Genomic DNA, 56894 nt, shown 5'->3' with positions numbered 1-56894 from the left:
GCCGCGTTCGTCCCCATCGCCGTCTTCGGGCTGAACTGGAAGGGCGCGACGAAGGAGGGGGCGATCGTCGCGGTTCTCGGTGGCCTCTTCGTCAACATCGTCTTCAGCGCGCTTCCGATGGCCCTGGAGGTAGCCGGACTCGAGGGGTGGGCGTCGACCATCATGGCGTTCTACGTCTTCCCCGACGTGTTCCCCGTCGGAACGGTCGCGCTGCTCGTCGCCATCGTCCTGTTCGTCGGCGTCTCGCTGGTGACCCAGACCCGACACACCGTCCCGAGCGACCTCCACGCGCTGATCGAACGATGATGGCCGGCACCGATCCCGATTCCGAACCGGAGCCGAACGGAGACTCGGATCCGGAACCTGCGACCGATGGCCGAGGCGAGACGGAACTCGCACGGCTCACCCAGTGGCTTCGCCAGCGGCCGAACTCGATCGAGTTGTGGGAGCTCGTGGTGACCGACGAGCGCCTCGTCTGGTGTTTCGTCGGCGAATCCTACCGCTCGATGCTGCTGCGAGCCGACATGGGGCAACGCGACCGCGCGCTCGTCGACGACAGCCGGCTCGCGGAACTCCTCGACCTCGACGAGGCGAACTTCGCGGTCCCCCTCGAGCGCCTCGAATCGATCCGCCTGACCGAGGGGACGCGGTTTCGCCGCGCCAGGCTCGAGATCGAGTGGGACGATCGGGCCGGAACGCGCTACGATGGGTCGATGACGCTGGTCAGCACCAGCGACGCCGACCCCCAACGCGATCGCGTCGCCGCCCTCGGTGACGAGCCGCGACTCGAGGGCGTCGCGGTCGCGGTCGAGTCGCCGCGCTGGTCGCTCTTCTGACCGTCCGCCCGATTTCGGCCGTGAGACGGATTCACGACCGTCGCGAGAGTCGCATTATTTTTCACCCTGAACCGAGAGCGGGCACACATGTCCACGGGAGCGACGACGACGGTCGAGATCGACACGACACTGTTCATCACCGTCTCCGGCCCGCCGGGCTGTGGCGCGACGACGCTGTGCGAGCAACTCGCCGACGCGATGGGCTGTCCGTACGTCTCGGGCGGCGAGGTCTTCCGCGAACTCGCCGAGGATCGGGACATGAACCTCAACCAGCTGACGGCGAAGGCAGACGAGTCCGACGAGATCGACCGCGCGATCGATCAGCGCCTCCAGCAGATCGCCGAGAAGTGGGGGATGGCGAACAAACCCTTCATCCTCGAGTCCCGGCTGGCGGGCTGGCTGGCCGGCGAGCGCGCTGACCTGCGGATCTGGCTCGACGCGCCCGAGGACGTCCGCTTAGAGCGCATCGAGGAGCGCGTCGAAACCGAGGCCGAGATGCGGGTTCGCGAGGTCAGCGAGGCCGGTCGCTACCAGTCGTACTACGACATCGACATCGACGACCGCGAGTTCTACGACTTGAACATCAACACGGCCCGCTGGGGGAAGGAGGGCGTCTTCAACCTCGTCCGCACCGCGCTCGAGGAGTACGACCCCGACGTCGACGAGGGGGCGTTCTCGACGCCGGACCTGAACCCGTAGCGATTTTCAGTCGTTTTCGTCGAGCCGCGATCGAGTGGTCCGTGCGACCCGTGCAGCCGGCGAGTCGAACGGGGCGACAGTTCTTTCTTGTCGTGTGTGGGCAGTCATCACGATATGGCGTACACCGTCACGCTCGAGGGCGAGACGTACGACGCGGCGTCCGAATCGTTCGCGTGGGACGTGCCGGACGACTTCAACGCGGCCGCGGATCTGGTCGGGAAACACGATGACGGCGAGCGGGTCGCGCTGTACCAGGTCGACGACGACGGCGGGCACGCGGAGTACACGTTCGACGACCTCGACGAGCGTTCGAACGCCGTCGCGAACGCGCTCGCATCTCGCAGTCTCGAGCGCGAAGACCGAGTCGCGGTCGTCGTCCCGCAAAAGCCCGCGAACGTCCTGACGCATCTGGCCGCCTGGAAACTGGGCGCGATCTCGCTGCCGCTATCGGTGCTGTTCGGCGACGACGCGCTCCGCTATCGGCTGACTGACAGCGAGGCCCGCGTCGCCGTCGTCGACGCGAGCCAGTGGCCGACGGTGCGCGAGGTCGCGCCCGACTGCCCTGCCCTCGAGTACGTGTTCGTCGTCGACGGGGGAAAATCGGTTGCCGGAGGTGCGAATGAGGCAGCGCTCGAGGACGTAACCGTCGAACGGTTCGACGAGGCCGTCGACTGGGGTGAAACGGCGTTCGACCGCGCCGACACCGACGTCGACACCCCCGCGATCATCATGTACACCAGCGGAAGTACCGGCGAGCCGAAGGGCGTGCTCCACACCCACGGCGTCTGGATCGGCCACTGTCCGGCGTTTCAGATGTACTTCGAGCGCGACGTCCGTGAGGGCGTCTACTGGACGCCCGCCGACTGGGCCTGGATCGGCGCGCTCGGCGACCTCGTCTTCCCCGCCTGGCACTACGGACGGCCCGTCGTCGGCTACCCGATGGGGTCGTTCGACCCCGAGCGGGCCTACGAGATCATGGCCGAGTTCGACGTGACGAACGCGTTCGTCCCGCCGACGGCGATTCGCATGCTGATGGGCGTCGACAACCCGACCGAGCGGTACGACCTCTCGCTCGAAGCGATCTGCTCGGGCGGCGAACCGCTGACTCGCGAGATCCTCGAGTGGGCCGACGCGGAACTCGCGGGCGTGGCCGTCAACGAACTCTACGGCCAGACGGAGGCGAACCTGCTCGTGACGAACTGCCGGGAGTGGTTCCCCGCGAAGCCGGGCAGCATGGGGAAGCCGGTGCCGGGCCACGACGTCGCCGTCCTCGATCCGGAGACGGGCGAGCGAGTCGAGCAGGGCGATATCGGCGAGATCGCGGTCCACCGCGGCGACGACCCCGTGATTTTCGAGGAATACTGGAACGAGCCGGAGAAGACCGAGCGGGTGACGCTCGAGGACGGCCCGGAGAGCGACGCCTGGCACCTGACCAGCGATCTGGCCGAACGCGACGAAGAGGGGTATCTGTGGTTCACTTCGCGGGACGACGACCTCATCATCACGAGCGGCTACCGGGTCGCCCCGCGGGAGGTCGAGGAGACGATCCTCGCACACGAGGCGGTCGAACAGGTCGGCGTCGTCGGCGTCCCTGACGAGACCCGCGGAGAGATCATCAAGGCGGTCGTCCAGCCGGTCTCGGGGGAGACGGGTTCGGACGAACTGCGGGACGAGATTCGCAACCGCGTCCGCGAGAAGTTAGCCGAGTACGAGTATCCGCGCGAAATCGAGTTCGTCGACGAACTGCCGACCACGACGACCGGCAAGATCCGGCGGACTGAACTGGTCTAAGTCGGCGAGCGAGCGGCGTCGGATGCGCTCGAGACGGCGGTCTCGACCGGCGTTTCGTCGGGGACTGGCGACGTTACTCGCTGTCGGGCGAGTAGTTCGGCGCCTCGTCGGTGATGACGACGTCGTGGGCGTGGCTCTCGGCCTGGCCGGCCGAGGAGACGCGGACGAACTCGCTGCGCTCCTTGAACTCGGGGATCGTCTCCGCGCCGACGTAGCCCATGCCCGACTGCATGCCGCCCGCGAGCTGGTGGAGTTCGGACTTGAGCGTGCCCTTGTACGGCGTCGCGGCCTCGACGCCCTCGGGGACGTACTCGTCGTCCTCGTCGGGCTCTTCCTTGAGGTAGCGGTCGCTGTCGCCGGACTTCATGGCACCGACCGATCCCATACCGCGGTACTGCTTGTACTTCTTGCCGTTCATCGTGACCACGCGGCCGGGGGCCTCGTCGGTGCCGGCGAAGTAGGAGCCGAGCATGACCGCGTCCGCGCCGGCGGCGACCGCCTTGATCGCGTCGCCCGAGTAGCGGATGCCGCCGTCAGCGATCACGGGGACGTCGTTCTGGGCCGCGACGTCTGCGACCTGCGCGACGGCCGTGATCTGGGGCATCCCCGATCCCGAGACGATGCGGGTCGTACAGATCGAGCCCGGCCCGATGCCGACCTTGATGCCGTCAGCGAAGTCGACGAGGTCCTCGGCGGCCTCGCGGGTACCGACGTTGCCGACCACGACGTCCGCGTCGACGGACTCCTTGATCTCGCGGGCGCCGTCGATGACGTTCAGGTTGTGGGCGTGGGCGGTGTCGATGAAGAGGACGTCGGCGCCGGCCTCGTCGGCGGCCTCGGCTCGATCCCGCTCGAACGGGCTGACGGCGACGCCACAGCGGAGGCGACCGTCCTCGTCGCGAACAGCCTCCTGGTACTCGCGGCGCTGGAGGATACCCTGCATCGTGACGAGCCCCACGAGGAGGTTCTCGTCGTCGACGACCGGCACGCGCTCGATTTTGTGCTCGTACATCAGGTCGAACGCGTCGCGGGCGTCGATGTCCTCGTGGGCCGTAATGACCTCGTCGGTCATCGCTTCGGTGACCGGGTCGTCCTCGTTGACCTCGAGGTGGGGTCGGATGTCCGTACTCGAGATGATCCCCAGCACTTCGCCGTTGGTGTTGACGACCGGGGCGCCGCCGACGCCGCGGTGGGCCATCCGCTCGTCGACCTCGCGGACCGTCATCTCGGGGTCTGCGGTGACGACCTCTTCGCGGGGAATGATGAGTTCGTCGGCGCTCTTGACGCGCTCGATCTCCTCGACCATCTCGTCGATGTTCATGTTCCGGTGGAGCACGCCGAGACCGCCGTGGCGGGCCATCGCGATGGCCATGTCGCTCTCGGTGACGGTGTCCATCGCGGCCGAGAGGATCGGCACCGACACCTCGACGTTCTTCGAGACGTTCGAGGTGAGGTCGGCGTCGTCGGGTTCGACGCGGCTCTCCTTCGGTCGAAGGAGCACGTCGTCGAACGTCAGCGCTTCCGGTACGTCCAGCTTTGCAGAATAGGGCTCGTGCTCAGGAATGTCGTTCGCCATGTAAATCGTCCGGCCCCGTCGCGGAAAAACGTTGCGAGTTAGCGTCGGATGACAAGGAGTACCGGGGCTCTCGAGGGCGGACGCGGCCGACGCGGTCGATTACGAGCCGGCGCGGTTCCGGCCCGGCCGTCGTTCGGGAGCCGACCGCACTCGAGGCGAAGGAAGTCGTCCGAACGCCGGTCGAGGGTCGTTTCCGCGGTCCGCAACAATGTACATTTTTTCGCGAATCTGGTCCCTAGTGTCTGGAATACGTCGGGTTGTGAGACCACGTCCCACACAACGTTTATTGAGAGTCCAGTCGTCCGTTCGGGTATGATCGCTGTGAGTTTCAGTGCCCCCCGAACCGCTGGTCGGACGAGCGTCGAAAGCGACGCCGCCAAATTCCAGTTCGGGAACTTTACAGGGAAACTCACAGCGCGAGGCCGCGGTCCGAATCCCACGAATTGGTGGCTCGCCCGCCAGTCCGTCCGGGATCGTCCTCCCTATTACCCACCGGCCTCGGGTCATGGCCACCAGCCCTGACCGATGAGTACGTCACGACACCCGGTCGCACTCAGTCTCGAGCGCATCATCGGCGGTGACGCGCGCCTGCTGGCGCTCGTGATGATGCTGCCGCTGATCGACGGCGTCTTCCCCGCGCTGATCCTCGCGGGCGCCCTGAACGACCCGCTAGGGGCCGTTCAGGTCGGCCTACTGATCTTCGGTGGCAGCGCTACCGTCGCGGTGATCCTCGCGGAGATGTCCGGTACGCCCCGCGAACAGGCGGCTATCGTCCTGCTGGTCGGCATCCCGCTGATACTGCTGTCGGCCGTGCAGGCGGCGCTGGCGCCGTCGTTCGAGAGCCTGATCGACATCGCCATCTTCGAACGCTTCGCCGCGCTGGTCATCGCCGCCATCGCGGCCAAGACCGCCAGCGCGACGATCGGCGAGTACCTGCCCAACCCGATCGTCATCATCGGGCTGGGGCTGGTCGCCAGCGTCGACCCCAGCGGGGCCACGTTCACCGTGATGAACGACCCCGCGCTCGTCGCGAACGCGACCCTCGCGGCGGCCATCGGCGTCGCCTTCGCGCTGATGATCGCGCTCGGCGCGCCCTACCTGCGCGACTACATGGACATCGACCGCTTCCGCTTCGGCAGCGCGGTCGCGCTCGGCCTGCTCCCGTTGTCCCTGCTCGGGATGGCCTTCGGACAGGCCCCGCTGGCCGCCCTGATCGTCGCCGGGGTCTTCGCGATCGACCTGCCGCTCGAGCGCGACTCGAGCGACGCGGCGGACGACGGTCCCGCGATGAGTGTCGATCCGGTCACCGACGGCGGCGACGCCGACGGGAGCGTGGAACTGGACGTCGAACCGGTCGAGGAGTCCGACGACGCCGACGCGGGAACGTATCCGGGCGACGATACGACCGACACCGAAGGTCGGGCCCCGTGGCTGTAGGACGGTTCGGAATCGAAACCACTTTAGGCAGGATAGCCCAACTGGAGAGCGAGGGGTCGTGGCCAAGCCCGGCATGGCGACTGACTCCAGAGGCAACGCGCCCGGGACGAAACTCCAGACTGATATACTGATCGGGCACCTGATCAGTGTCCGTGTGATGACCCTCTGGAGTTCCGAGGCGCACCGGAGATATCAGTCGATCGGGGGTTCAAATCCCTCCGACCCCACTTCCTCAACGACTATTCATAACCCATAGACAGAGTGGGGTTCCTTATAACTGAACCTCTGCGTCAGGTCTGATATTTCAGTCGCGCAGGTTACGGTTGGCAGCTCCGTCTGGCAGTTCTCTTTCAGGTATGGGAGTGAAAGTGATAATCCCGCCCTCAATGAGTTGATCCGCACAAGCTAAGTCACGAACTTCTTTCGGAAAGATATAATGTTTGTTGCCATCTGCTGAATACAACGCGCGAATCTCGCAGTATGTTACCTCCCAGTTCCTGCAGTGGAATCGCGTAGCACGGGAGAGGACGTTCCACTGGAATCACATTGAGTCATCACTTTATATCTTTAGCAGGAATGCATCGCTTATGGTCCCCTATATCAGCGACGTTCTGTTCGACGAGCCACAAGGCCGTCCCAACTCACTCATCCAGTTTGGCTTGTCCCTCACCTTCTTGTGCATATTCGTGTATGCTTGGAGTGTCGGCGACGTTGGAGATGTCTTGTGGGTACTATTCCTTATCGTCGGAACTGCGCTGTCCGGAATTGCCGAGTCCCTCCCCAAGAACCGGCGACAGGCGGCGGTCGTACTCCGCTTCGCGGGAATTCTCGTACTCCTAATTCTGTTGCTATCCGTCTTCCTCCGTTTTGACTTTCTTATTGGCGGGTAGCCGTCGGCGTTGCCGTTCTCTGTACTAATCTTCCTCGGGCTTATTGATCATTGTAGAGTCAATTCACAGTGTTACTCCACCTGCTATCTTCCAATCTATGGCCACCGACTGCATACACGCTCTGTATTCAGCACATACTACTTGACAATAGTCCAAGGTTTCGATCATGATTTGCTGAATACACGGCGCTAATCTGGCAGTAGGGCAAATATTTTGACGGCTGACAACAACACACTAATACTATGCCTTGGGGATTTATTTCCAACATTCTCAATGCTGTGCCGTGGGGATTCATCTCAGGGATTCTCGTTGCCTTTTTTGGGGCGTTTATAGCCCACTTGTTTGTCTCTTACCGAAACCAGCAGGATCGGTATCAAGAACTCATCAACCTTCTTGCCCAAATTGCTGAGTTGGATAAGGAACAATTCCGAGAGGCCGGAAATGCAGCTGTAGAAGCTCAAAAAAAGGAGGTAGACCCCACAGAAATTGTTCATCAAGGTAATCGGCTGTGGCGTCTACGAGAACGCGTGCACGAGGTAGCAGAGCCAATTTATACTGAACTACCCAGCGAATGTAAAGATAGTATTGACCGCATGGATGAGTGGATTATGAAACTAAGAGATGGGCCTGGTGCGTCCCATATTACTCATCAATGGGTTACAGGAGAGGCAGGTAACGCAATCCAATCGATTCCATCGTTCAGGTTTATAACATTCCTACAACACTACTTTAACTCAGAAAAACCACAGTATCCGGCTACTATGGAGCTAAAAGAAAAAGAGCAATCCCGTGTTCAGAACGCGTTGAAACGCCGTGAACAGAAAATGGAGGAGAAGGAGTATGGGAACGAAGAAAATGAAGATGTGAATTGATAAACGACATGGGATAGATGGTGACTGTAGCCTCTCTACTCAACACGTAGGTCCATCACTGATCTAATATACGTGTGATTCAGAGATTGTCGAGATATTGTTTCCTGGTTACTGCCTTTTCATCTTCTTGTCGTGTATCGTAGTGATCTTCAAGAACATCTACAGTTACATTCGCCCGTTCACTCAACTTCTCATTCGGCCACTCTTGGTTCAAATGATACGTGATAGCCGCACGTCGGAGTGGATGAGGACTCATTGAGGATGGGCATTTCGACGAATCCTTCTTCCTCACAGCGGCGTCACACTCCTCAATGGTTCGATTATGTGGACAACCACCGTGGACTTTGCATGGTCGAGTGATTCCGTACGTATTTTTCCGTAATGCGGTTCGGGAGACCCGCTGATTTCGGGTGGTGAAAAGCGGCTCTCGGCCACTTTCCTCGACGATATTATGCCGGTGTCCTTCGATGTAGTCATCAAGGACTTCCTGCATTGAGTCACTGATGTTGATCTTGCGCTGCGCCTCAATGCCATTCTTCAGCGGAGTACCAGTCTCCGGTCGATGACGGATCTTAATCTGCTTCCGGGAAGAAAGGTAGTCCTCGAGATCGATGGCAACGACCGTACCCATGCGGAGGCAAGTATGCCATATGAGCTGGAAGATCGCGTGTCGTCGCTGGGCGTATTCGAACTTGTAGAAGTAGTCCAGAATATCCTCTACTCGATCCTGCGACAACGTATCGTCGCTAACTCGATCATCTTCATCGAGCTTCGGGAGTTGGACGAGTTCAGCAGTCCCACGCTCGAGAAGTTCCGCTTGCTCGCACCAGCGGAGGAACACCCGGAGGGTCGAAAGGTTGTTCTTCAGCGTGACCTCCTTGATTCCCTGTCCTCGTCGTCGGAGCTTATACTGTTTCAGGTGGTAGCCATGGATCTCTCCGACCTCCTCAATGCCTTGGTTCTCGCAGAACCGTAGTAGCTCCTTGAGTGCGTATTTATAGTTTCGATGGCTGGCTTTGCTGACTTCTCCCTCACGTTCTGCGAGGAAGTCCTCTACTGCTTGCTTCGGAGTTACGTTCGGTGTCATTGGTCTCGATGTGAACCGCAAAACGTGACCTGACCACCGGATCAACCTGCCGATGATGACCCTCTGGGGAGTTCCACCGCGCACCGTTCGAGTATCAGAGTCGGATTACCGGCGAGAGTGCCATATTCGGGGATTATGGCGCTTCTCTCGGCGTATTGGGGTTCAAATCCCTCTATAATGTGGTGAAATAAAAGCCGAAGAGCGACCTCTCTCGAGTTCTCGATACACTTCGAACACGGGGTGGGCCGCGTGACGATTGCCCCGTGGTCGTCGACCGGCAATTCGCCGACGTGTGAGCATTGCGGCATCCACGTTACGGACCGGTTCGGCCGCGTTTACGACGATAACAGCGACCGCGTCGGCCGCTGTCCCGACTGCGATACCTACCGGCGTCTGACCTGCGGGTCCGCTACCGGGATCGACGTTTCGATTCCGGATCCGGACAGACGACGGGAACGAATGGCGATTCGACGCGATTCAGAAAGCTGCTTGATTCTACAACTGTAATCGGAGCAACGCGGTCGCGTTCGCCTGCGAAGATATCGACTCGCTCGTTTCCGCAGCCCGGGTCGTTCTCGAGCGTGATGACCTCACCCGCGAGCAGCGCCGGGTGATCGCCGAGACGCACTCGACTCAAGCAGTCAACTTCGACATCGAAACCTCAGTATCAGTATCGACGAAAGGAGAGATGGAATAGTGGGTGGTAATACGGTTCTTTAGTCAGTTTTGAGTCAGAACCTGATCCTGATAGTTCGTTACGTAGAGATAGGACTGAGCATGTGGTGGCGTGGAGAAGGCCTGCAGAGAGTCCCTATGACGAACTCGGGGAAACTTGTCTGTCAACTGTATCCGTCTATGAGATTTCATCTCATCAAGTACTACTAAGAGGAAGACGGACAGATTCTGGTACTATGTCGGATGCGAATGGGCCAGAACTACGGGAGGACCAACCGCTTGAATCAGTAGAAAACGACCGCTTAGGGTACTCCAATTTTGCTGAAGATTTAGCGGATACAATCACATCTAGAGCCCCCACTGATGGATATACGATCGGCGTGTACGGGCCGTGGGGGTCAGGGAAAAGCACAATCCTAAATTTTATCGAAAACGAACTGGAGAACACTGATTCTGCACCGGCGGTTGTTCGATTCAATCCGTGGTGGTTCTCCGGTAGAGGTGACTTAGTCGAAAAGTTCCTGATGGAGATGGGAGCGCAGTTAGAATCTGAGGAGGGATACCCAGATATCCGGTCTAATCTTGCCGACCTTTCTTCGGCACTCTCGAAGGTGCCGTTTGGTGCGATGACTGGCGTGCCTGCTGGACAGGGATTTGCTGCACTTCACCAACTACTCCAGTAGGAAGGTGAGAGCATTGATGAATTAAAGGACACTGTCCATGAAGAGTTAGAGACATTAGACGGTCAGATCGTCGTCATAATTGACGATATTGACCGCCTCACTCCGAGCGAAATCACGTTGATGTTTCAGCTTATCAAGAGTATTGCAGATTTCCCTAATGTAGTTTATGTTCTTGCTTTTGAACAAGAAATAGTCGTCAACGCGCTTCGGGAGGAAGCGAACTTTAGAGACGGGAAACGCTACCTCCAGAAAATCGTCCAACTTCCACTACATATCCCTAAACAGAAAGCGGGGTCGTTGGAATCCCTTCTTCTCGATCAGTTAGCAGAAACCCCCGGAGACCACGTTGTCGATACAGATCGATGGCAGACATTACTGGGAACTGGAGTTCTCCCGTTATTGGATACGCCCCGTGAGGTGATCAGACTCGCAAATACGGTTGATGTGATGGCTGCCTCCGTCGGGGATGAGGTAAACTTCACTGACTTAGTCGGCTTAGAAGCCCTTCGGATATTCCATGAGGAGGTCTATGCCGAAATCAAATCGTTGCCAGAACGATTTGTCGGACACCGGAAACCGAGTGTGCGAAGAACAGAGGATCTGGACGACTATGACGACATTCTCGGTGATCTTGAGTCGGACCGTGAACCAGTGGAGAATATTCTTAAGACGCTTTTTCCGATGGTGGAAGACAACCTGATGAATCAACATTCAGCATTCGAGGAATGGGACCAGATGCGGATCAATAAGCGGATCTGTCATAAGGATCGGATTCCCGTATATTTCCGGTTGAACATCCCTGATGGGGAGATTTCCAGTACTGAGATGGGGGCCATCCTCTCGAAGCTGGACGAGGAGGCGTTTCTGGAAGCGAAGATTGAGGAAATGCTGGAGGAAGAAGGCGTTGCCGGCAGTTCAAAAGCGCATACCTTCATCAGGAGGTTAAGCGATAGAACAACTGAAATTCAGGGACCAGAGCATCAGGCAGTTGTGAATGCTATCTTCACTATGGGAGACGAACTGATCAGTGCAGCTGTTGTCAACCAAAACCAGGAGATTCGTCGAATTTTATATCTAATTCAAGATATAGCGGAACGTCTTGATAGAGAGGACCGTTTGGAACTCTTATCTAAAGGCATTCAGTATGGCGACTCACCATACCTAGCGTCTTACTTCGTTGACTTCCTGCTCCGACAGCATGGAGAGAAAGATGCTGACGCCGTCGCAGCCGATAAACGTCTCTTGGAGAGGGAGGAGATTGATGAGTTGAAAGCCCTTGTTGTGGAATCCCTTCATGAAGCAGCAGAGAGCGGAAGCTTGATTGAAGCCCCACGGTTGAAGAAGCCGTTAGAACGTTGGCGAGACTGGGACGACGAGGAAAACCCACAGGAATGGGTTGATCAGGGCCTCAATGAGGAATTCGACCTGATTAAGTTTATTGATGCAATGAGTTCGATGACGACAGTCAACTGGACCACACCGGTATTCTACCTAGACCCCCGATGGCTATACGAATGGGTTGATGAGGACAATATTGAAGAGGTACTTGACGCCCTGGATGACTCTGACCTTACTGAAGAGGAGAGAGCAGTTATAAAACGATACGAGGAGGGGAAGCAAAAGTTAGAGGATGGGAAAGATCCAAGTAAAACGGATAGCTGGGTTGGTTTCTAACCCAGCCCAAAGTATCTGAGTTATTCGCTTGGGTAATTTACCATACTATATATGGGTTTCACGAGTCGTGCCATTAACTACTGTTACGCAAAGTTAGACATGAGCCAGATAAGCAATCCGGCTCCTAGGAGAGCAATAATCTCGATCAGTATGATTGCCGTAGCCACTGAGTTCAAGATTTCTCTACCCAACGGAGTTTGAAGCGTCTTCGCTTGCGCAAAGGCGTTGAGAATTGTCAGCGAAATCGGTCCGATGATCAGTAGAATAACGGTACCAAACATGTATTTCGCGGACAACTTAGGATAAAGAAACCGCGCTATATCTACTGCTATGCTCAGAAAATATCGGCGATCGCGATCTTCGCTCGTTCGGTGCCACGATGGTCGCCACCGCCGTGCCAGCGGGGCAGCGGGAGATTCGCCGCCTTGACCATCTTGTCCTTGAGGATCGTGCAGCCTGACCGCCCATGCGGTCGATAGACGATGAAACAGTACCAGCCATCCGCTCGTCGCAGTTTCTCGTGGTACTCGCGGTAAACCTTGAAATTTCCCGGCTGGCCGTCTGAGTGCTCGAGCATCGTGCGCTTGCTCTCGACAGGCGTTCCGTTCTCGAATCTGTCATCGTGCCAGCTCACCCGCCTTCGTCGCCGGTGCTTGAAACCTCGAGGTGGACAAGCGAACAATGTACAAACTCGCTAATCCGAGACAGCACACAAACAGCCACTCAGTCCTGTCCCCAGAGAATCGAAGAATCCGTTTCGAGACGGTACGCCGCAAACTGACCGCCGGCCGATCAGCGATCAGTCGCCGGCGCAGTACGACCGGGAGCCGCTCGAGTCCGTGGCCGGCGCCTCGTCCGCCGGGCGAGCGGTGATCGTCGTCCCGCACTCGGGACAGCTGTAGTGTTCGCGGCCGTCGCGTTGCTCGAGCTCCCAGTCGCCGTCGACTGCGCTCTCGTGGCCGCACTCGAAACAAAACAGCAGGGTTTTGCTATCGGGCGGTCGGCTGGTGTCCGTCACGGTGGAGTTCATCACCGATGCTAGCTGCCCAACGGTAAAAACGGTGTTGGCCCCGAGAAGGATTGCCGGCCGATTTCGACCACGTCAGCGGCTAACAGTCATAAATCTCCCTGACACTCGGTCCGTGTTCCCGTCCGTCGACGCCGGGTCACATCCCCGTCGCGAGACCGTATCAATCGACGTCGCGGCTCCCGAAAGGAATCACGTCTCCGACGGCTCGCGGACGATCGCAAACCAGAACTCCTCGATCTCGGCGACGAACGAGACGAAGTCCGCCGACTCGACCGGCTTTCGAACGTAGAAGTCCGCCTCGAGGCCGTGGGACTGGACGATCGCTTCGCCCATCTCCGAACTCGTGAGCACGGCGACGGGAATGTCGGAGAGGATCGGGTCGCCCTCCAGTTCGGCGAGGACGTCCATGCCGCTAGTACCGGGAAGCTGTGGCTCCAGCAGGATGATGTCGGGCGGAGACGCGTCGGCATACTCGCCGCGCTGGTGGAGAAAATCGAGGGCGGCGTCGCCGTCGGAGACGGCGTGGACGGTGTTCATGAGCTTCGCGTCCCTGAAGTTCTCCGTGAACAGCCGGGTGTCACCCGGATTCGGCTCGACGAGTAAGATGTCGATTACGTCCTCGATGCCGTCGTTGCCGCTGGTCATAGAGCATAGTTCGCGCCGGACGATAAAACAACGAGGGTGCCGTCCGCTGACAGTCGTCTCGGCCGACGGAACCCGTCCGTCGCGCGATCGAGTCCGCGGCGACGACCTTCGAACGATCGTTCCCCGGCACCGAAATCCGCACAGTCACGCGCTCCGACGATTCCTGACCGGCGTCTGTATCCGACTCGGAGCAGTCTGGAGGAGAGCGAATCCAGAGCGGACTGCTGCAGTCGGTACAGCGGCCTCGAGACCGGACTCGAGGCGCTGGACGCCAGTCCGTCGGTCCCGGTTCCATCGAATCGACCGACCGCCACGAATCACCGCGCTCGTCGCCGAGTGGCATAATGCGTGGGTATCATTTAGACCAGTGGCGCGCGTACGAACGCGCATGAGCACCAGCCGAACGACCGACGCCCGGTCGCCGCTGCCGGAACGACTGGTCGGACTGGCAGCCGCGATCGGCGCCTGGATCCTCTGGTCGGGGGTCGTGCTGACCGGAACCGGACTGATCGTCGCCAACAACGCCGTCTTCGGGGCAGCGATCGCCTTCTTCGCAGCCTACACCGCGGGCTGGCCCGACGGCGGGCGGCTCCCGAGTATCGCCGCGCCGGCGATCGTCGTCCTCCTCGCGCTCTGGGTGGTGGCCGCCCCCTTCGTGCTCGAGGTGAGCGTCGATCGGCTCCTCTGGAGTAACGTCATCGCCGGCGTCCTCGTCGCGTTGCTGGCCGCCGGCAGCATCGTCGGCGGTCGCCGATCGACGGGGTCGGCCAGCCCCAGCGCCTGACGAACCGGTGACCGCGACGGTCGTCGGCCGCGTCTCTCGACGGCGACGCCGGACCACCGGAACGAGCGATGGTATCGACTACAAGCGGTGCTTGGCGAACGAGATCCCCAAGAAAACGTGGCACAAGCCGGCCTGCATTCCCTGTCGACCAAGCTCGACGCGTTGGTCAGATGACTATTACCGGCCACTAATATTATAGTTTTTCGATGCCTTCAGAAAGTGCAATCGACGACGGGAACTGCGATAGTCTCATCCGGCTGATCGCGATTCACCTCCATTCAATTTTCCCTGACTGTCACGAAATATTGGTGGCGGGAAAGGCTACCGGAAACCCAACGAGTCTATGCCCCGTTGTGGTTGGTGACGGTAATGACGACGGTCGTCGAACTCGACATCCCGGCCGACCGTCTCGCGGCCGCTCGGTCGTTCGAACGAGTACCGGAACTCGAGTACCAGATCGGCGGGATGATCGGTGACGCGCCGCCGCTGGTCTGGCTCTCCGGCCCGGATCGAGAGACCGTCCGGGCGGCGCTCGAAACCGATCCCTCGGTCGACGTGATCGCGAGCGTGACCGACGAGACGACGACCGATCGGTCGAGTACCGACGCGGCCGCCGACCGCGAGCGGTGGCTGTTCCGCCTCGCCTTCGGCGATCGGTTCAAACTCTTCGAACGGATCGTCGCGGAGAACGACGGGGCGATCCTCGAGGCTAGCGGGAACGCCGGTTCGTGGTCGGTGACGTTGCTCTTCCACGATCGGGACTCGCTGTCGACGTGTTACTCGCTGTTCGACCAGTACGACTTCGGGGTCGACGTGACCCGTCTGACGGGGATCGACGATCTGGCGAGCGCCGGAACGCCGCTCACCGAGACCCAGTACGAGACGATCCGGGCGGCCCACGAACTCGGCTACTTCGAGGTTCCGCGTCGGATCACGCTCAAGGAACTCGCGGCGGAACTCGACGTCTCACACCAGGCGCTGTCGGAACGACTCCGCCGGTGTCACGCCGCGCTCGTCAACGCGGAGTTGACCGGCGGACTGAGGCCGACCGCGATCGATCCGTAGTCGTCGAGTTCGCCTTGCCGGGCCGATTCGAGACGCGAGCCGAACGGACGATCACCGTTCTCTCCCCACCACTCGAAGTATACCGGGTGATCGGGATATCGGCCTACTTTGGATCCATATGTCCACTAATATCTGAGATGTCGTCGAATATGTCTCGAGGGACAGCTTTATTATTGGACGGAACGAAACGTAGCGTGTCGGCGCGATGCCGACTCCGCAACGGGCTACCGAGTGCGATACGCGCGCCGGTGGATCACTCGTGCTCAATCACAGCGGTCACTCGTGGCTGTGTGACCGTCTTTCACATTTTCTCCCGATTCCGCACGCGGACGCACGAGAACTACGAGCCGTGAGACGGTCATTGGCCGGAACGACCAAGTTATTAACCGACCCCGTCGACACGTCTCCTATCGACGATGGCGGACACTGCGTCCCGAAGCGGGTGCACCGACGCGGGACACTCCTCGCACGGAGCCGAACCGAACGACGAACAGTCGGAACTCGAGCCGGACGATATCTTCCACATCCTCCAGACCAGTCGTCGGCGCCACGTGCTCCGATATCTCCGACGCGCGGGCGAGCCGATGACGCTTCGTGACCTCGCCGAGCGGATCGCCGCCGACGAACACGAGACGACCGTCGAGAACCTGAGTTCCGACCAGCGCCAGCGGGTCTACATCTCCCTCTACCAGTCGCACCTGCCGAAACTCGACACGCGTGGGATCGTCGACTACGACAAGGACCGGGGGATCGTCGAGTCGACGCCGATGGCCGCCCAGTTCGATCCGTACCTCTCGGATCTCGAATCGGAATCGACCGATCCGTGGCCGCGTCGGTACGCGGGAACGGTGGGCGGGTGTGCGCTGCTCGTGGTCGCGACGGCCGGCGGCCTGCTGTCGATTCCGTGGCTCGCTACCTCGTCGGTCGTCCTCCTGGCGGTCGCCGCCGTAACGGCGATCCACTGGTATTCGGAACTGATCGCGTCCTAGACAGCTGCGGCAGCTTCTCGCTACCGGAGATCTGGATCTTGCGACGGCGGAAAGAGGAAGGAAACGACCGAGAACGCGGCGGCGCCCGACGAAGTCGACGACCGTCAGTCGGCGCGGGAGCCGAGCGCCGTCGCGTTCGGATCGGCGGCGATCTCGGTCTCGAGGACGCGGTGGGCGTAGAAGACGACCGAGAAATCCTGCGGGCTGGGAACCGAGCAGGCGAGCCAGCCGATCGCGACGGCCATCGCGATCGGCGAGTCGGCCGGAATGGCGCCCCCGAACCCGGCTGCGAAGACGGGAACGGCGAGGAGGACGGGCGCCAGCGCCGCGGCGCGAAGGTGGACCGCCGGTTCGCGACCGGTCGGCCGGGGCTCGACGACGGCCCACGGACAACACGTCAGCAGGCCGATGATGCCGTCGGTTCGACCGGGGAGGTAGGAGACCGTGTGATCGATCCCGGCGAGTCGCAAGACGAGGGCGTGGGTCCACTCGTGGACCGCCAGTCCGACGACTACCGCGAGGGCGAGGGCGGGGGCGGCGACGACCACATCCGTACCGATCATGGGGGGAGACGTGAGATGCCACCTGTTCGCTCGACCCGGTTCGGGTCGACAGTCATCTCACGCAACCGGTGAGACGAACCAGCCGAGGAAGTCGATCCGGATTCACCTGTGGGTCCATTAAGTTCGGCGCGACGCCGCGTCGTCTCCGTCCCGCGTTCGCAGCCGGCAGCTGCCGCTCGGCAAGGGTTAAGTACTGTTGTGTGGCAGCATCTGCCATGGTATCCTCCCAACCACTGGAGTTCGGCCACGACGACCGGAGACGGATCTACGAGTACGTCGAGCGCCACGGGGCGGTCGATCCGGACGACGCCCGGTCGGAGCTGCGCATCGACCCCAGCGGCTTCCGCCACCACGTCGCGATCCTCAAACGCGACGGGCGCCTCGAGGCGGTGGACGGAACGCTCCGGGTGGTTCTCGACGCCGGCGCCGAGGAGGAGTACGTCGCCGACGACCTCGAGTTCCACGTCCGGCCGGCCAGACAGGAAGACCTCTCGGGGATCGTCGGCGCGATCCGGCAGGTCGCCGAGGAGAAGACCTACATCGAGGCCGAGAGCGTCGCCGACGAGATCGACCACGAGGAGGCCCTGCTCCGGCACAACGAACTCGAGTCCCGGATGTTCTTCGTCGCGACCGTCGACCAGGACGTCGTCGGTTGGGTCCACCTCCACGCGCCTGAGTTGGAGAAGTTATCCCACACCGCCGAGCTCACCGTCGGCGTCTTAGAGGAGTACCGCGGCCACGGGCTCGGTTCGCACCTCCTCTCGCGTGGCCTCGAGTGGGCCGTCTCTCGGGGCTACGAGCGGGTCTACCAGAGCGTCCCCTCGAGCAACGACGACGCCGTCGCCTTCCTCGAAGCACACGACTGGGAGGTCGAAGCGATCCGCGAGGACCACTACAAGCTCAACGGCCACTACGTCGACGAGGTGATGCTGGCTATCGAACTCTGAGTCGACAATTCGTTTTATATAACCATCCCTGAAACGGGGAGGTATGCGTTCTGCTACCCCCGCTCGATTCGACCGAGTGGATTGGGGTGAATCGACCGCCGCGATCGTCGCCATGGGGCTCGCGCTGGCGGTCGCCGGGATCGTCCGGACGCTCGAGACGCCGGTCTCGCAGCCGGCCGTCGCGTTCGAACTGTTCGTCTCGTTGCTCGTTCCGACCGGGCTGGCCACCGGCGGCTACTGGCTGGCCAGCCGGAACGTCTCGTCGGATATCCGCTGGCGAGCCGTGACCCGGGTGTCGATCGGGATCGTCGTCGCCTGCGGGCTCGCCGCCTGGCTGACGGTGTACGTGGCCCTCGAGGGCGGCGCGATCCGCGATCCGCTCTCGCTGATGACGACGCTGGCCGCCGTCGGCGGCGCGACCGGCTTCGCCACCGCCGTTCGGGAGCCGCTGGGCATCGCGTCGTCCGATTCGATCGCCTCGAGCGTTTCTACCTCCGCTCGCGCAGCAGCGACTGAGTCGTCGGCGACGGCCGAGTCGGACGAGGCCATCGCGCAGTCGCCGGCGACGACCGAGTCATCGATCCACCCGACGATGGAACGGCCGACGGCGGCCGCTGTCGCCACCGTGACGACCGCGCTCGAGTCGACGACGACCGATACCGTTCCGACGACCGATCGGTCGACCGACGGTGCGACGGCGGATTCCGATGCGTCGCCGACCGCCGGGACGGGGGCTGACGCCGAAGCATCGCAGACGGTCAGCGCGGCGACTCCTTCGGAGTCGGAGGCGGAGGCAGGAGCGTCACCCGCCATCTGGAACGACACCAGCCCCGAGGGTCGAACCGCCGCTCCCGCGCGTCCCGTGGAGCCGCCCGAACCCACGACAGACGACGATTCCGTTCCCGAGACGTTCGAGACTTCCGAGACTCCGAGGCGCGACGCGTCCGACGACGCCCCCGACTCGAAGGACCCCCTCGAGTCGCCGACGCCGAGACGGGATCCGGGCGTCGCCGCCGTCGCGGCCGTCCCCTCGACGGCGGAAACGGTCCTCGACGTTCTCCGAACCGAACGCGTCCGACTTACCCTCGCAATCCTCTACCACGAGTGGGACGGCCAGGCGCGCTCGGTCGACGAGCTCGCCCGCGCCGTCTCGTCTCACACGGACGACTCCGCCGACGCGGTCGCGGCCGGGCTCGCTCACGCGACGCTTCCCCGACTCGCCGAGATTCGGGCCGTCGACTGGGACCCCTACGCAGATCGCGTCTCGGCACCGGACCACGCCGTCTTCGAAGAGGGGGTCCGCGAGGCGTCCGCGCTGCTCGAGTCGTTCGAACCGGGAACGAGGTAACGACGGGCCCGGCAGTCGATTCGGGTCGCTCCGCTACGCGGGACGCTCCGCTTCTTCGGCGATTTCGAACAGCTGATCGGAGCCCTCTCCTCGGACAACTGCCGCTCGATATCCTCGAGTTCCCCGCTGGTGACCGCCTCCGCGACGACGTCCGTCACGACCCGCGCGTGGAAGGCGGCGTCGGCCTGGTCGTCCTCGCCGATCTCCTCGCTCTCGGCGACGCGGTCGACGAACTCGTCGAAGTCGAACCGCTCGACGTCGTCGACCGCCTCGAGGAACCGGTCGAGTTCGTCGGGGAGTTTCGCGCCGAGGTTCTCGGCGTCGTCTGGCTGGATGCGCTCGGAAAGGGTCGTCAAGGTCGCCCGCGAAACGCTCAGCGCAGCTTCTTGGGAGTCGAGCTGTCCGCGGTGCTAGAATTCGCCGATGAAGTCGTCGTACTGACGTTCGACAGTGGCGTCGTCGCAGGGAAAGCCGTGACCCGTCAGTCGAAGGTCGACCGATCAGCGCTCGTCCGTAGGCGCCGTCGGATCGTCCGACGCCGCGGATGTTTCGCCGTCCGGAACCCGCTGGCCCCAGAAGCCGTCGTACTTTCGGACCTCGAGATCGCCCTCGACTCGCGTCTGGCACGACAGTCGAAGCCCGGCGTCGGGATCGTGCGGTGGGATGGCGAGGCGGCGCCGTTCGGCCGCGGTCGGTTCGCTCGCGTCGCCCTCAATCGCGACGGCGCAGGTCCCGCAGGTGCCGTGTCCGCGACAGTTGAGCCAGTTTGCACCACCGTTGTGCGGCGACTCGTCCGCTTCGAGGAGGACGTCGCGGAGGATTCGTCCGCGTTCGCACTCGATTTCCCGTCCGCGAAACTCGATCGTCGGCATGCCGACCGGTACGACGCGCAGCGGCTTCGTTCTTTGTCACCCCGGACGCTCGAGTCGAACGCCTCTCGGCGGGTAGCGCCCGCCGTCGGGGAGTTCCCAATCGAAAGGCAATTTTGCGCCACGCGAGTACCGAACGGTATGCTTTCGATCGCGCTTGCCGGAAAGCCCAACGCCGGCAAGTCCACGTTCTACACCGCGGCGACGATGGCCGACGTCGACGTCGCCAACTACCCCTTCACGACGATCGACGCCAACCGCGGCGTCAGCTACGTCCGGACGGAGTGTCCCTGCCTCGAGCGCGAGAAGCGCTGTAACGCCGACAACTGCGAGGACGGCAAGCGCTACGTCCCGATCGAACTGATCGACGTGGCGGGGCTGGTGCCGGGTGCCCACGAGGGGAAGGGGCTGGGCAACCAGTTCCTCGACGAACTCACGAACGCGGACGTGATCGTCAACGTGATCGACGCCTCCGGCGGGACCAACGAGAAGGGCGAACCCGTCGACATCGGCGAGCACGACCCGCTCGAGGACATCGACTTCGTCGAGGAGGAGATGGACCTCTGGCTGGCGGGCATCGTCGAGCGCAACTGGGAGTCCGTCGAGCGCAAGTCCCGCTCTCCCGACTTCGACATCGACGACGTCCTCGCGGACATGCTCTCGGGCTTCGGCGCCTCGCCCAAACAGATCGCTATCGTCCTCCGAGAGCTCGACTACCCCGAGGACCCGATCCAGTGGGAGGACGACCACCGCGAGGAACTCGCGCGACTGGTCCGCGAGCGAACCAAACCGATCGTCGTCGCGGCGAACAAGATCGACGTCGCCCCCGAGGAGAACGTCGAGAAACTGCTCGACCTCGACAAGCCGGTCATCCCCACGACCGCCGAGGGCGAACTCGCCCTTCGACGGGCCGCCGACAACGGACTGGTCGACTATGACCCCGGCGACGAGACCCTCGAGATCGGCGACGACGTCAACGACGCCCAGCGCGGCGCCCTCGAGGACTTGGCCGAGACGATGGCCGAGCACGGCGGCACCGGCGTCCAGGGTGCGCTGAACTACGCGGTCTACGACCTGCTCGAGCACCTCACCGCCTACCCGGTCGAGGACGCCGCGAAGTGGTCCGACGGCAGCGGCAACGTTCTGCCCGACGCCTTCCTGCTGCCCGACGGCTCGACGCCCGTCGATCTGGCCTACGCCGTCCACTCCGACATCGGCGACGGCTACCTCCACGCCGTCAACGCGAAGACGAACCGAGAGGTCGGCGAGGAGTACGAACTCGAGGAGGGCGACGTGATCAAGATCGTGAGTACGAACTGATAAAACTGGAACCGTAGCGCGTTATTCGTTTTCGAGCGCGTCGTAGATATCTCGGTTCGCGTCCCGGTCTGTGGCTGCTACTCGCTGGACGAGTTCTCGTCGGATGTCGTCCATCACCTCATCGAGCGGGGAGCCGGACTCCGAACCTTCCTCGGTCGCCATGTTTAGATTATCGTCCCGACTGCGGTTAATCGTTCGGGTTAGACGAGCCACCGGTTAGTTCATCCAGTCCGTACTGGATGAGGTCGTCGCGCCATTGTCCGATCTCACCCACGAGGTTGATCTCTTCGGTGTGAGAACGAAGGTATTCGATGGTTTCCGCTTCGTCGACGGTTGTCTGATCGGTGCCGAACTGCTTGAGGATCGTTCGGACTTCGTCGTCGTATGTGAATCGATATCCGTTGAGGAAGTAGAACACGACCGTTGTGTTGAGCGCAGTGCGCTTGTTTGCGTCGACGAACGGGTGGTTCGCTACTAACAGTCGGAGAAGGTGAAACGCTTTCTCGTGAATCGTCTCGGGTATCGTCTCGAAACTCCCGTTCTCGACGTAGTTCAGGGCAAACTCGATATCGCCATGATTCTAGACGCCAGCGTGCGTGTCGGAATACTCTGATACAATGTCGTCGTGGATAGCGAGAACGTCGCCGACTGACGGGTACCAAAACGAGTCAGCCATTCGTTCCTCCGTTTAGCTCGCACCAGTGTAATCCTTGCTATCAACTCCTTACACTCTATCCCCCACAGCAGACGCGACTAGACCGGACTTATCTCTTGCGTACACTGTGTGCACTCAGACGTATTGATCAATATTGTGAGAATTAATTGAAAATAGTCAAATATATAGATCTTATGTTTTAGTCTAGTGAAGTGATTAGTACAGGACGGAGACTTATCATTAATACGGCTACAGTGAATCTTCGTCTTCGAGCATCGCTCGAATGTCTTCGTAGATTCGGTTAAACTCGGACTCTTCAAACGTACTCTCGGGCCAGAGGTCTAATCTATCGTCAGAGCGGCGTGGAGCAAGGTGGATATGGAAATGTGGTACAGATTGTTGGGCGGCTTTTCCGCTGGCGTGTAGAAGGTTTACACCGTCGAAATCATCAGCACGGAGTCGTCTTGCGATAGATTTTGCGTGTTTCATTACCGCACGAAGCGTCGGGTCTGGAACGTCAAACAAATTCTCGTAGTGGGCTTTCGGAATCACTAGTAAGTGCCCCTCGGAGATCGGATTAAGGGGGGCAAACGCTATCGTTTCGTCGGTTTCATCCACAACTACAGCGTCCTCTTCCCTTTCAGCAATTGAACAAAACACGCAGTCCATACCCGCTTTTCCGTTAGCAATCCTAAATAATTCACCCACCTATGTGACTCTATGCCGTACTATTTCGGTAAATTTGTATCTGTAGTGACCACGGAAAATCGGTCCGAACCAAAATGGAGTTTATAGGTTGTGTACACTGTGTGTACTCAGATGTGGCAATCAAGATCGTGAGTACGAACTGACAATGTGACAATAATATGGCTCAGTATTTGCGTTTTAGCCGGGCACAGCGAGCTGTGTCGGCGGATAGATCAACAACTACCCATCTGAGAAGAAATAAGAAGAAACACTCCAGTGAGAACTGCCGCAGCCGTTATCCCGAGTCCGAATACGTAGTACGGATTCGCGATCTCGGGGTTCGTGAGAAACAGGAATAGCAGCGGACCGGAACCCAGAAGAAGAACTAACGCACTGCGAAGCCTCGTATTCTCCGTTTCCGCAAAGAAACTCCGTACTGCTTCAGCCATGGTACTATATCGAGCGTCGTCTCGTATAGTAGTTGGTGGTCTGACACCGATGTTGCCCGAATCCGGGATAAAACGAGCTACCGCTGCGAGCGCTCGTAACCGAGACTCGCGCTCCCGATACCGAGTAACGCAACTGCGATCGTCACGATCGGCGTATCGCATCGATTCACGCCCCCGTCCGGCGAGTACACCGCCCAGCCGCGGTGAAACCCGTAGAACTCGAACCCGCCGGGCGGCCCGCTACCTGTGTACCCGACGTCGGTACACGACGAGACCGGCAACTCGGGGAACGAGGGGCGATGAGGGTCGCTACGAACAGTCCGCTCGAGAGACAGCCGACTGCGACTACGTCCAACCGGGTGGGCATCGGTCGTAGTTACAATTCGGTGAACATACTTCTTGGGTGCTCGACGGCTGTAATAGCCCTCTGAAGCAGTGATTAGCACCGCGGGCACGAACGCTCGACCGACAGTTCCGATCCCGATTCTCGTCGATCGATCCCGTCCGCCGTCTCCGCTCAGTCGGTTCGCTCGAGGCCGGTGATTTCAAACCGCGCGCCGCCGTCGGCGCCCTCGGTCACGCGGACGTCCCAGCCGTGGGCGTCGGCCACCTGTTCGACGATCGAGAGGCCGAACCCAGTTCCGTCCTCGGCGGTCGAGTAACCGGACTCGAGCGCTCGTTCGCGTTGCGTCTCGGTGATTCCGTCGCCGTCGTCTTCCACGAAGAAACCGTCCTCGAATCCGCCGACGGCGACCGTTACGTCAGCGCCGCCGTGTTCGATCGCGTTCCGCATGAGGTTCTCGAAGAGCTGCCGGAGACGGCTTCGATCGGCCCGAATCGTCCGGTCGAGATCGACGACGAGCGTCGCCTCGGCGGTCGCGACGTGGTCCCAACAGCGCCGGGCGAACGCGTCGAGGGCGACCGGTTCCGTCTCCCCGATTCGCTCGCCGTCGTTGGCCAGCGACAGTAGATCCGTGATCAACTCGCTCATCCGTTGGTGGGCCCGCGCGACCTCGTCGAGGTGCTCGCTGTCGCAGTCCTCCCGGGCCAGTTCCAGTCGGCCCTGAGCGATGGTGAGCGGGTTTCGGAGATCGTGGCTCGCGACGGACGCGAACTCCGCCAGTTGCTCCTCGCGTTCCTTGCGACTCGAGATGTCCCGTCCGATGCTCAACACCGCCGTCTCCCCCCGGTAGGAGATCATACTGGAACTGATCTCGACGGGGAACGTTTCCCCGGACTTCGTCTCGTGGACCGTCTCGAAGACCTGCACCTCGTTCTCCGGCATCTCCTCGATGAGGGTCGTGATTTCCTCGTCGTCGAGGCCCGCGTCGATCTCGTGCGGGCGCATCGAACGCAGTTCCGCCTTCGAATAGCCGAGCGTTTCGACGGCGGCGTCGTTCACCGTCAGGAACGTCTGGTCGGGACCGATAACCCAGGCCGTGTCGTTCATCCCGTCGATCAGTTCCTCGTACTCCGCGCGGGCCTGCTCGAGATCGCGTTCGCGCTCCTTCCGGTCGGTGATGTCCTGAACCGCGCCGCGGAGCGTCACGACCGTCCCGTCTTCGACCGTCGGAACGCCTTGAACGCGAAGCCAGCGGATCTCGCCGTCCGGTCGTCGCGCCCGCACTTCCATGTCGAAGGGGTCGCCGTAGTCGAGCGCCGCTTCGACGGCGCGTTCGACGGCCGGGCGGTCGTCCTCGTGGTAGACCGAGAGGGCCTCCTCCAGCGAGGGCACCTCGTCGTACCCCAGCAGTTCGAAGAGGTGGTCCGTCCAGAACACGTCCCTCGTGTCCGTATCGAGCTCCCAGCCGCCGACGTCGGCGATGCGCTCGGTCTTCTCGAGGAGGTCGCTCGTCCGCTCGAGTTCCCGCTCGCGTCGCTTTCGGTCGGTGATGTCGCGGACGAAGCCGACGATCCGGGAGACGGTTTCGCCGTCGAAGACCGGCTTGGTCTCGGCGCGAACCCACCGCCGTTCGCCGTCGGGGCGAACCACGCGGTATTCCATCTCGTCCTCCGCGCCGTTCGAGAGCCGCTCCATCGACCGGCGCACGCGCTCCCGGTCGTCGGGGTGGACGGCGTCGAGGAAGGACTCGGAATCCTCCCGAAGGGTGTCGATCGGCCGGCCCCAGATCGCTTCGTACGCGGAGTTGACGAACAGCAGTTCGCTCCAGTCGCCGTCGAACAGAAAGAGCACGTCGTTCGTGTTCTCGGCGATTTGAGAGAGTTTCCGCTCGACGTCCTCGATGGCGCGTCTCGCTCGATACTGTTCGACGGCGTTGCCGATCCGGTTTGCCAGCACCGCGTACTGACTGGTGGTAGACTCCTTCTGGAGGTAGTCGGTGACGCCGGCCGAAATCGCCTCGCTGGCGACCGCTTCGCTGCCCTTGCCCGTGAACAGGAGAAACGGCAGGTCGGGGTAGTCCGCGCGGACGGCCTCGAGAAACGCGATCCCGTCCCGACCGGGCATGTCGTAGTCCGAGACGACGCAGTCGACCTCGTAGTCGGCGAGGAACGCGAGCCCCTCGTCGGCGTCGGCGACCGTTTCGACGCTGAACCGGTCGTCCTCCCGCTCGAGAACGGTCGCGGCTAATTCGGCGAGACCCGGGTCGTCGTCGACGAGAAGAATCCGAACGGTATCGCCCATTACCATTGTACACGACTTCGATACCAAAATTGTTCTGGCGTCTCTTTGGGGCTCGACCGACGGTTCCGGGCGCCCCGCAACTCGAGGTCGACCTCGTTAGGCACATCGTTTTTGATGGAATTCGTTGGAGAGTTCCGTATGGTGGACAAGACCCTTTCCGCCGAGGAACTCACGCGCGACGAGGTCGCCGAACGACTCCGCGAACTGGCCGACGAACTCGAGGGCGACGGCCCGGCGTCGGTTCGGACGGGGAACAAGACAGTTGACCTCCGGCCGTCGCAGTCGATCGCCTACGAGCTGGGCGTCCGCGAGCGGTCATCGATCCTGCGGGGCTCGCACGAAACGATCTCCCTCAAAATGGACTGGAAGCCGCCGAAGTCGTCCGACGAGGGGTAAGCGGTGCCGTCGCCGACTCGTCACAATTTCTTCACGGGAACCCGACGCCAGCGAGCGGCTCGAACCAGACGGCGGTGACGAGCACGGCGAGGAAGACGTAGGAGCCGCGGACGAGCAACATCGTGGCGACGGTCGGCTCCGCGCGGCGGGCGACGAGCGCGACCGCGCCGAAGGCGAGCGCGGCCAGCGCCGTCGTCGGCGGGAAGACGCGAGCGACGGCGAAGGCGAGGACGGCCAGCAGGGCCGTCAGCATCAGCCCGTAGGCCAGCACGTACGCACGGTCCGGCCCGATGGCGACGGCGACGGTTCGCTTCTCGATCGACCGGTCGTAGTCGTAGTCCTGAGCGTCGTCGATGACCTTGACTCCCGACAGGAGCACGAGGAAGACGACGGCGAACCCCAGCGCGACGGCGGTGATCGCGCCGGCCTGCACGTAGAATCCGCCGAGGATCGCGAGGGCGATCCCGAGCGGGTAGCCGGTCGTCGCGGTAAGCGGGTTCGTGTCCAACTGCGGCGCGTGGTGGTAGGCGATCAGCCACGTGGGCAGCGTCAGGGCGACCGCGATCGGATCGACGAGCGCCCACAGGAGCACGCAGCAGGCGGCGAAGACCGTCGTCGAAAGCGCTAACCCCAGCCGACACCCTCGCTCGGTCAGCGGGTGCTCGTCGTCCTCGCCGCGAACGTGGAAGTCGACGTAGCCGTCCTTGACGTGAGCCGTGTAGACCGCGGCGAAGATCGCGACGGCGTGGATCGCCGCGAGCGTCGCCTCGATCCGCCCGGCGAGGACCGCACCGAACAGCGCCGCTGCGACCGGTGGCGTCATGAAGACGGGGTGGACCTGCGACAGGAACGCTCGCGCCGTCGCTCGCGGGCCCGTGCCGGTTCTCGCGAGGGCCATACTCGAGCGACAACGAACTGATGTATAATACCCGGGCCGGCACGCCGTTCGCTGCGGGTCGGGCGCTCTTGAACCCCCGATACGCTCGCCGCGGATTCGGGCCGGTACTCTCCGCAACCGGCGCGTCGCTCCGTAACGCACAGTTTGATGTGCCGTCCCGTGCCACTGACGGGCATGACAGAGGGGTATACCGGAGCCGATCTCTTCACGGACGCGCTCGAGTCCTACGGCGTCGACTACGTCTTCGGGAATCCGGGAACGACGGAGTTGCCGATCGTGGAAGCGATCGGCGAGAGCGACCTCGAGTACCGACTCGGGCTCCACGAGGACATCGCGGTGGGGATGGCCGGCGGCTATGCCCAACGCCAGCGGTACCACGCCCACCACGACGACTCGATCACGCCGGTCGGGGTGGCGAACCTCCATATCGCGCCGGGGCTGGCTCACGGACTGGGGAACCTCTACGCGGCTAAGGTCGCCGGTGCACCGCTGGTCGTCACCGCGGGTAACCACAGCACCGACTTCCGCCACGAGGAGCCGATCCTCTCGGGCCGACTCGCCGACATGGCCCGCCAGTTCTGCAAGTGGTCCGACGAGGTGTTAGACGTCGCCGCGCTGCCGACGATGCTGCGACGGGCGTTCCGGGTCGCGATGACGCCCCCGACTGGCCCCGTCTTCCTCGCGCTGCCGCTCGACGTCACGATGGCCGAGACCGACGCCGAGCCCGAGCGGCTGGGACCGATCCCGAACGCGGGCAGCGGCGACCCCGCACAGCTCGAGCGGGCCGCCGACCTGCTGGCCGAGGCCGACGAGCCGGCGTTGGTCGTCGGCGACCACGTCGCCCGCTCGGGCGCCGACGCCGTCGCCGCGGCGGTCGAACTCGCGGAGTCGACGGGGGCCCGCGTCCACGGCGAGATCCTCTCCTGCGAGGTTGACTTCCCGACCGACCACGACCAGTGGGTTTCCTACCTGCCGACCAGCGAGGACGCCGCCGCGACGTTGATGGACACCGACACGATCTGCTTCGCCGGCGTCTCGACGAACACGACGCTGACCCGCCACGAGGAGGCACTGGTCGATCCGGAGACGACCTGCATCCACCTCAGTGACGACGCCTGGGAGGTCGGCAAGAACCAGCCCGCCGACGCGGCCGTCGTCGGCGATCCCGGGCTGGTCATGCAGGAACTGACCGAGCGCGTGCAGGGCACACTCTCCGACGACGTCGTGGCCGACCGCCTCGAGTCGGTCGCCGAGGTGACGGAACTGGTCGCGGCCAAGATGTCGGGCTACGGCGAGGCCGACGACGGCGAGGACGACCCGCGTGCTTCGAAGGCCGAACTGGTCGACGCGATGGAGCGCGTCGCGGGCGACGCCGCCATCGTCGACGAGGGCGTCACCTCGAAGTACGCCATGCTGACGCGGTGGGAGCTCGCGCCCGAGCAGTACATCTCGAACAAGGGCGGCGGCCTCGGCTACGGCCTCCCGGCGGCGGTCGGCGCGGCCGTCGCGGAGGCCCAGCGGGACGACCCTCGCGACGTGGTCGGCTTCATCGGCGACGGCTCCTACCAGTACTACCCCCACTCGATCTACAGCGCCGCCCGCTACGATCTGGACCTGACGGTCGTCATCTCGGACAACCGCAACTACCGCATCCTCAAGGACAACACCCTCCACCTCATGGGCGGCGAGGAGGAGGACTACGAGTTCGTCGGCATGGACTTCGAGCCCGGCGTCGACCTCGTCCGAAACGCCGAGAGCCACGGCGCCAGCGCCGAACTCGTCGAAACCCCCGACGAAATCGACGAGGCGCTCGCGGACGCGCTGGCCCGGGACGGCCCGGACGTCCTCGACGTGCTGGTCCACGACTGAGCCGAGCGCCGAACGGCCGGGCCCTCGAGGGCGGACGACGGCCGATCGAGGGGCCGGCCGCATCAGTCTCGCAACAGTAGGCCGGTAGACACTTGAACGTCGTTGGTGCAGAGAGAGGTATCACGGATGGGCTGGATGATCAACCCGTACAGCATCGTGCTGTTGCTGTCCCTCGTCGTCGCCGTCGGGACCGCGGTCGCGGCGTGGCGGTCGCGTCCAGCCGCCGGTTCGGTCCCTCTCTCCGCGCTGATGGCGAGCGTCGCGTTCTGGCTGGGAACGCACGTCCTCGAGATCGAGTCGACGGCGTTCGTCTGGAAGGCCCGCTGGGCGGACCTCCAGTGGGTCCCTGCCGCCCTCATCCCGACGCTGGTTCTCGTTTTCGCCCTCAAGTACACGGGTCGGGACCGCTGGCTCACCCGTCGCCGACTCGGCCTGTTGGCGGTCGAGCCGCTGGTCATGATCGGCCTGTTGGCGCTCAACGGCCGGACCCGCGTCCTGTGGGGGCCGCCCATCGAGGCGGCGGTCCCGCTGAACGTCCCGTGGGCCGGTCCGGCGACGGTCGTCACCGCGGAGCCGAACCTCGGCCTGTTCGTCCACCTCGCGTACGCGACGCTCTGTCTCGCGGCCACCGCTCTCATCGTCCTCGACGTCGCGGTCCAGAGCAACAGCCTCCACCGCTGGCAGGGGATCGCTGTCCTCGTCGCGGTGGCGGTTCCCTGGGCGTCGGCCGTCGTCGCGAGTTCGTCCCTCGAGATCATCGGGACGACCCCGATCGGGCTGACGATCACCGGGCTCGCGATCACGTTCGGTCTCTACCGCTACCGGCTCCTCGAACTCGCGCCGATCGCGCGCAACGAGGTCGTCGCCAACCTCGAGGACGGCGTGCTCGTCGTCGACGCCGACCGTCGGATCATCGACAGCAACCCCGTCGCACAGCGTCTGTTCGATCGGGACCGCGACGCGCTCGTCGGTACCCCCGTCGACGACGTCGTTCCGACGGTCGACGTCGACACGGTGATCGACGCGCCCTCCGAGGACGGCGACGGTCACGATGCCCAGTTCTCGCTCGATGACGGCGCCGAGCGTCGTACCTACGAGCTCTCGGCCTCGCCCATCGACGGCCGCGGCGGCCCCCTCGGCTGGACGATCGTCGTCCACGACGTGACCAATCGCGTCCGACGGGAGCGCGAACTCGAGCGCAAGAACCGCAAGCTCGACGAGTTTGCCAGCGTGGTCAGCCACGACCTGCGTAACCCGCTGACGGTGTCGAAGGGCTACCTCGACTTACTCGAGGAGGAGTACGATCCCGAGCACGTCCGCACGATCGCTCGCTCTCACGAGCGGATGGAGGAACTGATCGACGACGTCCTGACGCTCGCCCGCCAGGGGCAGGCCGCCCTCGAGCCCGAACCCGTCGCCCTCGAGCCGGCGGCGAGGGCGGCCTGGGAGACGGTCGACACGGGCGACGCCGCGCTTACGGTCGCCGACGATCGGACGATCCGCGCCGATCCCGCGCAGCTCCGCCAGTTGCTCGAGAACCTCTTTCGGAACAGTGTTGAACACGGTTCCACGGATAGTCGGCCGCAGGCCGACGACAGTGTCGAGTATGGCTCGACGAGCCCTGACTCGCGGGCTCAGGAGGACGCCGTGGAACGTGGTTCCACGAGCCCCGACTCGCACGCTCGTCGGGACGACGGAAGACGCTCCACGACTTCCGAGCCCTCGGTCGCTGACGCTCCCGAGGACAGCGTGGAACACAATTCAGTAGACCAGCCGGAACCTGATACTCCCGAGGGTGCCGTCGAACACGGCTCTGCGTCCCTCGAGTCGCGGCCTCGCCGGCAGGTCGAACGCGACGGCGGCGCCGTCACCGTCACCGTCGGCGCGCTCGAGGACGGGTTCTACGTGGCGGACACGGGTCGGGGATTCGCGGACGAACCCGACCGCCTCTTCGAGCCGGGATACACGACCGGCGACGGGGGAACGGGACTCGGTCTGTCGATTGTCGCCGACGTCGTCGATCACCACGGCTGGTCGATCGCGGCGAGCGACGCCGACGGCGGCGGCGCGCGGTTCGAGATTACCGGCGTCGAATTCGTCGAGGCGACCGACGAGGGATGAGGGGCGGCGACTCGAGCCCGCGCTGTCAGCGCCGCGGCCGCCGCACGTCCTCTCCGGCTTCGGTTTCCGGGAAGAGTTTCCCCGGATTCAGCGTCCCCGTCGGATCGAGCGCGTGTTTGACCGACCGCATGGCGTCGACGGCGCCCGCGCCGTGTTCCGGCTCGAGGTACTTTCGTTTCCCCTGGCCGATGCCGTGTTCGCCGGTTGCGGTGCCGCCCATCTCGATCGCCCGCTCGACGACCTCGCGGTAGACTCGTTCGCCCCGCTCGAGCTGGTCGGGATCGTCCAAATCGACGAGGGGGCTGTAGTGGAGGTTGCCGTCCCCCGCGTGCCCGTAACAGGGGACGAGGAGGTCGTGCTCGTCGGCGAGCCGTTTGACCTCGCGGACGATCTCGGGGTAGGAACTGATCGGCACCGTTACGTCGCCGGGGTGGAGTGGCTCGAGCTCCGGTTCGTAGTTCCGCATGGCGTACGCCAGCTCCCGGCGGGCCTCCCAGAGGTCGGCCATCGCCGTCTCGTCGGCGCTCACTTCGAACTGGCGGACGCCGTGGCCCTCGAAGATAGTCCGGCAGAGGTCGATCTCCGTCGCGATCCCGTGGTTGGCGTGGAACTCGAGGAAGACCATCGGCGCGTCGGGGAGGTCGCCGCCGAGGTAGCGGTTCGCCATCCGGGCACTCAGCCCGTCGACGAGTTCGATCTTGGCGACGTCGACCTCGGTGCGCACCGCCTCGGAGATGGCCTCGGCCGCGTCCTCGAGCGTCTCGAAGATGGCCCGTCCGCCGCGGATCTGTTCCGGCCGGCCCGACAACTCGAGGGTGGCCTCGGTGACCACCGCCAGCGTCCCCTCGCTGCCGACGAGCAGGTCGGTCAGGTTGTAGCCGCTCGAGGTCTTGCTCGCCCGCGACCCGGTCTCGACGACGGTGCCGTCCGCGAGGACGGCCTCGAGGCCGAGCACCCAGTCGGCAACCTCGCCGTATCTGACCGTCTGCATCCCGCTGGCGTCGGTCGCGATCATCCCGCCGATCGTGGAGATGTCGCCCGAGGAGGGCAGCGGCGGGAAGAAGAGACCGTCCGGTGCGACGTGCTCGTCGACGGCCGAGCCGATGATCCCGGGCCCGACGTCGATCTGGAAGTCGTCGGGCCGGTAGTCGACGATATCGTCCATCCGCGTCAGATCGAGACTGATCCCGCCGCGGGCCGGGACGGCGTTGCCCTCGAGTCCCGTGCCGGCCGCGTAGGGCGTGACGGGAACGCCGCGCTCGGTCGCGGCCTCGAGGATCGCCGAGACGTCGGCCGTGCGCTCGGGGTAGACGACCGCGTCCGGGAACACGCCGCCGCTCTGCTCGGTGCCGAAATCGGTCGCGTGCGAGTCTCGGCGTCCCTCCGCGAACGAGAGCTGGTCGTCCGCGAGGTCGAGGTCCTCGAGGAACGAGCAGTCGTGTGTCATACGGGCACATTATCCACTACCCGCATCAATATTTCCCACTGCTTCGAGAGTTGCCGAAAGACACCACTACGGGACTCCCCGCCGTATCGGTACGTATGACCGACGAGTCGCTTCGCGAACGGGCACAGGAACTCCACCGCCACCTCGAGGCGACCGCCGAGTTGCCGATCGATCGGACGGCGAACCGCTGGCTCGGCGAGGCCGAAGCCGTCGCCGCCGACGTGGCGACGAGCGACCTCGATCGGACGACGGTCCTCGAGCGAGTCGAGAAGATTCAGCACCTGCTCGCGGAAGTCGACGAAACGGGCCACGAGGGAGCCGACGATCACCTCGAGGCGGCGATGGAGGTCTGTACGGAGATTCTCGAGGACGACGGGTCGACGCCTCCGTAGTCGCGTTCAGTCCCGTTGCGACGCGAGCCGACCGGGCGACGCGTCGATTCTTTCTTCCATAGAATAGGCGGTGGCATTTATTGCGGGACGCGCATAAATGAACTACATATGACAGGTTCACCGGCGGCGCCGACGCGCACGTTCGAATGGATCGACGGCGCGATTCCCCGCTACGAGTCGTTCTTCACGGTGGACGAACACCGCGAGCGCGACCGGGCGCTCGCGGCCGAGCACGATCACCTCGAGTACGACGAACGGGGCGAGAGCGCGAACGGCGAGACGCTGTGGACGGTCACCGTCGGCGACGGCGACCGGAGCGCGCTCCTGTTCGGCGCGCCCCACCCGAACGAACCGATCGGGTCGATGACGATCGACTTCCTGCTCCACGAACTCGCGACGAACGACGAGTTACGGGCGTCGCTCGATTACCAGTTCGTCTGTATGCCGGTCGCCGATCCTGACGGCGTCCGGCTCAACGAGGGCTGGTTCGACGGGCCGTTTACGCTCTCGAACTACGCGCAGAACTTCTACCGACCGCCGCCGGACGAGCAGGTCGAGGCCACGTTCCCCGTCGAACGCGAGGGTTACTCGTACGACGACCCGATTCCGTCGACGCGCGCGCTGGCCGATCTGATCGAGAGCTATCGACCGGAGTTTATCTACAGTTTCCACAACGCCGCCTTCGGCGGTTGTTACTTCCTCTTCACCGAACCGCACGCCCCGCTCTACGACGCGCTCACGTCACTTCCGGAGGCGTACGGGGTCCCGCTTGATCTGGGCGAACCGGAACGGTTCGATGACGAGGCACTCGACGACGCGGTCTATCGGCTTCCGACCTTCGCCGACCGGTTTGACGCGCGTGAGACCGACGACGACCCCGAACTCGACGCCGAACTCCTCGGCGGCAACGCCTACGACTACGCCAGCCGCTTCACCGACGACGTCGTCGAGTTCGCCGTCGAACTGCCGTACTTCTACGACCCGCGGATCGAGGATCGGAGCGAACTGGATCGCTCCCGCGAGGACGTCATTCGGGAGGGAGTTCGAAACCGGCGGCCGATCCTTGAGGCGATGAAGAGCGCGGTCGACTCCGTCAGCGAGCACCTCCCGGACGGGCCGATGGCGCGTGAGGCGTCGGGCGTCGCCGTCCACTTCGAACACGTCGACGAGTCGAAACTCGAGTGGGCGGAATCGGCCGCGGAGACGGACAGGCCGGCGACCGTCGCCGAGCACGTCGACGAACGCTACCTCAGACAGTATCATCTGCTGACGTACCTCGGCATGTTGTTACGGTCGATCGATCACGCCGCGATGAGCGCCGACGAGGACGCTCGCGAGACGCTCGCTGAGACGAAAGCCGCGCTCGAGGACGTCTTCTTCGAGCGACTCGAGGATATCCGAGCGCAACTCGACTACGAGACGATCCCGATCTGGAAACTCGTCGCGATCCAGGCCCGCGCGGGACTGCTCTGTCTGGACTCCCTGCAGGACCGACCCGAGAGGTGACGTCGAACGCGAATCGATATCGGTGGACGCGGCGGACGTTTCGACGGGACACCCTCGACACCGTTTCCGACGCGAGGATCGCCGCGCGCCGTTCGCTCGAACGTAGCCGTACGTATTTCTCAGAGAGTAACTCACGAATACATCGGTTAAGGTATACGAATTATAATATTACTTCACCGTTTTCGGCGAGTACAACCGTATGCCCGAACGAGACGGCACACGGCGACGGACGGATCGACGCGGCTTTCTCGAGAGTATCGGCACCACCTCGGTCGCTGGCGGGCTCGCGGCGATCCTCGCCCGGCGAAACGTCGTACAGCCGGTCGCTGCGCAGTCGGTCGGCGACCGGAGCGTCTTCGCTGTCGACGGAACGGCTGATCCCGACGCGACGTTTCCGCAGTCCGTGGCCAGCGGCGGGCCGACCCCGAGCGGCGTCATCCTCTGGACGCGGGTCGCCCCCGACGCGGTCGTCTCCGGAGAGCCGGCGGGCGTGCAGGTCGCGACCGACGACGACTTCGAAGACGTGGTCTACGAGGGAACCGTGCCCGCCGACCGACTCTCGAGCGCACACGACTACGCGGTCAAAGTCGACCTCGACGGGGTCCTCGAGTCGAACCGGCACTACTACTACCGGTTCGTCTACGACGGCGTCGCCACGCGCACCGGTCGCTGTCGGACGCTTCCGGCGCCCGACGCACGCCCCGATTCGTTGTCGTTCGCGGTCCTGACCTGTCAGGACTATCAGAACGGATACTACGGAGCCTACCGTCATATCGCGTCCGAAGACGTCGACTTCGTCGTCCACCTCGGCGACTTCATCTACGAGTCCGCCGACGGCTCCTACACCTCGCCGACGACGGGGATCGCGGACGGACGCGACATCGACCTCCCCAGCGGCGCCGATCTGGCGGAGTCGCTGGCCGACTTCCGGACGCTCTACCGGATCTACAAGGGGAACGAATTCCTCCAGAAGGGACTCGAGCGACACACGGTTATCCACGGCTGGGACGACCACGAAATCGGTAACAACCGATACTGGGACGACGATGCGAATACGCCGGTTCTCCCGGACAAGGACGGCGGCGAGCGGCCGGAGACGGCGATGGAGATCACGGCCGACGGCATCCAGGCGTGGGTCGAGTACGTTCCCGCCCGCGTCGAGTTCGATCCGACCGAACCGGAGCTGCAGGATCAGATCCAATTGTGGCGGGACCTCCAGTTCGGCGACCTCGTGGATCTGACCGTCACCGACGAACGTCTCTACCGGGACGGTCCGCCCTGTGGCGACGCTCGGATCACCTGCACGGACGAAGAAGCGCAGGGTCGGACGATGCTCGGTCGCGAGCAGAAACGCTACTTTAAGGACTGGGTCAGCGAGTCCGACGCCGTCTGGACGGTCTGGGCCAACGAAGTGCTGACGATGCCCCTGACCGTCGGCGACGGCTGGTCTCAGATCGAACTGTTCCACGACTCGTGGGACGGCTTCCAGCACGAGCGCTGGGAACTCATGCAACACGTCGCGGACGCCGATCCGCGAAACTTCGTCGTGCTGACCGGCGACCTTCACGCGTCGCTGGCCGGCTACGTCAAAGCGGGCTACGGCGAGATCGAGCCATTCCGGACGTACGACCGCATCGGCGTCGAACTGATGACGCCCGCGATCTCGAGCGTCAACGCTGCCGACGTCGTCGACTTCCCCGCCGAGTGGGACGACGACTCCCTCACAGCGCTGACGAAGGCGGCAAACGAGCACCTCGAGCACGTCGACTGGCACCGCCACGGCTACGCCACCGTCGAGTTCACGCGCGATCACTGCACCTACACCGTCTACGCCGTCGACAAGGACGTGAGCCCCGAAGACGCCGAGCGATCCGTGCTCGCCCGGTATCGCACGCCGGACGGCGAGACGGAACTCTCCGAACTGTAGATCCGAGTCCGACGAGTGGGCTCTCGAGACCGTCCCCGATAGCGATCGCGGGGCGATCTCCGACGGGGCGCTCGCGTGACCGGACTACAACGCTCCAATTTTATGTGAATCCGTGACGCGGTACGGAACGATGCCAGAACGCCGACCGATTTCACCGACAGGGAGGGGAGCAGCGTGAACGCCGAACTGGATCTGCTGGTGCGGCTTAACGACTACGAGCGACCGCAGGACGTCGCCGACCGCGCCGTGCGGGCCGAGGAGTTGGGCTTCGACCGCATCACGGTCGGCGAGACGACCGGCTGGAACATCGTGCCGCCGCTGACGCTAGCCGCCGACCGCACTGAGGAACTGGGCATCTCCAACGACGTCGTCTCGCCGTACGGCCGCTCGCCGGCGCTGCTCGCCCAAACGGCGCTGACGATACACGAGGCCTCGGACGGGCGATTCCGCCTCGGCCTCGGCCCGAGTTCGCCCGCGATCACCGAACGCTGGCACGGCCTCGAGTTCGACCGGCCGCTCCGGCGCACGCGCGAGGCCATCGAGGTGATCCGGTCGGTCTACGACGACGGGAATCCCGCCTACGAGGGCGAAATCTTCGACATCGCCGGACTCAACTACGAGCGCGAGGTGCCCGAGAGCCCACCGCCGATCGACCTCGGGACGCTCGGCCCGAAAGCCACCGAGATGGCCGGCCGCTTCGGCGACGGTTGGGCGCCCCAGCTCTTTACGAAAGCAGGCCTCGAGGATCGCCTCGACGACCTCGAGCGCGGCGCCGAACTCGCGGACAAGAGCCTCGACGACCTGCGCGTGGCCCCCATCGTCCGCGGGATCGCCAGCGAGGACCGAGAGACCGCGCGAGCGAAGGCGCGATCGACGATCGCGTTCATGCTCGGCGCCTACGGCCCCTACTACGGCGATTCGGTCGCCGAGCAAGGGTACGCCGACGTCGTCGCGGACGTTCGGGCCGCCTGGGACGAGCGAGACACGGACGCGATGGCCGCGGCCCTCCCCGACGAGGTACTGGACGACCTCGCCCCCGCAGGGACGCCCGAGGAGGTCCGAGAGTGGGTCGACGAGTACGCGGCCATTGAGGGCGTCGACGCGGTTCGGATCGGCTTCGTCAACGAGATGACCGAGACGGAGAAAGCGACGACGATGGAAGTGGTCACCGATCTCGTCTGATCCGTTCGCTCACGAGAAACTTCACGATACCGACGCCACCGTCGCTATTTCGATCGGTGCCGGCCGTGTGTTTCGATCGCACTCACAGATCGGTTAAATACCGTGCGACGTCTATAGGGGGTATGATTCCGCCCAGCAATTCTCCGTCCGCGAGCTCCGATGTCGACGATTTCAGCGGCGAGGACGTCGATACGGTGATGGGTCTGTTGGCCGATCAGCGGCGACGGACGCTGTTGCGCTCCCTCGAGCGCGCCGACGGCACCGCGACGCTGTCCGAGGTCGCGGAAGCGATCGCGACCGAAGCGCGGGCCCCCGATCCGGGAGCGATTTCGGACCTCGCCGGCGTCTCCTCGCGGGACGTACGGGAGGTTCGAATCTCGCTGCACCACCTTCACGTCCCGAAGTTGGCCGCCGCGGGCGCGATCGACTACGATTCGGAGACGGAGACGCTCACCCTCCGCGAGCGCGGCCGCACGCTGCTGGACCGGCAGGAGGCCGTCTGCGGACCGCTCCGATAACGGATTTCGGCGAGTTTCTCGAGCGAGCAGCGAACTGTTGTGCTGTAGTAGATAGCGAACTGGACAGCGCAGCGGAGGTCGCTATCGCGTCGTCACATAATCGCCTCGAACCCCCGAACGTGGTCGCGTTACGGCTCGAGGACCAACTTTCCGAGGACGCTGTCGTTCATCACGTCGCGCTGAGCCTGGGCGGCCTCCTCGAGGTCGTACGTCCGCGCGAGTTCGATCGACAGCTCGTCGGTCGCCATGAGGTGGGCGACGCCGCGCAGCGGGACGCGCAGGTCCGGCGTGTTGAACATGCTCATGAACTGGTAGCTGACGTCCTTCGAGCGGGCGGCCCCGTCGTTCGAAAAGCCCGGATCGGGGCTGTTCTCGCCGATTCCGACGACGCGACAGCCGGTCGCGGCGACGTCCGCGTCGAACTGGAGGTAGTCGTCCAGTCGGTGGTCTAACACGGCGTCGACGCCCCCGTCGCTGGCCTCGAGAACGGCGTCCGCGAGGTCGTCGCGCCCGTAGTCGAGGACCGTTTCGGCGCCGAGGTCCTCGAGGGTCTCGTGATACTCCTCCGAAGCGGTGGTGATGACCCGGGCGCTGACCGCGTCGGCGATCTGGACCGCGGCGTGACCGACGCCGCCGGAGCCGCCGTGGACCAGACAGTACTCGGCGGGGTCGAGCGCCGCGTGGTCGACCAGCGCGCGCCAGGCGGTGACGGCGGCGACGCCCGCCGCGCCGGCCTCGGACAGGTCCGCGCCGTTCGGCAGGTGAACTACCCTGTCCGTCGGGACGGTCGCGTACTCGGCGTAGGCGCCCTGGAAGCCGCCGTTGCCGATGCCGGTCCCGAAGACGCGGTCGCCCGCCGAGAAGCCGTCGACGCCCGCGCCGGTCTCGGCGACGACGCCGGCGAAGTCGACGCCCGGCGTGAAGGGTACGCCGACCGGCTCGTACGAGCCGTCCCGGAAGTAGGTGTCGACGGGGTTGATCCCCGCGGCGGCCACCTCGAGGAGCAGTTCGTCCTCGCCGGGCTCGGGTCGGTCGATGTCGTCTACCTGCAGTACGTCCGCGTCGCCGTGGTCGTGAAGGCGTACAGCGCGCATCTCGTTGGTATCATGCCCGCAGAGGCGTATAAGGCTACAGTTCCCGGCGGCTCGCGCGGTCGACGAGTGCTCGAATCGTCGCGGCTGCATCAGCAAGTCAAACGCTTGTCCGATCGCCGCCCCTGATCGAACACATGGTAGATATCGACGTCGACGGCAGCGAACTCGAGGGCGTGTCGGTCGCGGTGTTCCTCGCACAGGAGGGCACCGAGGAGGTGGAGTTCGTCGAACCGAAGGACCTCGTCACCGATGCCGGCGCGACGGTCGACGTGGTCGGCAGCGAGACCGGCGAGGGGCAGACGGTGAACAACGACTTGGAGGAGAGCGAGCGCTACGAGATCGAGAAGTCCTTCGACGAGGTCTCCGCGGACGACTACGACGCGGTGATCGTCCCCGGGGGCACCGTCGGCGCGGACACCCTCAGGACCCACGACGAGGGCGTCGACCTGCTCCGCCAGCACGTCGAGGCCGGCAATCCGACGGCCGTCATCTGTCACGGCCCGTGGACGCTCGTCGAGGCGGACGTCGTCGACGGCAAGCAACTAACGTCCTACCACAGCCTCCAGACCGACGTCCGCAACGCCGGCGGCGAGTGGGCCGACGAGGCGGTCGTCGTCGACGACGGCCTGATCACGAGTCGGAACCCGGACGATCTCGAGGCCTTCTGTGAGACGATCCTCGAGGAGTTCGCGCAGTAGGAACGAGACGTCGTTTTGTCACTCGGTTACTCAAAACAACGGTCGGCGATGAAAATGTCGCCCGTTTAACGGCATTAGGCGTGTTACGGAATTGCAGGGTGAAACACCGAATGACCGACCGCATGTTCGACGCGCTCGCGGACGGCTATCGGCGGGAGCTGCTGATCGACCTGCTGGATCACGCGTCACAGCGGGTCTCACAGCCCGCCGGCACCTCGTGGGAGATCGCCGAGTCGAACGACGGGCTGCTTCGCAGGCACCTCTCGAGTTCCCGAGCGGTACCGGACGCCGACGAAGCGCTCCTTCGCGCCCACCACATTCACCTCCCGAAACTGGACGACTACGGGTACGTCGAGTGGGATCGGGACGAGCATCGCGTGACACGGGGCCGCCGATTCGACGAGATCAGACCGGTCATCGAACTCTTGGACGGCCGGCGGGACGAACTCCCCGCGGAGTGCCTCCGAGACCCCGAGGAGGCGCCTCGAGTCGTCGGTCGATCGTCGAAGTGACCGGCCGATCGCCGGCACCGACCCCGTTCTCGGATCCTATCGAACCGCTCGCGTCGCGTCGTCGATGATCTCGAGGGCCTCCTTCAGATCCTCGGTGCCCGTCGCGTACGAGAGTCGGGCGTACCCCTCACCGTGCTCGCCGAAGGCGTCGCCCGGCACCACGACCACGCCGCGGTCCAGCACTTCGTCACACCAGCCCTCGGGCACCTTCGGCATCGCGTAGAAGGCCCCCTCGGGCGTCGGCACCTCGAGGCCGGCGTCCTCGAGGCCGTCGACGACGAGGTCGCGTCGCCGTTCGAACGTCTCGACCATCTCCTCGACCGGCTCCTGTGGGCCCGTAAGCGCCGCCTCGGCGGCGTACTGGGCGGGCGCGGAGGCGCAGGCCTGGCCGTACTGGTGGACGCGCAGCATCCGCTCGATTCGGCGGTTAGAGGCGGCGACCCAGCCCAACCGCCAGCCGGTCATCGAGTAGGTCTTGGAACAGGCGCTGACGACGACCACGTTGTCGGTCTCGGCGAACTCCATCGGCGAGTGGTGTGCGCCCTCGAAGACGATATGTTCGTAGACCTCGTCGGAGAGACAGAGCACGTCGTGTTCGTCGGCGATACGGGCGAACTCTCGCATGTCCGCTTCGCTCTGGACCGCGCCGGTCGGGTTCGCGGGGCTGTTGACGACGAAGACGGCGGTGTCGTCGGTGATGGCCTCCTCGACCGTCGCGGGATCGAGGGTGAGATCCTCGCGCAGCGGCACCGGCTTGGCCGTCCCGTCGGCGATCTCGGTCAGGGCGTCGTAGGAGACGAAGCCGGGATCCGGGAAGATGACCTCCTCGCCCGGATCGACGTGGGCCTGCAGGACGAGGTGCAGCGCCTCGCTGCCGCCCGAGGTCGCGATGACGTCCTCGGGATCGATCTCGAGGTCGTAGTCTCGGTCGTACTTCGCCGAGATCGCCTCCCGGAGGCTGCGCGTGCCCTTGTTCGAGGTGTAGGCGTCCGTGTGGCCCGACTCGATCGCTTCGATCGCCCCGCGGCGAGCGTGGGCGGGCGTCGGGAAGTCCGGCTGTCCCAGCCCGAGGTTGATCGCGTCCTCGCTGGCGGCTTCGAACACTTCGCGGATCCCGCTGATCGACACCTGCTCGACCCGATTGGCGAACTCGGTCATGCCTAAACCGGTGAGGGCGACCCCGATAACGCTTGCTGTGTTTGCCGTCCCACCGAGCAGCGTACCGCCGGTTCCACTAATTTCGCCGCGCTGACAGCCGAGCCGGCCTGCCACAAGGAATATACCGTTGCTGACGAAGGTCAGGATGATGACTACGTTTCGCCGAACGGTTCTCGCGTCCGGCGCGACCGGCGCGCTCGCGCTCGCGGCCGGCTGTCTCGATTTCGCGCTCGGAAACGGCCCACTCGAGGTCGCGGCCGAACGCGCGGCACCGACCGACGACGCGCTCGAGGCGGCCGACTACGAGGAGAACGCGGTCGAACAGGAGACCATCGAGGAGAGCGTCGACGCCGGCGTCGAGCGCGACGTCGAAGCGACGGTCTGGGCCTCGACGTACACGAAGGAGATCGAGTACCGCGGCGTCGAGGGCGAGGGCTGTGCGTTCGCCGCGATTTCGATCCCCGACGTCTCGGTCGCGGGCCGTTCGTTCAATCCGATCGGGGAGTTGAGCAACGAGGAACTGCTCTCGAAGTACCGCGGCAAGTTCGAGCGCGGCGGCGCCTCGATCGAGAACCTCACGCACCGGGAGTCGTTCGGCCTCGAGATCCTCGGCGACGGACGGTCGGTCGACGTGTTCGAGGGGACGACGACGTTCGAGGGCGCCGAAATCGACGTCGACGTCGCGGTGACGTCGTTCGCACACGAGGGCGACCGACTGGTGCTGGTTGGCAGCTATCCCGCCGCGCTCGCCGCGGAGTCGGCGACCATCGAGGAGCTGATGGAGTCCGTCGAACACCCCGTCTGATCGAGCGCCAGCTCGGTGTTCGGGCTCGAGTTCGTCGAGTCCGACGGGAGATCGGTCCTTTTCACCGCTCGTTCCGTACTTGTCACCTTTCACCACGGCGCCGTCGCTACTCCGATAGCGCGCGAAAAAGGGGCGGCAGTTCGTTGGCCGTTAGTAGAACTCGCGGACGAGGTCCATCGCGTCGTCGGGCGCACCGTCGGGGATCTCGGACATGTCCTCGGTGACGCCGTGTTTCTCGTGGTACGGGACGGAGTTCTCGTCCTGGTACATGACGCCCTGATACTCCTTGTCGCTGTCGAGGATGACTTCCTTGGCGGCCTCGTAGTCGTTGGGGTCGTGACCTTCGTCCTGGAGATCGACGAGGTTGTCGCGGAAGTAGTCGTAGGTGTCGACGTCGTTGAACGTGACGCAGGGGCTGAAGACGTTGACGAAGCCAAAGCCGTCGTGTTCGATCGCTTCCTGGATGATCTCCTGGTGGCGCAGGGCGTCGGAGGCGAACGACTGGGCGATGAAGGACGCCCCGGAGGCCAGCGCCAGCGCCAGCGGATTGACTGGCGGCTGCTTGGGGCCTTCGGGGGTCGTCGACGTCTCGAAGTCGGACCGCGAGGTCGGCGAGGCTTGCCCCTTCGTCAGGCCGTAGATGCGGTTGTCCATGACGACGTAGGACATGTCGACGTTCCGGCGGACGGCGTGGACGAAGTGGCCGGCACCGATCGAGTAGCCGTCACCGTCCCCGCCGGCGACCATCACTTCGATGTCCGGGCGGGCCATCTTGACGCCGGTCCCGACCGGGAGCGCACGGCCGTGGACCCCGTGGAGGGCGTAGCTGTGCATGTACGTCCCGATCTTGCCGGAACAGCCGATCCCGGCGACCACGAACGTGTTGTCGGGGTCGTTGCCGGTTTCGGCGAGGGCTTTCATCATGCCGTTCATCGTCCCGAAGTCGCCGCATCCGGGACACCAGGTCGGCTGCTTGTCGGATTTGAAGTCGGTGAATCGTACGTCTGAGCTCATTATGCAGGCACCTCCGCGGAGAGTTGCTCGGTGATCTGTTCGGCGAGTTCGTCCGCCTTGAAGCGGACGCCGGTGTACTTGTTGATGCGCTTGACGCGGGTAAGTACGTCGTGTTCGATCAGGTCGGCGAACTGGCCGGTCGCGTTACACTCGACGACGATCACGTCGTCGGCGGCCTCGATCTCCTCCGAGAGGTCGGGCCGCGGGAAGATGTAGGGCACCGAGATCACGCGGACGTCGATCCCGTCCTCCTTGAGGTAGTCGAGCGCTTCGACGAGCGCGCCCTCGTTCGAGCCCCACGAGATGATGAGGTTGTCGGCGTCTTCGTCGCCGAACTCGCGGTAGTCCCAGTTCTCTTCTTCCTGTGCGGTCTCGACCTTCCGGTAGCGCTTGTCGACCTGTTGGACGCGTTCGTCCTGATCCTCGGTTCGGCGACCGAGCTCGTCGTGCTCGAGGCCGGTGGACATGTGAGCGCCGTCGACCGTGCCGGGGATCGCGCGCGGGCTGACGCCGTCGTCGGTGACGGCGTGGGCGCGGAAGTGACCCTGCGCGTCGAGCCACTCGTCGACCTCGTCGTCGTCGACGAGCTTGCCGCGGTCGATCTCGACGTCGTCCATGTCGAAGGCTTCCGGCGGGAACGTCTGCTCGGTGACGGACATCGCCAGGTCCGAGACCAGGAACACCGGCGTCTGGTACTTCTCGGCGAGGTTGAACGCCTCGACGGTCTTCCAGAAGCACTCGGTAATCGACGTCGGCGTGATGACGAACCGCGGCACCTCGCCGTGGCCGCCGTACAGCGCCATGTTGAGGTCGCCCTGTTCCTGCTTCGTCGGCATCCCCGTCGAGGGACCCGACCGCTGGACGTCGGCGATGACCAGCGGCGTCTCGCTGGTCGCGACCAGACCGAACGTCTCGGTCATCAGGTCGATCCCGGCGCCGGACGTCGCGGTCATGGCTCGAGCGCCCGCCCGGGCGCCGCCGAGCGCCATGTTGATCGCCGACAGCTCGTCTTCGGCCTGAACGACGTGGCCGCCGTAGTCCTCGATCCGGCCCGTCAGGTACTCCATGATCGAGGTCGCGGGCGTGATCGGGTAGCCGGCGTAGAACCGGCAGCCGGCGGCGATCGCACCCATGCCGATGGCCTCGTTGCCGTTGAGCAGGACGTAGTCGTTGTCCGTGGTCTCGACGCTGTAGCCGAGATGCTCGAGGTCGTAGTTCTCCGCGACGTACTCCTGTCCGAGGCGCGCGGCCTCCTTGTTGTTCTCGACGATCTGGGAGCCCTTGCCGCCGAAGCGCTTCTCGAGGGCTTCGTCTAAGTACTCGACGTCGAAGCCGGTGATCTCACACGCGGCGCCGAGCGCGACGATGTTGCGCATGATCGCGCCGCCGGCGTCCTCGGCCAGCGACTTCAGCGGGACGTCGACCGCCGTCATCTCGTCGGGGATCTCGGCCTCCCAGGAGCGCTCACCGTCGTAAATAATGGCGCTCCCGTCGTGGAGTTCGTCGAGATTCTCGTCGATCGTTCGCTGCGTGAGCGCGACCAAGATATCCAGGCGATCGACGACGCTCTGGACCTCCTCGACGGAGGTTCGAATCTTGTAGGCCGTGTAGCCGCCGCGGATACGCGACGCGAAGTCTTTCGACGTGAATACGTGCCGTCCGGCTCGGGCGAGTGCCTGAGCGAAGATCTTACCCGTGGAGTCGATACCGTCCCCGGCCTCGCCTCCAACCGCCCAGTTGAGGTCCTCAGCCATGTTATGCCGACCCTTGCCCCCAGTAAATGAAAAGGCTTCTGAAAGCACAGCCGGACCTCCGCAACAGTCGCCGTTATGACCGGGGCTAAGCGACGGATTTCATTACTCAGTATCGAATTAATACGAGAATCGGAATACGAGCCCGACTCCGGAAATCGACGGACAGCGACGCTGTACCCGAACTATAATGATGTGTTTCTCAGTATCTGACGCCGATCGAGCCGGTGCTTTTCGAGGACCGCTACCGACGGCCCGTCGGGGAACGGAACGCCTTTTCGACCGGCCGTTAAACGTGGTCGACATGCCAATCGAGGGGACGCCAGTCACCGTCGAATCGATCCGCGAAGTAGGCCCCGACACCGTCGCGCTCGAACTCGAGACGCCCGAGGAGTTCGACGCCCGCCCCGGCCAGTTCGTTCTGCTCCGGGCCGTGCCCCGTGACGTCGACGGAGACGAGACGGTCGACGACGACGAGGTCGTCATGCGCCACTACACGCTCTCGTCCTCGTCGGTCGGCGAGACCTTCGAGATCACGGTCGGGATCGACCCCGAGGGCGATCTCTCGCCGTGGCTGGCCGACCTCGAGGGCGGCGAGACCGTCCACGTCGAGGGCCCGTACGGGACGATCACCTACGAGGGCGACGAGGACGTCGTCGTCGTCGCGGGCGGCCCGGGCGTCGGCCCCGCGGTCGCCATCGCCGAGGCGGCCCACGAGTCGGGCCACGACGCGGTCGTCATCTATCGGGCCGACGCGCCCGCGCACATGGATCGGCTCGAGGCGCTCGAGGACGCGGGCGCGGACGTCCTCGTCGACGAGAGCGGGCAGTCGGAGACGGACCGAACGGGAGGCGGTGAAATCGACGAAGACGGCGCGGGCGGTGAACTCGAGGACGCGATCGCGACGCACGTCGACGACGGTCAGGTGTACGCCTTCGGCTTCGCGGACTTCGTCACGGCGGTCGCGGACGCGATCGACGCAGCCGGCGGCGATTCGGACGAGGCATTGATCGAGAACTTCGGGTAGTCCGTCCTGGACGAGACGGAACCGTCGGTATCGAATCACGGACTGTCTGTCGTAGACGCAGTTGCGGTACTGATTCTTCGTGAACCGCCTCGGGGTCAAGCCCCGAGGCACTTGGCCTGCTCCGCCTGTAGAGTGGGTTGATGAAAGGGATTCGGTCGGCGCTGTTGCTGTGTCGTCGTTGCATTATCCGTGACTGAGAAGCGTGATGGTGGCAATGAGTAGACGAACTGTACGGGCGGTAGCGGGCCAGTCGAACGGATTAAATAGGACTCTCTTCGAAATACATGATTATTTTTGGTAATAATTATTCAAGGAAAGAGTTATCACGATATAATTTCATACGTGACATTAAATGATTCGCCGTGCAGCAGAAGTATACCGAACGGAAGGATTGAACCGACTCCTCGTGAAGTCGGTCAGGGCGATCCGGAGATATACGTCGCTGGCGTACTGGCGCGGCCGCGGCTCACGGACGTTCGAGATCGAGGGTGTGACCGCGACGTTTACGACGGAGGGGCATGCAGCCCGCTCCCTGCAGATTTTCGACGAGGGCGAGCGCGAGATGGTGCGAGACATGGTCTCGAACGTCGACGATGACGACGTCTTCTGGGACATCGGTGGCCATCTCGGCTTTCACTCGTGTCTCGTCGGCCAGTGTACGGACCGGGTCGAAACGTTCGAGCCGACCTCGGTCGCCGCGGATCGTGCTCGGAAACACGCCGCGACGAACGACGTGGACGCAGCGGTCCACGAGTACGCGCTCTGGGACGCGAACGAGACGCTCACGTTGGAACCCGACAGCGTCGCCACCGGCGGCGAGGGTCCGGTCACGGTCCCCGCCCGCAAGGGCGACGATCTCGTGGACGACGAGCTTCCGCAGCCGAACGTCGTCAAAATCGACGTCGAAGGAGCCGAGCCGCGCGTCGTCGACGGCATGCGAGAGACGCTGGCCGATGATCAGTGTCGACTGGTGTACTGTGAAGTGCACCGGCCGGCGGAGACGCGCCCGTCGGTGGAGGACCACGGTGCCACCGTCGAGGAGTTCCTCGACTCTCTGCGGGACCTCGGGTTTACCGTCGAGACGATCATGGACCGCGGACTCGATCTTCACGTCAAAGCGCACGCCGTCTGATGGATCGAGGACGCCTGCCGGCGAGGTCGGCAGGATGCCAGTTCTCGGCGTCGACCGATACCCGTTTTCGCTCAGAACGTTCGTGAACCAGCACCGATAGCCGATGCGGAACAGGAACCAGAATCCGCGATCAGAACGCTTTCGAAGGAGGACGAGTCGTCCATTGGCGAAACACCGACCGAATCTGAGAGTCGGTCCCAAGGTCGGATCAAAAACGACAGTCACTCCACGAGTCAGATGACCGGATGCAATCCCGTCGAGAGTTCCTGACGGAGGATTAGTCAAGATTTCATTCATCGACCCCTCAGGTACGCAAAAACCGGATCGATGACCTCGGCGATCCCACACCGAGGACGGAGCGCGAGCTATCCGAGGACGGAGCGCGAGCTATCCGAGGACGGACCGAAGGAACGAATCCCGCTCGACGAGCGGTGACCGTCTCAGTGCTCGACGAACTCGATCAACACTCCGCCCGTATCGCCCGGATGGAGGAAAGCGACCGTGTGCCCCCACGCGCCGGCTCGGGGCTCCTCATCGACCAGCCGCACGTCGTGCTCTCGCACTCGCCCGAGCGCCCCCTCGATATCGTCCGTCGCGAGCGCCAGGTGGTGAATCCCCGCGCCGTGCTCGTCGAGATACTGGGCGATCGTTCCGCCCTCGAGCGGCTCGAGCAACTCGAAATACCCGTCGCCCACGTCGAGAAAGAGGATTCGCATCCCGTCGAACTCCTCCTCGTGAACCGTCTCGAGTCCGAACAGTGTTTCGTAGCGGTCTGCGAGTTCCCCCGCGTCCTCGGTCGCGATTCCAGCGTGATCGAACTGACAGTGCATGGGCCCCCGTTCGAGGCGAGTTATCAAATATCGACGGGGTCGGCAGGCGCGCCCACCGAGACGAAAATCGACGAGGACGGAGTCGACCACCCCTCGAACTCAGTCGTCGAGTTGCGGCGTCGCTCGGCCGCTGGAGCCGGGACTGGCCGATCGTTCCGCACGACCACCGAGGGTCTCGAAGTCGAAGTTATCGAACTCCTCGGGGGAGATCCCTTCGGCCGCGTAGACGTAGAGGGCGGTCTTCGCGACGCCCCAGACGAGGGTGCCCACGATCGCGTACCCGAGTCCGGGATCCATTACCCGATCCGAGGGAGGTCGGTCATAAGAGGGGTTCGATCGATTGCTCACGCGGTCCGGTGCAGTACCGGGGTTTCGATCCGTGAGGACGGGGTGAAAACGCGGACCCGAATGCGAAGCGACGATCAGTGCAGCCCGAGTTTCGCGGCCAGTCGGTTCCAGACGCCGTCGCCGACCTCGGTCACGGCCGCCATCTCGTTCGCGGAGAGTTCGAAGTCGAAGATGTCGGCGTTCGCTTCGATGTGCTCGCGGCTCGAGGCCTTCGGGATCGCCGCCACGCCGGGCTGTTGGACGAGCCAGCGCAGCGCGACCTGCGACGCCGACTTGTCGTAGGGCTCGCCGATCTCGGCGAGTCGGTCGTCACCCGGGACGGTCCCCTCCGCGAGCGGGCTGTACGCAGTCAGGCAAACGTCGCGATCGACGCAGTACTCGAGCAGGTCGTCTTGGTGGTGATACGGGTGGTACTTCACTTGGTTCGCGACGATCGGCGTCTCGGACAGTTCGCGGGCCGACTCGAGTTGCTCGACGGAGAAGTTGCTGACGCCGACGTGATCGACGGCGCCCTCGTCCTGCAGGTCGTTCATCGCGGTCAGCGTCTCCTCGAGGGGCGCGCGGTCGCTCGGCGCGTGAAGCAAGAGCAGATCGACCGTCTCGAGTCCGAGTCGCTCGAGGCTCTCGCGGGTCGATTCGAGGACGTCGTCGCGCGCGGCGTTGTCGGGGTGGACCTTGGTGACGACGAAGACGTCCTCCCGGCTCACGTGTCGCCTCTCGCTCGCGGTTTCACCGCTCGCGTTCCCGGGATCCTCGCGTTGCTCGGAGCCCGTAGCTCCCGCTCGCTTCTCCGCGGACTCACCGCGTTCGTCCTCACGGCTCGCGACTTCGTCGCTCGCTCCGTCCGAGGTCTCGCTGCGCTCGACCTCGCGACCGACGCCGCTGGCGGCGAGGGCCTCGCCGACGGCGCGCTCGTTGTCGTACATCTGGGCGGTGTCGACGTGTCGGTAGCCGACCTCGAGGGCGGTCTCGACGGCCCGCCGGCACTCGTCGCCGGTCATCCTGGCGGTGCCGAATCCGAGCGCCGGAATCTCGGCGTTCCCTGCGGTGACGGTCGCTGTCGAGACGGTTTCGCGCATGGCTCCAGTTTTCACGTCGGGAGCCATCAACCCCGGGCCGGCGAAGGGAGTCGCGACCGCCGCTGGTTCGAGGACGGGCCCGGCGGGTGGCTCGAGTCGACTCGAGCGGGACCGAACCGTCGAACCGAAGCGACGCGGCGACGACGGGCTCAGCTACCGTCGCTGGTCACGTTCGTACTGGACGCGTTATCGGTCGCGTTTTCACCGGACGTGACGTTCTCGTCCGCGACGCTCTCGTTGTCCGAGACGTTCCCGTCCTCGGCGATCGGCTCGTCCTGCGTGTCCTCGGTCGCGTTCCCGTTGGCCTCCTGGTCTCCGGATTCGACCGCTCCGTCCTCCGCGGGCGGTTCCAGCGACTCGCCTTCCCCCGGCGGGACGATCTCGAAGACCGTGCCCGTGTCGCCCTCGGGCACGCCCACCTGATTGGCGAGCACGTACACGTTGCCGTCGAGGTCCTGCCCGAACTGCCGGACGAAGTACGGGAACGAGCCGTCTTCGGAGCCGGCGAGCTGGAGTTCCTCCATGTTCCAGAGTTCGTCTCGCGGGACGACCTGCTCTTGGCCGCCACCGCCGACGTCCGCCGCGCCGGCGTCGGGCGTCTCGTTGGTCGCGTTCGTCTCGTTCTCGAAACCTCCCTCTTCGATCCCGCCCTCGCCGGGCGTCACGTTCCCCGAATCCTCCTGGTCGTCGGGACTCGTCCCTTCGGTCTGGTTGCCGCCGCCGTTGCCGGTCATCCCTCCGGCCCCGTCACTCGGCTCCGAAGCGGCGAGGATTCGCCCCTGCGGGGACTGTCGCGCCGGGTCGGCCGTCCAGTCGCCGAAGACGTACTTCCCGTCGAGATCGGCGATATCGCCGGCCTCGTAGACGTGGCCGCCAATGATCGTGATGCCGACCACTTGCTCCTGGTAGACGTGGGGATACTCGACGATCGGGTCCTGCAGTTCCTGTCCGTCGTACGGCGCTTCGTCGGGCGCCGAGTCGGGGCAGTCCTCGGGCGGCTGGCTGGGACTGTCCGTGCTGAAGCAGTGGGTCCCCTCCTTGACGTTCCAGCCGTAGTTGCCGCCCGCCTCGACGAGGTTCGCTTCCTCGAAGAGGTCCTGACCGGCGTCGGAGACGAACAGCCGTCCGTCGCTGTCGAAGGAGATCCCGAACGGGTTCCGGAAGCCCCACGCGTAGTGTTCGTCGAGCCCCTCGTCGGAATCGACGAGCGGGTTATCCTCCGGAATGGCGTAGGGTCGATCCTCGCCCTCCTGATCGACGTCGAGTCGGAGAACACTTCCGAGGAGATTATCGCTAACGTCCTGCCCGTTGCCGCCGTCGTTTCCGTCGTACCAGTCGTCGACGTGGCCCAGCATGTCGTCGTTGGCGCCGCCGCCGTCGCCCATCGGGACGTAGAGGTAGCCGTCGGGGCCGAACGCCATCGGGCCGGCGACGTGGTTGTACTGCGGGGACTGGATCTCGAGGATGCGACGCTCGGAGTCCGGATCGGCGCTCGAGCCGTCGTCCGTGACCGTAAACTCGGACAACACCGCGACGTGGCTCCAGCGATCCGGAGTCTCCTCGTTCGGCGGTGCGCTGTACCGGACGAAGAATCGTCCGTTCTCGGCGAAGTCGGGGTGGAACTCGACCCCGAGCAGTCCGCGTTCGTCGTAGTCTTGGGTCCCTTCGGCGTACTCGCCCCGGAAGGTTCCGAGTTCGAGCATCCGGTCACTGACGTCGAGGAACGGCTCGTCCTGCAGGCCGTCTCCCGTGACGACCCACAGTTCGCCGGTCTGGTCGGCGACGAAGTATCGCTCTTGCTCCTCGTCGGCGACCGCCATATCCGTCGGGGCGGTCATCCCTTCCGCGAGCGTTCGCACGCCGATCTCCGCGCCGGGATCGAAGAATGCTGCGGCCTCCTCGTCAGTCGCTTCGTCCTGCTCCGCCCCGCCTGCACCGCCGCCGCCGATCTCGATATCCCCGCGCATCGTCGCCGAATGGGGCTCGCAGTAGTACTCCGCCATCTCCTCGGTCGCCTCGAACTCGAGCGTTTGGGTCTCGCCCTGCTCCATCATGAGTTCCGTCCGCTCGAGTTCGTCGCCCTCGCCGCTCTCGATGACGAAGTTGTGGGGCTGCCCGTCGAGGTTCTCCCACGTGAGTTCGTAGGTGGTCCCCGCCTCAAGTTCCAGCGTCGGGTTCGTCTCGCCCGCGATGTCCTCGGGCGCGACGCCCTCCCAGCCGCTGGTCTGGCCGCCCAGTTCGATCGTCTCCGCCCCCTGAGCGGCCGCGATATCGCCCAGCGCGACGACGCCGCCGGCGGCGGCCGCGGCCTGCAACAGGCGACGACGGGAGGTCTCAGCGCTATCAGCCGGCGGTTCGGATACCGAAGTCGGATGTTCGTCGAGTCGCTCGTCGGATCGCTCGCTCATGGGTAACTCACGGCATCGCTGTCGGCCGATATTTGGATAAACAGAGCCGACCGTTCCCCCGAGTTCCCCGCTCAACGGAGTGTTGTCTCCGAATCGCCCGACGGCAGCGGCTGTAAACGAGTGTTACTCGAGACACATCGGTAGCGTTACTCGAATCAACTCGCGGGTTCAGTTCGTCAAACCGCGCCGCCGGGCTGATACTCGCCGAACTCGTCGCGCATGACGTTACAGATCTCGCCGACCGTCGCGTACACCTTCACGGCCTCGATGATGTAGGGCATGAGATTCGCGTCGCCCTGTGCGGCCTCGCGCAGCGCCTCGAGTTTCGCGTCGACGGCCTCGTCGTCACGCTCGGCGCGGACCGTCTCGAGGCCGTCGATCTGGCGCTGCTGGTCTTCCTGGGTGACTTCCTCGACGTCCATCTGGGGGTCCTCGTCGACCTCGAACTCGTTGACGCCGACGATGATCCGCTCTTTCTCCTCGATCTCCTTCTGGCGGTCGAACGCGGTGTCTTGGATCTGGCGCTGGACCCACTGCTGCTCGACGGCCTCAAGCATCCCGCCGCGCTCCTCGACCTCCTCTAAGATCTCGTAGGCGTCCTCCTCGACCTCGTCGGTCAGCGACTCGACGTAGTAGCTGCCCGCCAGCGGGTCGATGGTGTCGGCGGCGCCGGACTCGTGGGCGAGGATCTGCTGGGTGCGCAGGGCGGTCCGAACCGATTCCTCGGTCGGCAGCGCGAGCGCCTCGTCCTTGCCGTTAGTGTGGAGGCTCTGGGTGCCGCCGAGCACCGCGGCCAGCGCCTGGTAGGCGACGCGGACGACGTTGTTCTCGATCTGCTGGGCGGTCAGCATCGAGCCCGCGGTCTGGGTGTGGAACTTCAGCTGCTTGGACTTGGGATCGTCCGGATCGAACCGCTCCTCGACGATGTCGTGCCACATCCGCCTCGCGGCGCGGAACTTGGCGACCTCCTCGAAGATGTTGTTGTGGCCGTTGAAGAAGAACGAGAGCTGCGGGGCGAAGTCGTCGACGTCGAGGCCGGCCTCGATGGCCGTCTCCACGTACTCGATGCCGTTGCCCAGCGTGAAAGCCAACTCCTGTGCGGCCGTCGAACCCGCCTCGCGGATGTGGTAGCCCGAGATCGAGATCGTGTTGAACTTCGGCGTCTCCGAGGCGCAAAAGTCGAAGATGTCCGTAATGATCCGCATCGACGGCTCGGGCGGGTAGATGTAGGTGTTGCGCGCGATGTACTCCTTCAAGAGGTCGTTCTGGATCGTCCCCCGGAGCTCCGAGCGGTCGACGCCCTGCTGGTCGCCGACCGCGATGTACATCGCCAGCAGCACCGACGCGGGCGCGTTGATCGTCATCGACGTCGAGACCTCGTCTAACGGGATGCCGTCGAAGACGGTCTCCATGTCCGCGAGCGAGTCGATGGCGACGCCGGCCTTGCCGACCTCGCCGGCGGCCATCGGGTCGTCGGAGTCGTAGCCCATCTGGGTCGGCAGGTCGAAGGCCATCGAGAGCCCCGTCTGCCCCTCGTCGAGCAGGTAGTGGTAGCGCTCGTTGGTGTCTTCGGGCGTCGAGAAGCCGGCGTACTGGCGCATCGTCCACAGCCGCCCCCGATAGCCCGTCGAGTAGACCCCGCGCGTGTACGGCGGCTCGCCGGGGTTCCCCAGATCCTCCTGGTAGTCGAGGTCGCCGACGTCGTCGGGCGTGTAGAGTCGGTCGACCTCCTGGCCCCCGGTATCGGTGGTGAACGTGTCCTTGCGCTCGCCGAAGCGCTCGAGGACGGGCGCGACCTCCTCCTCGTGCCACTCCGCCTTGCTGGCACGGATCTCCTCGAGATCGTCCTGGTCGAACATTATCGTTACTGATTGACGGGCTGGGGCTTGAAGGTTCATGAAGGCGGCCAGTATCGTCTCGAGTCGCGACGGTTCGCCAGCGGAATCGTCTCGAGCGGTGCCGCCGTCGCCTCGTACACCTCCGATTTCGTGACCGTCTCTCGGCGCGGCACGACCGCTTTTCAGCGATGCCGTGGTAGGGCCGGTATGGAACCGCCGGTACCGACCGACGACGACCGAAACCGCCGTCGGGCGGCGCTGTACGTCGCCCCGTTTCTCGCGATCGGGGTGGCGAACCTCGTCCTGTTACTCGGCTGGGGGCTGGATCCGCTGTGGGGGTTCGCAATCTTGCCGCCGATCCTCGCCGTCTCCGCGATCGCGTGGGTCGCGTTCGCCCACGGGTTCGACAGGCAGCCACAGCAGGTGCACGATCGGCGTAACTGAGCCGTCGTTCGATCCTCATCGGGACCGAGTGCGACCGGGACGTTTCCGACGCGTTACCGACCCGTATCGTACTTGTACGTCGCCGACTCGGTGTCGATCCCGAAGTCTTCGGCCGATTCGTCGTTCGACACGTCCTCGCGGCCCTCGGGAGCGCGTTTGAACGCCTCGCGGAGGCGATCGGGCATCCGGAACCGATCGACGTCGATCGTGAGCGGCACGGCGTCCGGATCGACGCCGTCGCGCTTGTCCTCGAGTCGATTCCGGAGCACCGCCGGCAGTTCCGACTCCTCGACGCGCTCGAAGCCGAACTGGGCGAGGTAGGCACCCTCGCCGGTCAGCGCGTAGACGGTGTCGAACCCCTCGTCGCCGGCGTACTCGACGAGTCGCTCGACGACGTGGGCGCCGACGCCCTGTTCGCGCCAGCCCTCGAGCACGCCGATGCTGGTCAGTTCGCAGACGTTGTTCGCGCGCCCGCCGGCGCGATCGGAGTCGGCGTCAGCCGACGTAGTGTCGTCGGTTTTGTGGATCCGGATCCGTCCGAAACCGGCCTTTTCGCCCGATGCTTCGTCCACCGCGACGACGTAGTCGCGCGAGCGGAACGCCGTCTCGTCGAGCCCCATTGCCTCGATGTGATCGAGCAACCAGACCTCTTCCCTGTTTTTCGCGTCCCGCACGTACATGATTCGAGGTACGACCCGTGCAGCCAAAAGTATTTGCGGGTTCGCGGACGCTCGATTCAGCCTCCCGTAGCGCGAACGGTACCGTTCGTCGCATCGGTCGAACCCGTCCCCTTCCGCACGCAGATTGAAAATCAGTCTATTTTATCTATATATGGACTACTAATGTCCTATAGTAGGTCGGTAAGGGCGCCAGACTGGCTAAGAACACTCGAATATATCAATATGTGGGAAACACTTATACTCTAGTGTGGTGATGTTTGGCACACAATGGTCGAATGCGAACGCTGCGGTGACGAGGTATCCCGTCTCTTCGAGCACCGAACCCGAACGGAGACCATGACCCATCGGCGGACCGAGCGCGTCTGTGCGAGCTGTCACCCGACGCTGCCGGCCGAACTCGAGCGCGAGCGCGCGGTCACCGACGGCGGCACGCGAGTGAGTTCCTGTCCGACCTGTTCGGGAACGACGATCGACGACGGCGGCGTTCTCAGGTGCGTCGAGTGTGGCTGGACCGGCGTGTGAACGGCCGTCACGTTCGATCCTGTCGCGTCCCGTTCTCGAGTCGTCGCGCTGTCCTCTCCCGTTCGACGATAGCCACTACTCACACCGAAACGCGTTCTCGGATGGCTCGAGACGATCGCCGCTACCGTTCGTCGGTTCTACGTCACCAACAACCCTGCTACGATATCGTTCTCGCTAGTCCGGACCGTCTCGAGGCGCTCACTGAACCCGTTTCGACCGGCCGTTCGCCGAGCCGGTCCGCGCCCGTTCGACCAACCGTTCGACCCGCTCGCTCGTGTCGGGGTGCGTCGAGAAGAGTCGCGTCCAGTCGTCGTCCTCGGTGTGGACGTACAGCGGCGAGAGCAGCCCCCGGCGCGGATCGGCCACGCGCTGGATCTTCCGGAGCGCGCGGGCGAGCGCGAGCGGGTTCCCGGTGACCGCGGCCGCACGGTCGTCGGCGGCGTACTCCCGCCGGCGCGAGTGGGCGCGGACGGCGAGGGTCACCAGCAGGAACGCCAGCTGGACGCCGCGCTCGAGGCGCCGGAGGAGGCGACCGAAGATCGTGCGCGGCCACGCGCCGGGGCGGCCGCGCATCCACGCGATCGCTCGCGCGGCGCCGACGATCGCCAGCAGGAGCGGCGAGCACAGCAGAAAGAGGAGTCCGGCGACCGTCTGGAACACGCTCAGCGCCAGCGTCTGGACGAACGCGTCGTACCCCTCGAGGTGGGCGAGCTCGTGGGCGAGCAGCCCCTCGAGTTCGTCGACGGTCAGGAACCGAAGCAGCGACCGGTCGAGGACGATCGCGCCGCTGCGCGCCGAGCCGATGGCGAACGCGTTGGGCGCCGGGAGCTGAGCGACGTAGATCGTCGGCGCGCCGACGCCCATCCGTTCCTCGAGGCGGTCGAGACGGTAGTAGAGCTTCGGGGCCCGCGACCGCGGGAGTTCGACGGCCTCGAGCCGCGAGAGGACCGCCGACGTGCCGAACCGGTAGCTCAGGTAGCCGACCAGCAGTCCGGTACCGACGACGACGAGCGCGGTCGTCACGGGGTCGGGGGCCGCCCGCCAGAGGGCGGCGAGCGTCAGGTAGCCGATCCCGGCGACCCC

At 64.1% G+C, this 56894-nt stretch carries 51 protein-coding genes, 1 tRNA gene and 5 pseudogenes (1 of these 57 running past the window's edge); 32 read left to right on the top strand and 25 right to left on the bottom strand.

The window, feature by feature from the left end; all coding sequences use genetic code 11:
* The 4 genes from C477_RS14025 to C477_RS14010 all read left to right on the top strand — a co-directional run.
* Window positions 1–306, top strand: partial view of a sodium/proline symporter gene (locus C477_RS14025; protein WP_008895166.1) — the final stretch only. It extends 1272 nt beyond the left edge of the window; only the last 306 of its 1578 coding nucleotides appear in the window; its start codon lies off the left edge, out of view; it ends in the stop codon at window positions 304–306.
* Window positions 303–836 (top strand): hypothetical protein, encoded by a 534-nt coding sequence (locus C477_RS14020; protein WP_008895165.1) that lies wholly within the window; start codon window positions 303–305, stop codon window positions 834–836. Before C477_RS14025 ends, C477_RS14020 begins: the two co-directional genes overlap by 4 nt.
* Before the next feature lie 87 nt (window positions 837–923).
* Complete coding sequence (cmk, locus tag C477_RS14015; RefSeq protein ID WP_008895164.1) at window positions 924–1535, top strand: (d)CMP kinase; 612 nt, start codon at window positions 924–926, stop codon at window positions 1533–1535.
* 114 nt (window positions 1536–1649) lie between these two features.
* Window positions 1650–3326 carry an acyl-CoA synthetase gene (locus tag C477_RS14010; protein WP_008895163.1) on the top strand — a complete coding sequence of 559 codons (1677 nt, stop codon included), beginning with the start codon at window positions 1650–1652 and terminating at the stop codon, window positions 3324–3326.
* Window positions 3327–3399: 73 nt separating this feature from the next.
* Here C477_RS14010 and guaB read toward each other — a convergent pair whose 3' ends face one another.
* Window positions 3400–4902 carry an IMP dehydrogenase gene (gene guaB, locus C477_RS14005; RefSeq protein WP_008895162.1) on the bottom strand — a complete coding sequence of 501 codons (1503 nt, stop codon included), beginning with the start codon at window positions 4900–4902 and terminating at the stop codon, window positions 3400–3402.
* Window positions 4903–5427: 525 nt separating this feature from the next.
* Between guaB and C477_RS14000 the strand changes: the two genes are divergently transcribed.
* The 4 genes from C477_RS14000 to C477_RS23585 all read left to right on the top strand — a co-directional run bounded on the left by C477_RS14000 (window position 5428) and on the right by C477_RS23585 (window position 8101).
* On the top strand, window positions 5428–6339 hold the full coding sequence (locus C477_RS14000; protein WP_008895161.1) for a DUF5794 domain-containing protein: 912 nt from the start codon (window positions 5428–5430) through the stop codon (window positions 6337–6339).
* A gap of 52 nt (window positions 6340–6391) precedes the next feature.
* Window positions 6392–6566: transfer RNA gene (locus C477_RS13995), tRNA-Trp, on the top strand.
* Between the two features lie 360 nt (window positions 6567–6926).
* Window positions 6927–7229, top strand: a complete 303-nt coding sequence (locus tag C477_RS13990) for a hypothetical protein (RefSeq protein WP_008895160.1) — start codon at window positions 6927–6929, stop codon at window positions 7227–7229.
* A 242-nt stretch (window positions 7230–7471) separates the two neighbouring features.
* Window positions 7472–8101: a hypothetical protein gene (locus tag C477_RS23585; protein WP_152423330.1), complete on the top strand. Its 630-nt coding sequence runs from the start codon at window positions 7472–7474 to the stop codon at window positions 8099–8101.
* A 79-nt stretch (window positions 8102–8180) separates the two neighbouring features.
* Here C477_RS23585 and C477_RS22970 read toward each other — a convergent pair whose 3' ends face one another.
* Window positions 8181–9188 carry a tyrosine-type recombinase/integrase gene (locus C477_RS22970; protein WP_008895158.1) on the bottom strand — a complete coding sequence of 336 codons (1008 nt, stop codon included), beginning with the start codon at window positions 9186–9188 and terminating at the stop codon, window positions 8181–8183.
* Between the two features lie 240 nt (window positions 9189–9428).
* On the opposite strand from C477_RS22970, the pseudogene C477_RS25040 reads away from it, so the two are divergent.
* From C477_RS25040 to C477_RS13965, 3 pseudogenes are all read left to right on the top strand, one after another.
* Window positions 9429–9572, top strand: a pseudogene (locus C477_RS25040) (DUF7563 family protein); the annotation flags it as partial.
* A 52-nt stretch (window positions 9573–9624) separates the two neighbouring features.
* Window positions 9625–9885 (top strand): annotated as a pseudogene (locus C477_RS24920) (DUF7692 domain-containing protein).
* A 214-nt stretch (window positions 9886–10099) separates the two neighbouring features.
* Window positions 10100–12220, top strand: a pseudogene (locus C477_RS13965) (KAP family P-loop NTPase fold protein).
* Window positions 12221–12554: 334 nt separating this feature from the next.
* Here the strand turns inward: C477_RS13965 and C477_RS13955 are convergent.
* From C477_RS13955 to C477_RS13945, 3 genes and pseudogenes are all read right to left on the bottom strand, one after another.
* Window positions 12555–12857 (bottom strand): annotated as a pseudogene (locus tag C477_RS13955) (hypothetical protein); the annotation flags it as partial.
* Window positions 12858–13019: 162 nt separating this feature from the next.
* A complete protein-coding gene (locus C477_RS13950; RefSeq protein WP_008895151.1) occupies window positions 13020–13250 on the bottom strand; it encodes a hypothetical protein in 231 nt (76 codons plus the stop codon).
* A 189-nt stretch (window positions 13251–13439) separates the two neighbouring features.
* Window positions 13440–13895: a response regulator gene (locus C477_RS13945; protein ID WP_008895150.1), complete on the bottom strand. Its 456-nt coding sequence runs from the start codon at window positions 13893–13895 to the stop codon at window positions 13440–13442.
* A 388-nt stretch (window positions 13896–14283) separates the two neighbouring features.
* Between C477_RS13945 and C477_RS13940 the strand changes: the two genes are divergently transcribed.
* The 3 genes from C477_RS13940 (at window position 14284) to C477_RS13930 (ending at window position 16733) form a co-directional block, all read left to right on the top strand.
* A complete protein-coding gene (locus tag C477_RS13940; RefSeq protein WP_008895149.1) occupies window positions 14284–14679 on the top strand; it encodes an SPW repeat domain-containing protein in 396 nt (131 codons plus the stop codon).
* A gap of 369 nt (window positions 14680–15048) precedes the next feature.
* Window positions 15049–15744, top strand: a complete 696-nt coding sequence (locus C477_RS13935; RefSeq protein WP_008895148.1) for a helix-turn-helix domain-containing protein — start codon at window positions 15049–15051, stop codon at window positions 15742–15744.
* Window positions 15745–16160: 416 nt separating this feature from the next.
* Window positions 16161–16733: a DUF7344 domain-containing protein gene (locus tag C477_RS13930; protein WP_008895147.1), complete on the top strand. Its 573-nt coding sequence runs from the start codon at window positions 16161–16163 to the stop codon at window positions 16731–16733.
* Between the two features lie 104 nt (window positions 16734–16837).
* On the opposite strand, the gene C477_RS13925 is transcribed toward C477_RS13930, so the two are convergent.
* Entirely contained in the window at window positions 16838–17296 is a 459-nt protein-coding gene (locus tag C477_RS13925; protein WP_008895146.1) for a hypothetical protein, read from the bottom strand.
* A 215-nt stretch (window positions 17297–17511) separates the two neighbouring features.
* On the opposite strand from C477_RS13925, the gene C477_RS13920 reads away from it, so the two are divergent.
* Window positions 17512–18243, top strand: a complete 732-nt coding sequence (locus C477_RS13920; protein ID WP_008895145.1) for a GNAT family N-acetyltransferase — start codon at window positions 17512–17514, stop codon at window positions 18241–18243.
* A gap of 43 nt (window positions 18244–18286) precedes the next feature.
* Window positions 18287–19591, top strand: a complete 1305-nt coding sequence (locus C477_RS13915) for a hypothetical protein (protein WP_049914545.1) — start codon at window positions 18287–18289, stop codon at window positions 19589–19591.
* Here C477_RS13915 and C477_RS13910 read toward each other — a convergent pair.
* Both C477_RS13910 and C477_RS13905 read right to left on the bottom strand, forming a co-directional pair.
* Window positions 19492–19947: a DUF2267 domain-containing protein gene (locus tag C477_RS13910; RefSeq protein WP_008895143.1), complete on the bottom strand. Its 456-nt coding sequence runs from the start codon at window positions 19945–19947 to the stop codon at window positions 19492–19494. The two genes, C477_RS13915 and C477_RS13910, sit on opposite strands and share 100 nt — an antisense overlap.
* A 144-nt stretch (window positions 19948–20091) precedes the next feature.
* The gene (locus tag C477_RS13905) at window positions 20092–20463 is read right to left on the bottom strand and encodes a 2Fe-2S iron-sulfur cluster-binding protein (RefSeq protein ID WP_008895142.1); all 372 of its coding nucleotides are present in this window, start codon (window positions 20461–20463) and stop codon (window positions 20092–20094) included.
* 138 nt (window positions 20464–20601) lie between these two features.
* Here C477_RS13905 and C477_RS13900 point away from each other — a divergent pair, with 138 nt between their 5' ends.
* Window positions 20602–21780, top strand: coding sequence for a redox-regulated ATPase YchF (locus C477_RS13900; protein WP_008895141.1), 1179 nt, complete (start codon window positions 20602–20604; stop codon window positions 21778–21780).
* Between the two features lie 21 nt (window positions 21781–21801).
* Here C477_RS13900 and C477_RS24145 read toward each other — a convergent pair whose 3' ends face one another.
* The 4 genes and pseudogenes from C477_RS24145 to C477_RS13885 form a co-directional block, all read right to left on the bottom strand.
* Window positions 21802–21942: a hypothetical protein gene (locus tag C477_RS24145; RefSeq protein WP_008895140.1), complete on the bottom strand. Its 141-nt coding sequence runs from the start codon at window positions 21940–21942 to the stop codon at window positions 21802–21804.
* Between the two features lie 25 nt (window positions 21943–21967).
* Window positions 21968–22456: pseudogene (locus C477_RS24560) on the bottom strand (type II toxin-antitoxin system death-on-curing family toxin).
* A 228-nt stretch (window positions 22457–22684) separates the two neighbouring features.
* The gene (locus tag C477_RS22950; protein ID WP_008895138.1) at window positions 22685–23104 is read right to left on the bottom strand and encodes an HIT family protein; all 420 of its coding nucleotides are present in this window, start codon (window positions 23102–23104) and stop codon (window positions 22685–22687) included.
* A gap of 984 nt (window positions 23105–24088) precedes the next feature.
* Complete coding sequence (locus C477_RS13885; protein WP_008895136.1) at window positions 24089–26215, bottom strand: hybrid sensor histidine kinase/response regulator; 2127 nt, start codon at window positions 26213–26215, stop codon at window positions 24089–24091.
* Between the two features lie 138 nt (window positions 26216–26353).
* Between C477_RS13885 and C477_RS13880 the strand changes: the two genes are divergently transcribed.
* Complete coding sequence (locus tag C477_RS13880) at window positions 26354–26611, top strand: amphi-Trp domain-containing protein (RefSeq protein WP_008895135.1); 258 nt, start codon at window positions 26354–26356, stop codon at window positions 26609–26611.
* A gap of 31 nt (window positions 26612–26642) precedes the next feature.
* Here C477_RS13880 and C477_RS13875 read toward each other — a convergent pair whose 3' ends face one another.
* A complete protein-coding gene (locus tag C477_RS13875) occupies window positions 26643–27509 on the bottom strand; it encodes a UbiA family prenyltransferase (RefSeq protein ID WP_008895134.1) in 867 nt (288 codons plus the stop codon).
* A 174-nt stretch (window positions 27510–27683) separates the two neighbouring features.
* On the opposite strand from C477_RS13875, the gene C477_RS13870 reads away from it, so the two are divergent.
* Together C477_RS13870 and C477_RS13865 are read left to right on the top strand one after the other, a co-directional pair.
* A complete protein-coding gene (locus C477_RS13870; RefSeq protein ID WP_008895133.1) occupies window positions 27684–29378 on the top strand; it encodes a thiamine pyrophosphate-binding protein in 1695 nt (564 codons plus the stop codon).
* Between the two features lie 105 nt (window positions 29379–29483).
* On the top strand, window positions 29484–31499 hold the full coding sequence (locus C477_RS13865) for a histidine kinase N-terminal 7TM domain-containing protein (protein ID WP_239641880.1): 2016 nt from the start codon (window positions 29484–29486) through the stop codon (window positions 31497–31499).
* A 25-nt stretch (window positions 31500–31524) separates the two neighbouring features.
* On the opposite strand, the gene C477_RS13860 is transcribed toward C477_RS13865, so the two are convergent.
* A complete protein-coding gene (locus C477_RS13860) occupies window positions 31525–32946 on the bottom strand; it encodes an FAD-binding oxidoreductase (RefSeq protein ID WP_008895131.1) in 1422 nt (473 codons plus the stop codon).
* Between the two features lie 95 nt (window positions 32947–33041).
* Here C477_RS13860 and C477_RS13855 point away from each other — a divergent pair, with 95 nt between their 5' ends.
* The 5 genes from C477_RS13855 (at window position 33042) to C477_RS13835 (ending at window position 38471) form a co-directional block, all read left to right on the top strand.
* Window positions 33042–33338: a hypothetical protein gene (locus C477_RS13855; RefSeq protein ID WP_008895130.1), complete on the top strand. Its 297-nt coding sequence runs from the start codon at window positions 33042–33044 to the stop codon at window positions 33336–33338.
* 108 nt (window positions 33339–33446) lie between these two features.
* Window positions 33447–34844 (top strand): M14 family zinc carboxypeptidase, encoded by a 1398-nt coding sequence (locus C477_RS13850; RefSeq protein WP_008895129.1) that lies wholly within the window; start codon window positions 33447–33449, stop codon window positions 34842–34844.
* Between the two features lie 199 nt (window positions 34845–35043).
* Entirely contained in the window at window positions 35044–36771 is a 1728-nt protein-coding gene (locus tag C477_RS13845; RefSeq protein WP_008895128.1) for an alkaline phosphatase D family protein, read from the top strand.
* Window positions 36772–36945: 174 nt separating this feature from the next.
* The gene (locus C477_RS13840; RefSeq protein ID WP_008895127.1) at window positions 36946–37953 is read left to right on the top strand and encodes a TIGR04024 family LLM class F420-dependent oxidoreductase; all 1008 of its coding nucleotides are present in this window, start codon (window positions 36946–36948) and stop codon (window positions 37951–37953) included.
* 122 nt (window positions 37954–38075) lie between these two features.
* Window positions 38076–38471: a DUF7344 domain-containing protein gene (locus tag C477_RS13835; RefSeq protein WP_008895126.1), complete on the top strand. Its 396-nt coding sequence runs from the start codon at window positions 38076–38078 to the stop codon at window positions 38469–38471.
* Window positions 38472–38599: 128 nt separating this feature from the next.
* Here the strand turns inward: C477_RS13835 and C477_RS13830 are convergent, their stop codons facing one another.
* Window positions 38600–39565 carry an NADPH:quinone reductase gene (locus C477_RS13830; RefSeq protein ID WP_008895125.1) on the bottom strand — a complete coding sequence of 322 codons (966 nt, stop codon included), beginning with the start codon at window positions 39563–39565 and terminating at the stop codon, window positions 38600–38602.
* Window positions 39566–39699: 134 nt separating this feature from the next.
* Between C477_RS13830 and C477_RS13825 the strand changes: the two genes are divergently transcribed.
* Entirely contained in the window at window positions 39700–40263 is a 564-nt protein-coding gene (locus tag C477_RS13825; RefSeq protein WP_008895124.1) for a type 1 glutamine amidotransferase domain-containing protein, read from the top strand.
* 110 nt (window positions 40264–40373) lie between these two features.
* Window positions 40374–40775 carry a hypothetical protein gene (locus C477_RS13820; protein WP_008895123.1) on the top strand — a complete coding sequence of 134 codons (402 nt, stop codon included), beginning with the start codon at window positions 40374–40376 and terminating at the stop codon, window positions 40773–40775.
* Between the two features lie 36 nt (window positions 40776–40811).
* Here the strand turns inward: C477_RS13820 and C477_RS13815 are convergent, their stop codons facing one another.
* Window positions 40812–41933: a pyridoxal phosphate-dependent aminotransferase gene (locus tag C477_RS13815; RefSeq protein ID WP_008895122.1), complete on the bottom strand. Its 1122-nt coding sequence runs from the start codon at window positions 41931–41933 to the stop codon at window positions 40812–40814.
* A gap of 145 nt (window positions 41934–42078) precedes the next feature.
* Here C477_RS13815 and C477_RS13810 point away from each other — a divergent pair, with 145 nt between their 5' ends.
* Complete coding sequence (locus C477_RS13810; RefSeq protein ID WP_008895121.1) at window positions 42079–42738, top strand: DUF6517 family protein; 660 nt, start codon at window positions 42079–42081, stop codon at window positions 42736–42738.
* 150 nt (window positions 42739–42888) lie between these two features.
* Here the strand turns inward: C477_RS13810 and C477_RS13805 are convergent, their stop codons facing one another.
* Window positions 42889–43752, bottom strand: coding sequence for a 2-oxoacid:ferredoxin oxidoreductase subunit beta (locus C477_RS13805; RefSeq protein ID WP_008895120.1), 864 nt, complete (start codon window positions 43750–43752; stop codon window positions 42889–42891).
* On the bottom strand, window positions 43752–45506 hold the full coding sequence (locus C477_RS13800) for a 2-oxoacid:acceptor oxidoreductase subunit alpha (protein WP_008895119.1): 1755 nt from the start codon (window positions 45504–45506) through the stop codon (window positions 43752–43754). Before C477_RS13800 ends, C477_RS13805 begins: the two co-directional genes overlap by 1 nt.
* Window positions 45507–45813: 307 nt before the next feature.
* Between C477_RS13800 and C477_RS13795 the strand changes: the two genes are divergently transcribed.
* Together C477_RS13795 and C477_RS13790 are read left to right on the top strand one after the other, a co-directional pair.
* Window positions 45814–46530, top strand: a complete 717-nt coding sequence (locus C477_RS13795) for a ferredoxin--NADP reductase (protein WP_193366266.1) — start codon at window positions 45814–45816, stop codon at window positions 46528–46530.
* A 490-nt stretch (window positions 46531–47020) separates the two neighbouring features.
* Window positions 47021–47662: an FkbM family methyltransferase gene (locus C477_RS13790; protein ID WP_160168020.1), complete on the top strand. Its 642-nt coding sequence runs from the start codon at window positions 47021–47023 to the stop codon at window positions 47660–47662.
* A gap of 440 nt (window positions 47663–48102) precedes the next feature.
* Here the strand turns inward: C477_RS13790 and mce are convergent, their stop codons facing one another.
* The 5 genes from mce to C477_RS13765 form a co-directional block, all read right to left on the bottom strand.
* Window positions 48103–48492, bottom strand: a complete 390-nt coding sequence (mce, locus tag C477_RS13785; protein ID WP_008895116.1) for a methylmalonyl-CoA epimerase — start codon at window positions 48490–48492, stop codon at window positions 48103–48105.
* A gap of 99 nt (window positions 48493–48591) precedes the next feature.
* On the bottom strand, window positions 48592–48789 hold the full coding sequence (locus tag C477_RS13780) for a hypothetical protein (RefSeq protein WP_008895115.1): 198 nt from the start codon (window positions 48787–48789) through the stop codon (window positions 48592–48594).
* A gap of 125 nt (window positions 48790–48914) precedes the next feature.
* On the bottom strand, window positions 48915–49919 hold the full coding sequence (locus tag C477_RS24555) for an aldo/keto reductase (RefSeq protein ID WP_008895114.1): 1005 nt from the start codon (window positions 49917–49919) through the stop codon (window positions 48915–48917).
* Window positions 49920–50068: 149 nt separating this feature from the next.
* Window positions 50069–52327 carry a PQQ-dependent sugar dehydrogenase gene (locus C477_RS13770; RefSeq protein WP_008895113.1) on the bottom strand — a complete coding sequence of 753 codons (2259 nt, stop codon included), beginning with the start codon at window positions 52325–52327 and terminating at the stop codon, window positions 50069–50071.
* Between the two features lie 176 nt (window positions 52328–52503).
* The gene (locus C477_RS13765; protein WP_008895112.1) at window positions 52504–54186 is read right to left on the bottom strand and encodes an acyl-CoA mutase large subunit family protein; all 1683 of its coding nucleotides are present in this window, start codon (window positions 54184–54186) and stop codon (window positions 52504–52506) included.
* A 186-nt stretch (window positions 54187–54372) separates the two neighbouring features.
* Between C477_RS13765 and C477_RS13760 the strand changes: the two genes are divergently transcribed.
* Window positions 54373–54609: a hypothetical protein gene (locus C477_RS13760; RefSeq protein WP_008895111.1), complete on the top strand. Its 237-nt coding sequence runs from the start codon at window positions 54373–54375 to the stop codon at window positions 54607–54609.
* A 53-nt stretch (window positions 54610–54662) separates the two neighbouring features.
* On the opposite strand, the gene C477_RS13755 is transcribed toward C477_RS13760, so the two are convergent.
* Window positions 54663–55289: a GNAT family N-acetyltransferase gene (locus C477_RS13755; protein ID WP_008895110.1), complete on the bottom strand. Its 627-nt coding sequence runs from the start codon at window positions 55287–55289 to the stop codon at window positions 54663–54665.
* Window positions 55290–55556: 267 nt separating this feature from the next.
* On the opposite strand from C477_RS13755, the gene C477_RS13750 reads away from it, so the two are divergent.
* Window positions 55557–55811: a hypothetical protein gene (locus C477_RS13750; protein ID WP_008895109.1), complete on the top strand. Its 255-nt coding sequence runs from the start codon at window positions 55557–55559 to the stop codon at window positions 55809–55811.
* Between the two features lie 198 nt (window positions 55812–56009).
* On the opposite strand, the gene C477_RS13745 is transcribed toward C477_RS13750, so the two are convergent.
* The coding region (locus C477_RS13745) for a M48 family metallopeptidase (RefSeq protein WP_008895108.1) at window positions 56010–56894 on the bottom strand (885 nt) is incomplete at its 5' end.

The organism is Haloterrigena salina JCM 13891, from assembly GCF_000337495.1.
In the GTDB taxonomy this organism is placed as follows: Archaea; Halobacteriota; Halobacteria; order Halobacteriales; family Natrialbaceae; genus Haloterrigena; species Haloterrigena salina.
This window is presented reverse-complemented; position numbering and strand designations above follow the sequence as displayed.

Bases quoted from the DNA above. Each gene is read 5' to 3' on its own strand.
- C477_RS13815 (WP_008895122.1), bottom strand. From the start codon at position 41,933: ATGACCGAGTTCGCCAATCGGGTCGAGCAGGTGTCGATCAGCGGGATC.
- C477_RS22970 (WP_008895158.1), bottom strand. From the start codon at position 9,188: ATGACACCGAACGTAACTCCGAAGCAAGCAGTAGAGGACTTCCTCGCA.
- C477_RS13870 (WP_008895133.1), top strand. From the start codon at position 27,684: ATGACAGAGGGGTATACCGGAGCCGATCTCTTCACGGACGCGCTCGAG.
- C477_RS13805 (WP_008895120.1), bottom strand. From the start codon at position 43,752: ATGAGCTCAGACGTACGATTCACCGACTTCAAATCCGACAAGCAGCCG.
- C477_RS13750 (WP_008895109.1), top strand. From the start codon at position 55,557: ATGGTCGAATGCGAACGCTGCGGTGACGAGGTATCCCGTCTCTTCGAG.
- C477_RS23585 (WP_152423330.1), top strand. From the start codon at position 7,472: ATGCCTTGGGGATTTATTTCCAACATTCTCAATGCTGTGCCGTGGGGA.
- mce (WP_008895116.1), bottom strand. From the start codon at position 48,492: ATGCACTGTCAGTTCGATCACGCTGGAATCGCGACCGAGGACGCGGGG.
- C477_RS22950 (WP_008895138.1), bottom strand. From the start codon at position 23,104: ATGGACTGCGTGTTTTGTTCAATTGCTGAAAGGGAAGAGGACGCTGTA.
- C477_RS13920 (WP_008895145.1), top strand. From the start codon at position 17,512: ATGGTATCCTCCCAACCACTGGAGTTCGGCCACGACGACCGGAGACGG.
- C477_RS13940 (WP_008895149.1), top strand. From the start codon at position 14,284: ATGAGCACCAGCCGAACGACCGACGCCCGGTCGCCGCTGCCGGAACGA.
- C477_RS13855 (WP_008895130.1), top strand. From the start codon at position 33,042: ATGACCGACGAGTCGCTTCGCGAACGGGCACAGGAACTCCACCGCCAC.
- C477_RS13950 (WP_008895151.1), bottom strand. From the start codon at position 13,250: ATGAACTCCACCGTGACGGACACCAGCCGACCGCCCGATAGCAAAACC.
- guaB (WP_008895162.1), bottom strand. From the start codon at position 4,902: ATGGCGAACGACATTCCTGAGCACGAGCCCTATTCTGCAAAGCTGGAC.
- C477_RS13780 (WP_008895115.1), bottom strand. From the start codon at position 48,789: ATGGATCCCGGACTCGGGTACGCGATCGTGGGCACCCTCGTCTGGGGC.
- C477_RS13755 (WP_008895110.1), bottom strand. From the start codon at position 55,289: ATGTACGTGCGGGACGCGAAAAACAGGGAAGAGGTCTGGTTGCTCGAT.
- C477_RS13760 (WP_008895111.1), top strand. From the start codon at position 54,373: ATGGAACCGCCGGTACCGACCGACGACGACCGAAACCGCCGTCGGGCG.
- cmk (WP_008895164.1), top strand. From the start codon at position 924: ATGTCCACGGGAGCGACGACGACGGTCGAGATCGACACGACACTGTTC.
- C477_RS13770 (WP_008895113.1), bottom strand. From the start codon at position 52,327: ATGAGCGAGCGATCCGACGAGCGACTCGACGAACATCCGACTTCGGTA.
- C477_RS13810 (WP_008895121.1), top strand. From the start codon at position 42,079: ATGATGACTACGTTTCGCCGAACGGTTCTCGCGTCCGGCGCGACCGGC.
- C477_RS13900 (WP_008895141.1), top strand. From the start codon at position 20,602: ATGCTTTCGATCGCGCTTGCCGGAAAGCCCAACGCCGGCAAGTCCACG.
- C477_RS13945 (WP_008895150.1), bottom strand. From the start codon at position 13,895: ATGACCAGCGGCAACGACGGCATCGAGGACGTAATCGACATCTTACTC.
- C477_RS14010 (WP_008895163.1), top strand. From the start codon at position 1,650: ATGGCGTACACCGTCACGCTCGAGGGCGAGACGTACGACGCGGCGTCC.
- C477_RS14000 (WP_008895161.1), top strand. From the start codon at position 5,428: ATGAGTACGTCACGACACCCGGTCGCACTCAGTCTCGAGCGCATCATC.
- C477_RS13845 (WP_008895128.1), top strand. From the start codon at position 35,044: ATGCCCGAACGAGACGGCACACGGCGACGGACGGATCGACGCGGCTTT.
- C477_RS24555 (WP_008895114.1), bottom strand. From the start codon at position 49,919: ATGCGCGAAACCGTCTCGACAGCGACCGTCACCGCAGGGAACGCCGAG.
- C477_RS13825 (WP_008895124.1), top strand. From the start codon at position 39,700: ATGGTAGATATCGACGTCGACGGCAGCGAACTCGAGGGCGTGTCGGTC.
- C477_RS13835 (WP_008895126.1), top strand. From the start codon at position 38,076: ATGATTCCGCCCAGCAATTCTCCGTCCGCGAGCTCCGATGTCGACGAT.
- C477_RS13830 (WP_008895125.1), bottom strand. From the start codon at position 39,565: ATGCGCGCTGTACGCCTTCACGACCACGGCGACGCGGACGTACTGCAG.
- C477_RS13765 (WP_008895112.1), bottom strand. From the start codon at position 54,186: ATGTTCGACCAGGACGATCTCGAGGAGATCCGTGCCAGCAAGGCGGAG.
- C477_RS13875 (WP_008895134.1), bottom strand. From the start codon at position 27,509: ATGGCCCTCGCGAGAACCGGCACGGGCCCGCGAGCGACGGCGCGAGCG.
- C477_RS13820 (WP_008895123.1), top strand. From the start codon at position 40,374: ATGACCGACCGCATGTTCGACGCGCTCGCGGACGGCTATCGGCGGGAG.
- C477_RS13800 (WP_008895119.1), bottom strand. From the start codon at position 45,506: ATGGCTGAGGACCTCAACTGGGCGGTTGGAGGCGAGGCCGGGGACGGT.
- C477_RS13905 (WP_008895142.1), bottom strand. From the start codon at position 20,463: ATGCCGACGATCGAGTTTCGCGGACGGGAAATCGAGTGCGAACGCGGA.
- C477_RS13885 (WP_008895136.1), bottom strand. From the start codon at position 26,215: ATGGGCGATACCGTTCGGATTCTTCTCGTCGACGACGACCCGGGTCTC.
- C477_RS13930 (WP_008895147.1), top strand. From the start codon at position 16,161: ATGGCGGACACTGCGTCCCGAAGCGGGTGCACCGACGCGGGACACTCC.
- C477_RS13880 (WP_008895135.1), top strand. From the start codon at position 26,354: ATGGTGGACAAGACCCTTTCCGCCGAGGAACTCACGCGCGACGAGGTC.
- C477_RS13915 (WP_049914545.1), top strand. From the start codon at position 18,287: ATGCGTTCTGCTACCCCCGCTCGATTCGACCGAGTGGATTGGGGTGAA.
- C477_RS14020 (WP_008895165.1), top strand. From the start codon at position 303: ATGATGGCCGGCACCGATCCCGATTCCGAACCGGAGCCGAACGGAGAC.
- C477_RS13990 (WP_008895160.1), top strand. From the start codon at position 6,927: ATGGTCCCCTATATCAGCGACGTTCTGTTCGACGAGCCACAAGGCCGT.
- C477_RS13935 (WP_008895148.1), top strand. From the start codon at position 15,049: ATGACGACGGTCGTCGAACTCGACATCCCGGCCGACCGTCTCGCGGCC.
- C477_RS13860 (WP_008895131.1), bottom strand. From the start codon at position 32,946: ATGACACACGACTGCTCGTTCCTCGAGGACCTCGACCTCGCGGACGAC.
- C477_RS13925 (WP_008895146.1), bottom strand. From the start codon at position 17,296: ATGATCGGTACGGATGTGGTCGTCGCCGCCCCCGCCCTCGCCCTCGCG.
- C477_RS24145 (WP_008895140.1), bottom strand. From the start codon at position 21,942: ATGGCGACCGAGGAAGGTTCGGAGTCCGGCTCCCCGCTCGATGAGGTG.
- C477_RS13850 (WP_008895129.1), top strand. From the start codon at position 33,447: ATGACAGGTTCACCGGCGGCGCCGACGCGCACGTTCGAATGGATCGAC.